Source organism: Caulobacter sp. GW821-FHT05F04 (assembly GCF_059419665.1).
Window position 1 is genome coordinate 447,446 of sequence record NZ_JBWKSF010000004.1, and the last position, 57,671, is coordinate 505,116.

Consider the following 57,671-nt stretch of genomic DNA (forward strand, 5'->3'; position numbering starts at 1 on the left):
GCCGCCCAGGGCGCGCTGCTGCGACTGGCGCTGGACGCCCATGAACTTTGGCTTTCGGAAGAGGAGGCGTCGCAATGACGGTCATGATCAGCTTCGCGCTCGCCCTGGCGCTTTCACAGACCGGACCGCGGCCAGACGTGGTGATCGGTGAGATCGGCAGCCGAGCGTTCGTTCTGAAGTCGGTCCACCTCGATCCACGTCCCGACGATCGCCCGGTGCTGCGCGGATGGATGTGCCGCCGAGCCGCTGGCGCATCCATCCGCCGTCTCGCCGTCGCGGCTGAAGACGCGTCAGGCGCGACGATTTGGAAGAGCGCCGTGGCGACGCCCAGCTTCGCCCCTGGCCGGACGCATGAATGCCGCGTTCTGAAGATCGACTTGCCGCCGGAGATCGCGCCTCAAGCCGTACGGTGGCGCCTGGAGCGCCCTTGACTGCGGACCAGGATGCCGTCACCCCGCGCAGCAAGAGACCGAACACGGCGCTCCCGGGGCGGCGAAACGATAGAAACATTACTCAAAAACGGGTCATCGTACTCGGTAAACAGAATACGATGAGATATTCGCCAATTTAAAATTGACGAATACGTAGAACATTCAGGCTCGTCTCAGGTGCGAGTGCTAACAGCTCAGAGCAACATAACTCGCACCATCGGAAGGCAGCTGAAACGTCGGGAAAGCACAACTGCACTCAATCGAGCCAAGAAAAATACGTTTTCACCTTTGACGCGTCAGGTAAGGTCACGTCCGTCGCCGAGCTCGAAGGCAATGGTCGGTTTTCCTACGAACGGATCGACCGGAATGAGACCTACAATCGCTATGGCGATTTGGTCATCAAGCTCGAGACCGAACGTGGATCCACGGAGTGGACCGCCTATGCCGACAGCGACCGCGACGGCCTGTGGGCCGAGCTGGCCTCGGGCTATGGAGTGCCCGATATGCCGGGCCTCGCGACCCTGCTGAAGTCCGCAGCCCAGACCGTCCAGAAGCCGCCGTTGGCTCACCTCCGGAAATGCGACATTCGCCTGGGCGCGCACGGAAACGTCGGTTGCAGGCATCCCACTGTTGCACGCCGAGTTCATGCCACTTCCGCACAACCATCCCCCACCCCCGCCATCCCGCCGATCCGGCTCAAGAAGGTCGAGCAAGGCCTTCGCGCCGGTCAGTCCATCCGGGCGGTGGCCAAGGCGACCGGCGTCTCGACCGCCACCGTCCAGAGGGTCAAGCAGACCATGGCCAAGACGGTTCAGCCCCTTCAGCTGTCTCGTGTCGGGTGCGCCAAAAACCTCCGCGAAAACAAAAGCCTATTTACCCCCATTTCGCTGACCGGCGCGTTGGAAGACGTACGGCGCGCGATCTTCAACAAACCGTATCATCCAGTGGCGCACCGAGCCCGCCGACGGAATCGTATCGCCCGGCGAATGTGATCCATATCCTCGGTGCGCCACCGATCTAGCCGTCCAGGCTAGTTCCCCCGCGACAGGCGAGCGCTCGCCGGTTTCAGGAGCCCGTGCATTCCCATCCAGCGGGCGAAGGCGTCGAACCAGCCGGTGCTGGTGGTTGTCTTCTGATACATGCCAAAGCCGTGGCCGCCCTGTTCGTAGAGGTGGAACTCGACCGGCCGCTTGGCCGTCCGCCAGCTCTCGATCAGACCAAAGCCGCCATTCGCGAAGAAGGGGTCATCAGCCGCCAGCGCGACGAACAGCGGCGGCGCGTCAGCCGGAACGGTGACGGGCGCCAGCGAGCCATAGATCGTCCCGATGAACGCGGGCCTGGCGTCCTGCCCCGCGAGCGTGGTGGCCATGGTCAGCATGGCGCCCGCCGAGAACCCGACCATCCCGATCCGGTCGGGATCGACATGCCATTCGGCCGCGCGTTTGCGGACCAACGCGAAGGCGGCGCGGGAGTCGGCGATCTGCGGGGCCAGACCCGCGATGGCCTGTTCGGGATTTGGCCGCGGGCTTCGCGCCGTATTGGCGAACATCTCGGTCATGGACCGCTCGAAGCCGGGCATGTCGGCGGGCGTCTGGTTCAGGCGATACTTGAGCACGAAGGCGGCCACGCCCTTGTCGGCCAGGGCCTGGGCGACCTGCCAGCCTTCATTTTCCATGGACAGGGTGCGAAAACCCCCGCCCGGCGCGACGATGACCGCCGCGCCCGTGGCCTTGGCCGGATCGGGCAGGAACGGGGTCAAGGTCGCGACGGTGACGTTGCGCGCGAACACGCTGCCATACTGACTGTGCCAGGATTCAGCGGCGGTGGCGCCCGGCAGCGCGCCGGTTCCCAGCTCGATCGCCTTCGGCTGCGCCGGGGTCGCGATCGGCGTCATCTTGTCGGCCTGAGCCTGGACGGGCGCGGCGACGGCGCACGTCACGGCCATGGCGCCCGCGACAAGGCCCGCGCGCACCGCCCTCACCCACGCCGACCGGCGATCTTTGTTGATCCGCTCCATGGCGCAACCTCCCATTTTTGACTTTGTGACCGGTATCATTCCGGCTTTTTACTCCTACAAATAAGCTGGGCGTTTGTCACGTCCTGATGGGGAACCAAGTTTGGCTGGCGCCACGCGTTGAGAGATAAGGTTGAGAGATAAAAAAGCCGCCCGAGCCTGGCGATGTGACCGGGCTCGGGCGGGCCGCCCAGGAGGGGGAAAGCGGGCAGTCGAAAGCTCGCGGCCAAAGGACGAAAGCGGCGGAGCCTCGAAACCAAGTCCAAGGCCGCGCCACGCCCCCGATCTGTAAGACAGATTGCGGAATGGTTGCGTTAACGTAATCGTATTTACTTGAACCTGTCCAACCAATAACAGTGGCGATACCGATAGTCGTGACGCCACTGGCAGGTCCGCCCGCCCCATGGCGCTGATTTTGAGTCGAGCCGACAATCGAATAGGTAGGGTTTCAATGACGGTGGCGGGGTAGACGATTGGCCAGAAATACTGAGGGCGCCCGCGGCCCAACAATTGTCGATGTCGCGGCCGCGGCCGGTGTTTCCCCCATGACCGTGTCGCGCGTGATCAATGCCCGCCCGGGCGTGGGCCCCGACACACGCCTTGTCGTCACCGAAGCGATCCACCGCCTGGGCTACACGCCGAACGTCGCCGCGCGCAGCCTCGTGACGTCGGCGGAGCTGCGGATCGGCGTCGTCTATTCCAATCCCAGCGCCGCCTTCATGAGCGAGTTCCTGACCGGGGTCTACGAAGAGGCGTCCACGCGAGGAGCCCGCCTGATCCTGCTCAAGGGCGGCGAAGGCGGGCGTCCGCCCCAGGACGCCGAATTGAAGACCCTGATCGCCGCCGGCGTGCGCGGCGTGATCCTGGCCCCTCCCCTGGGGGAATCCCCCACGGTCCTGCAGGTGCTGCGTAAGGCGCGACTGCCCCTGGCGGCGGTCGGCGCCTATGGCGTGACGGGCGCCATCTGCGTACGGATCGACGATCGGCGGGCCGCCTATGAAATGACGCGAGACCTGATCGCCGAAGGGCATCGCCGCCTGGGCTTCATTCTCGGCAATCCCGACCAGGCGGCGAGCGCCGAGCGGTTGGCGGGGTTCTACGCCGCGGTTCGGGAGGCCGACGACGTGCAGACGATGATCGCCCAAGGCGATTTCAGCTTCACCTCGGGCCTCGCGGCGGCCGAGCTCCTGCTCGATGCGTCACCCGCGCCGACGGCGATCTTCGCCAGCAACGACGACATGGCCGCGGCCGTGGTGTCGGTCGCGCACCGCCGCCACCTCGACGTGCCCGGCGAACTCACGGTCGCGGGGTTCGATGACACCGCCGCGGCGGTCACCCTGTGGCCGCCGCTCACCACGGTGCGTCAGCCGGTTCGCGAGCTGGCCGCCGAGGCGCTCGGCCTGCTGGCGGCGCAGATCTCCGGGGCCGAGGCCCATCTGAGCGATCACCGCGACCGGGTGCTCGATCACCAGCTCGTTCGCCGGCTGTCGACCTCGCCGCCCCTGAGCTAATCGTCACCCCGACCTTCGTAGCGGAAGAAGGCGAAGTCGGCGGGCGTCGCCCTCCCTGACATGTCCTGGCACGCCATCCCCACGAAGGTCCCCGTGAAATTGGGCAGGCCGGGCAAGGACGCCTCGTCGGACAGGATGCTAGCGTCCAGCGCGTCGGGCAGGTCGCGCCAATCGTTTTCACGGTCGCCGCGCCAGGCGAACCGAAGCTGGTCCAGGTCGACCTCGACCCGCAGTTCGATCGGTCCTTCGGGCAGGCTGGCGACCAGGATCTGGAGGGTGCAGCCGCCCGCGTCCGGCGAGGCGGTCATCAGTTGCAGCTGACGCTCGCCCGCGTCGCGAGTGACGTGGAGGTAGTGGAACTTGGTGCTGTTGTAGTAGCAGACCAGCCCGGCGGCCTGCTGGAAGTCGACCGGGTCGAACGCGAGCCGCGTCGTGGCCGTGAACCGCAGATCCTCCTGGCGCCGGGCCACGAGCGCCTGACGGAAGGGACTGCCGATGGTCTCCCGTCCGTAGAGACGCAGATATCCGGGCCGGGCCGCCAGGCTGAAGAGCTCGTCCGGACAGGGCGTGCGCAGCCACTGAAATTCGGACGGCAGCGCGTCGAGGGCAAAGCCGCCATCCCACGTCTGCGCCGGCCAAGGCGCCGGCGGGAGACCAGGGGCAGCGGGCGTCGGATCGGGCGCGCCATCGACCGTCAGACTTCTGAGCCAGCCGTCCTCGCACCACCGCATCGGCTGCAGAGCCGTCTCGCGGCCCAGGACGCATCGGTGCCGGCCTGGCAGGGGTCTGCCGCACAGATAGGCCATCCACGGCGTCCCGTCGGCCAGCTCGATCAGGTCACCATGCCCGGCGCGGGCCAGCGGACCATCGCGTCGGCCGCCGGAGGACAGGACCACCGCGTCGGGGTGCAGCTCATACGGTCCAAGCAGGTGGCGTGAGCGCGCCATGACCACCGCGTGCCCCCACCCCGTGCCGCCCTCGGCCACCAGCAGGTGATACCAGCCGTCTCGCTTGTAGAGATGCGGTCCCTCGGTGAAGCCCCGGTCCGTGCCTTGGAAGATCAACTCGCGTTCGCCGATCAGGGCGCCGGTGGCGCGATCGAGTTCCTGGATGACGATGCCCGCGAACCGCGGCCTGTCCGGGCGATGGTCCCACAGCATGTTGAGCAGCCAGCTGCGCCCGTCGTCGTCATGGAACAGCGCCGGATCGAAGCCGCTGCTGTTGAGATAGACCGGGTCGGACCAGACGCCGTCGATCTGGTCGCAGGTGACCAGGTAGTTGTGGAAATCCCTCAGGGTCACGCCCGTCGCGCCGTCCAGGGTCGATTGCCCAAACCGCTTGACGTCCGTGTAGACCAGCCAGAAGCGCCCATCGGCATGGCTGAGATCCGGCGCCCAGACCCCGCAGGAATCGGGATCGCCGCGCATGTCCAGCTGGGACGCCCGCGCCAGGGGCCGGGCCGCCAGTCGCCAGTGCGCGAGGTCACGGCTGTGATGGATCTGGACGCCCGGAAACCACTCGAACGTCGAGGTCGCGATGAACACGTCGTCGCCGACTCGAACGATCGACGGGTCCGGGTTGAACCCTCTGAGGATGGGATTACGAAGCTGGGACATGTCGTTTGCGCACAAGGGTCCAGAGCAGGCCGGCGCCGACGAGGTCGAGCAGGCCGAGCATGACGAAGAAGGGTCCGTAGCCGACCTGGTCGACCAGTTTGCCCAGGGCCAGGGTGAAGATCAGGACGCCGAGATTTCCCGCCAGCCCGGCGAAGCCGGCCACCGTCGCGACCTCGTCACGCCGGAACAGGTCGGACGCCATGGTGATCACGGTCACCGACAGGGTCTGATGCGCGAAGCCGCCGACACAGAGCAGCGCCAGGGCGACATACGGATTGGCCGCCAGGCCGACCAGCGTCATGGCCGTCATCAACACCGCGCCGAGGCTGAACGCCCAGCGCCGCGCATCGATCAGGTCGACGCCGCGCTTCTGCAGATAGGCCACGACCGCGGGACCGAACAGGCAGCCCAGGTCGGCGGCCAGCCGCCGGTGCTTGGCCGGCGCCTGGTACCAGATGATCCAGGCCGCCACCCACGCCAGACCGAGCGCGCCGGCGGCGACGAAGGCTAGACGCCAGCTGCCCATCATCACGGCCCAGGCGACCAGCATCGGGGCGAACACCGCGCCGAAAGACGCGCCGATATTATAGACGCCGCCTGCGAAGCCCCGCTCGCGCGCGGGGAACCACTCGGCGATCAGCTTCTGGCCCGCAGGCTGGGCCGAGCCTTCGGTCAGGCCCAGGGCGAGACGCAGCCCGGCGAACGGCGCCCATCCCTGGGCGAAGATGTGAGCCATGGTGATCAGGGACCACAGAATGGCGCAGAGGGCGAAGCCGAAGCGCAGCCCGACACCGTCCAGGAAATAGCCCACGAGCGGCTGGAACATCACGCCCAATTGGAAGGCGCTGGTGATCCACGAATATTGCTCGCTGGAGATCGATTGCTCGCTGAGCACCATCGGCGCGGCGACGCCCAGCACCGATCGCGACAGGTAGTTGAGCACCATCGCCAGGACAAACAGGCCCAGAATGGTCCATCGGATGTAGGCGAAGCGCGGCCGTCGAAGCGCTCGACCGTCGTTCTGACCTGCTGACACGCCCCCTCCTCCGGTAACGTTATCATCCCCGATCGGCGAGAACGCCGACCCGCCTTCGTCGAGGCCTGGCGCGGTTTCACTCGCCAACCCACAACCGACTAGCGAACCAGAACGATCGTTTCAACGATAATATGTCGGAGTATTGACACCGGGGCGGCGGCCATACCAAGATCACTGATAACGTTACCATCGCGGTTGGCCATGGCGACGATCAAGCACGCAGAGCCGGTGAGCCTGCGGATAGGGAGGGAAGAGAATGAACGCCAATGGCATGACGTCCTCAGAGGGCGGCGGCGCGCATAGCCGCGCCCAGATCGAGGCTCGGAACAACACCACACGGATTCGGGACCGGATTCTGCGGTCGGCCAGCGCCGGCGCGATGACCGCGGCCCTGTTCGCGGCCGCGCCCGCCCTGGCTCAAACGGCCCCCGCTTCGGCGCCGGCCAACGACTCGGCCACGGTCACCGAGGTGGTCGTCACCGGCACGCGCATCCAGACCACGGGCTTCACGGCGCCCACCCCGACCTCGGTGATCGGCGAGGCCCAGATCCAGAACAATGCCCAGCCGAACGTCTTCGCCACCATCGTCCAACTGCCGTCGCTGCAGGGCTCGAGCGGCTCGGCGACCAACACCTTCAGCACGTCCAGCGGCCAGCAGGGCCTGAGCTCGTTCTCGCTGCGCGGCCTGGGCACGATCCGCACCCTGACCCTGCTGGACGGCCAGCGCGTGGTTGGGGCCTACTATACGGGCGTCACCGACGTCAGCCTGTTCCCGCAACTGCTGATCCAGCGCGTCGACGTCGTGAACGGCGGCGCCTCGGCCTCCTACGGTTCGGACGCGGTGGGCGGCGTCGTCAACTTCATCACCGACACGCGCTTCGAGGGTCTGAAAGGCAACGTCCAGGCGGGCGTCTCGAAGTACAATGACAACGAGCAAGGCCTGGTGCAGCTGGCTGGCGGCCGCAGCTTCGCGGGCGACCGCGTGCATGTGGTCGGCAGCGTCGAATGGGCCAAGGAGAACGGCGTCGGTCCGGGCGACTTCGGCCTGGACCTGGCGGGTGACCGTCACTGGTTCACCCAGACGACCATGATCGATCGCAACGTCCTCAATGACGGCTCGCCGCGTTACGTGATGCGCGACAACGCCCAGCCGTACGCCTACACCAAGTACGGCTTGATCACGGCCGGTCCGCTGCAAGGCATCGCCTTCGACCAGGCTGGCAACCCGTTCCAGTTCCAATACGGCTCGAACGGCGTTCCGTCCAAGACCGCTGGCGGCGCCGTCACCGGCTGCTTCCCGGGCTTCTGCGTCGGCGGCGACCTGTCCGGTAACGTCGACTCGGGCCGCACGCTGCAGTCGAAGATCGAGCGCAAGGTCGCCTACGGCCGCGTTGGCTACGACTTCGCCGAGGGCAATGAGGCCTACGTCTCGTTCAATCTGGGCCAGGTCAAGACCAGCAACCAGCCCGTCAACGGCATGAATCGGACGGGCCTGACGCTGCAGTGCTCCAACCCTTACCTGCCGACCTCGGTGCGGGACGCCTGCGCGACCGCCGGCATCACCAGCTTCCAGTACGGCGTCAGCAACGCGGTGCTGCCCAATACCAAGGTCCATACAGACCGTCGTCAGTATCGCGTCGTCGCCGGCCTGAAGGGCAAGTTCGCAGCGGTGGGCTCGGATTGGACCTACGACGCCTACTACCAGCACGGTGAAAACAAGACCGCTATCGACGTCGACCACATCATCCTGACGCCGCGCTTCAACCAGGCGATCCAGGCCACCACGTTGAACGGGGCGATCGTCTGCGCCGATCCCGTGGCGCGCGCCAACGGCTGCCAGCCGCTCAACATCTTCGGCGGCAAGCCCCCCTCCGCCGCGGCCCTGGAATATGTCCAACCCGCCGCCGGCCCGTTCCAGCGCCTGCTCATGAAACAGGACGTGGCCAGCCTGAACTTCTCGGGCGCCCCGATCGACCTGTGGGCCGGTCCGCTTTCGGTGGCCTTCGGCGCTGAATATCGCCGGGAATATTACACCGTCCGCGCGGACCCATATGGCGCCGGCGTCGCCGATCGCAGCCCCTACGGCGGCAGCTATCCGGCGGATCCGCTGCTCAACACTCTCGGCAACAACTGGCACGCGGGCAACTACAAGAACGGCAACGGCGTCTACAACGTCAAGGAAGCCTTCCTCGAAATCGACCTGCCGCTGTTCAACAACGACTCCGCCGGCCGCGCCAACTTCAACGCCGCGGCGCGGGTCACCGACTACAGCACCTCGGGCACCATCTGGACCTGGAAGGCGGGCGGAACCTGGGACACGCCGATCGACGGCCTGCGCTTCCGTGGCGTGACCTCGCGCGACGTCCGCGCGCCCAACCTGTCGGAGCTATTCGCCGCACCGGTCACCACGACCCTGCCGAACTTCTTCGATCGGGCGAACAACCGGAACGTGGTGGCGATCCAGAACGCCGTCGGCAACCCGAACCTGACGCCGGAAATCGCGCGCAATTCGCAGATCGGCGTCGTGCTGGCCAATCCGTCCTGGCTGCCAGGCTTCAGCGCGTCGTTCGACTACTACAAGATCAAGGTCGACGACGTCGTCTCCAGCCTGGGCGCGGCCCAGATCGTCGACTACTGCATCGACAAGGTCCTGCCCCAGACCTGTAGCGCCTATAACCTCAACAACCCCAACGGCCCGAACTACATCAACGTCCAGTCCTTCAACCTGGCGTCGATCAAGACCAGCGGCTTCGACATCGAGGCCAGCTATCGCTGGCAGCAACCGCTGGGCCTGTCGGGCGCCTTCACCCTGCGCGCCCTGGCCACCCACATCCGCGACTTCTGGACCGACACCGGCCTGCCCGGCACGGCGCCCGTCGACTCGGCTGGCGTGAACCAAGGCAGCACGCCGAACTGGAAGTGGCTGGCGATCCAAAGCTACGAGACCGACCGCTTCTCCCTGACGCTGCAGGAGCGTTGGTTCACCGACGGCAACTACGGCAACCAGTATGTGGTCTGCGCCCCGGGAACCTGCCCCGCCTCGACGCCCAACGCGCCGACCATCGACAAGAACTTCATGCCCGGCGCGTTCTACATGGACGTCGGCGGGACCTACAACATCCGCAAGGACGTGAGCGCCTACTTCAAGGTCGACAACCTGTTCGACCGCGATCCGGCCAAGTCGCCCAACTACGCCAACCCGGCCCTCTACGACATCGTCGGCCGGATGTACCGCGCGGGCGTTCGCTTCCGCTTCTAGATCCCCCCGACTACGGAGGTCAGGCATCCGCGCCTGACCTCCTTATTTTTGCTTCAGGTCTCTCGCCGCGGCGCTTCGATCAGCTCGAGCCCGTAGAGGACACTCGTCCCCTTGCGACCGATCAGCCTGACCTTCGAGCGCTTCTGGTCGCTGGACGGCAGGGGATAGTCGACGATGACCCAGTCGTTGCGCTTGGGTCCGGACCGACGCTCCACGGCGACTTGCTGTCCGTCGAACTCGATCGCCATCTCGCGGTTGGAGTCGTTGCCCCAATAGGTCGCGCGCAGGAAAGCGGCGCCGGGTCGACGGGCCATCGTGAACGACACCTCCGCGCCCTCGGGGATCGACCGGCTGTGACGGCCATAGAAGGTCCCCGGCTGTCCGGCCGTGGCCGTCAGCCCGTGATCGCGCTCGGGCTGCATCTCGCCGATGTGGAAGACGTCGATCCTCCGTCGCGCCAGGTCGGCCCGCTGCGCCTCGGACGCCAGATAGTCCTGACGCTGCGCTTTCCAGTCCGTCGGCGTGAAGGTCTGGAAGTAGACCGCGGTCCGCCGGTCATAGAGCGCGTTGAACGGCCGCAGGGTTTGACCCTGCCCCAGGACATCGACCGTGGCGTAGCGATGAACCCCGCCGCCCGGGACAAGGGTGTCGGTGGGCGAGGCCTTGGCCAGGAGCGCCGGCGCGGGGCCGTCGAACGGCTTGTCCGAAGTTCCGAGATCGGCCGCCAGGACCAAGGGTCCGCTGAGAAAGGCGTAGGTGGCCGGGGCGCCCTTGAGCGGCTCGGCGCGCAAGGTCATCGGCAAGGTCACGGTGATCGTATCGCCTGCCCGCCACACGCGCGTCACGCGCCAGTAGCCATCCGAAACCGGCGCGTCGAGCACCTGACCGTTCAGCGCGATCCGCGCGCCCTGCGCCCAGCCGGGGCGGCGAATGGCGAGGGTGGCAGCGGTCGCCGAAGGACGGACCACCCGAAGCACGACCTCGCCCTGCTCGGGATAGCGGGTCCGCAGTTCGAGCCTGGCGTCGCCCGGGAGATCCAGCGTCGAGGGCACAAAGAGATTGACGTAGATCGCGTCCGACCCGCGCCAGAAGATGCTGTCGGCGTGCTTGGCGTGGCTTTCCATGCCTGAGCCCACGCAACACCAGAAGCTGTCTTCCGGCGTGGAATAGTCGCGCTTGGCGCCCGCCTGAAGCGGCATGAAATAGACGAACTGGCCGGTGTCGGGCCGTTGGTGCGCCAGGATGTGATTGAGCTGGGCGCGCTCATAGTAGTCGAACAGGGCGCCGTCTGGCTTCCACGCATAGAGATGCCGCGTCAGCTTCAGCATGTTGTAGGTGTTGCAGGCCTCGCAGGTGCCCGTCGTCAGCGTGCCGCCCAGTTGGTCGGCCGGACCGAAGTGCTCGCGTTCGGAATTGCCGCCCAGCACATAGCTGTGGTGATCGACGACCGTCTGGTGAAAGAACGCCGCCGCCTCGCCATGATCGGCCTGGCCACTGGTTTCGTAGAAGCGCGCCAGGCCGACGGCCTTCGGGATCTGGGTGTTGGCGTGCAGCCCCGCCAGGGCGTCGCGACGGGCCAGCAGCGGATCGACGAAAGCCCGGTGGCGCAGCCGCTCGGCGGTGCGCAGCCAACGGGCGTCGCCGGTGATCGCATGCAGTTCGGCGTAGGATTCCAGGATACCGCCGTGTTCGACCGAGAGGACCTTCTGGACCTGCTCCTCCGAGAGAGGATCGAGGACGCCGGACAGATAGTCGGCGAGGCCGAGCGCGATGGGCAAGGCCCGGTCATTGTGGGCCAACAGGTATGCGTCGATCACCCCCGCCAGCACCTTGTGATAGGCGTAGATCGGCACCCAGCCGCCGTTCAGCGTCCAGGTGACCTCGATCTGGCCGCGGCGGACTTCCTCGAAGATGACCTTTCCGGGAACCTCCTTGCCGCCCCGGTCGGCGGTCGTGCCGCCGACATAGCCGTCGCCCTCGGCGGCCTGGATCTTCGCCATCTCCGCGAGCGTGCGGTCGAGGACGGCCGCGACGGCGGGATCGCCGGTATTGGCCACCGTCAGGCTGCAGGCCGACAGCCAATGGCCCAGGGAATGACCGGCGATGCTCTCGCTCTCCCATCCGCCGTAGCGTGGCTTGTTCGCCGGCAGGCCGGCCGACCAATAGAAGTTGTGCAGCAGCCGCTCGGGGTCCAGCGACAGCAGGTAGCGGCGGTTGGCCGCCATGGCGTCGGCGAACGGCGACGGCTCCAGCGTTACGTATCGGGCCGGGATCGGCTCGACCTTGCGCAATGACGTGGGCGTCTGGGCGGAAGCCTTGGCGCTGAACGTGACGCTCAGAGCAGCGCCGGCCAGCAGCACCGAGCGCCGGCTGGGGGTGAGGGCTTGGCCGCTCATGCGCGCACCAGGACGCCGTCGCGGGCCGCGAGGCGGACGCTTTGACCTTGCTTCATCTCGATCTCCAGGGTCGATGACCCATGAACTACGGTGTGGCGACCATCAGCCGCGGCGGTCAGCACCGCCTCGGAAAGCTTGCCGCCCGCCCAACGCACATCGACACCGACCGCGCCCCTCGCTCTCAGGCCGGTGATGTGGCCGGTCGGCCAAGCGGAAGGCAGGGCCGGCAGCAGGTAGATCCGGTCGTTGCGGCTTTGCAGGATCATCTCGGTCATGCCCGAGGTCCCGCCGAAATTGCCGTCGATCTGGAACGGCGGGTGGGCGTCGAACATGTTCGGATAGGTCCGCTCGGGGCCGAGCAACAGCCTGAGCACGTTGTGGGCGTGGTCGCCGTCGCCCAGCCGCGCCCAGAGGTTCAGCCGCCAGGCGATGGCCCAGCCGGTGGTGAGGTCGCCGCGCTTCAGCAGCGAAGTCCTGGCCGCCGCCGCCAGCTTCGGCGTGGTGTCGATCCCGATCTGGTCCGATGGGAACAGGCCATAGAGGTGCGAGACGTGCCGGTGCTGAGGCTCCTTGGCGTCGGCGTCCCAGTCCTCCTGCCATTCCTGCAACTGGCCGTCCTTGCCGATCCTGTACGGTGCCAGCTTGTCGCGCGCCGCCGTCAGCTCGGCGACGAAGGCCGCATCGGCGCCGAGGATGTCCTCGGCCTTCAGGCAGTTGTCGAACAGGTCCCGGATGATCGCCTGATCCATGGTCGGACCGGCGACCAGCGAGGAGCCATGACCATGATCGTTCTCCGGCGAGAGCGACGGGCTGGTGACCAGCACGCCGAACTTGGGATCGACGACCAGGGTGTCGAGGAAGAACCGCGCCGAGCCCTTCATCAGCGGATAGACGCGGGCCAGATAGGCCTTGTCGCGACTGTAGTCGTAGTGGTCGAAGACGTGCTTGCAGAGCCAGGCGCCGCCCGTGGGCCAGACGCCGTAGATCGCGCCGTCGATCGGCGCTGTGGCGCGCCAAAGGTCGGTGTTGTGATGGGCGACCCAGCCGCGCGCGCCGTACATGACCTTGGCGGTGCGGGCACCGGTCACGGCCAGGTCCTGGATCAGCGCGATCAACGGCTCAATGCAGGGCGCGAGATGGGTCGGCTCGGCCGGCCAATAGTTCATCTCGGTGTTGATGTTGATCGTGTACTTGCTCTCCCAGGGGGGCGAGGTCTTGTCGTTCCAGACCCCCTGCAGGTTGGCCGGCTGGCCGCCGGGACGCGAGCAGGCGATCAGCAGGTAGCGGCCGTACTGATAATACAGCGCCGCCAGCGAGGGATCGTCCGTGCTCGGCGACCGCCGGATGCGCTCGTCCGTGGGCAGCAGGTCGGCGCGGGTGCGGCCGAAGTCGACGCTGACACGACGGAACAACGCCCGGTGATCGGCCTGATGGTCGGCCAGGATCTTCGCCCAGGGCTTGCCGACGAGCCTGGTCAGCGTCGCGTTGTTCAGCGTCTTGGGGTCTCCGGAGACGTCGTCGTACCTGCGGTAGCTGGTGGCCGCCGCGATCAGCAGCACGACTTCGTCGGCATTCCGAACCGACAACACGCCGCCCTGTCCCGTCACCGCGCCACCCTTGGCGCGGACTTCCACGCGGCACTCGAACGTCAGCGCGGCGGAGATCCCCTCCCGGCTCTCATTGGCGCCAGTCAGGACCAGGACGCCGCTCTCGACCGTCGCGACGGGTTTGGACTTCAGCGGACTGGCGAAGGACAGATCGACGCTGATCACCCCCTTGCGGCTGGCGCTCAGGCGCACGGCGATGACCCCGTCCGGATAACTGCCGATCACCTCTCGGCGATAGCGTACGCCGCCGGTCCTGAAGGTCGTGGCGGCGACCGCCCCGTCGATGTCGAGGTCGCGCACATAGTCGCTACTCGCCTCGCCCAGCCCCGGGAAGTCGAGCTTCAGGTCGCCGATCGTCTGGTAGGCCATCTGCCGCCTGGGCGTACCCAGGAACCTGGCGTCGGCCAGCTTGGTGGCCCGGGCGTATTCGCCGGCGTCGATCAGGCGGCGGATCTCCGGCAGCGCCGCCAGCGCCTCCGGATTGGCCGGATCGTACGGACCGCCGGCCCACAGGGTGTCTTCGTTCAGTTGCAGCCGCTCGGACGCCACGCCGCCGAACACCATGGCGCCCAGCTTGCCCGAGCCGATCGGCAGGGCCTCGACCCACGCCTTGGCCGGCTGGCGATACCAGAGGCGCGTCGGCGAGGCCTTGGTCTGAGCGGCGCGCGCGGGCGCCGCGGTCAGGGCCGAGGCGGCGCCGAGGACGGCGAGCGTGGAGCGGCGAGTCAGCGTCATATGGCTCTCGAACAGCGGTCGAACGGGCATCGAGCACATCAGCCCTTGCAGATGCGGGCCAACGTCACAATACTCCGACAAAAGCACGACCGACCGCCAGCCTACAAGCTGGATAAGAACAACCGGATCATCCTAAAGGTTAGCGCTACCATTGCCTCATTTCGCGCGATAGGGTGGGCCAGGCCGTGACGCACGGCAACTGGGACGGGCGACTTGCCCGACATAATAAAGACCGCGCGCCGACGCGGCAGGAGACAGGAAACGCCATGTTCGCCCAAGCTTCGCCAGGCCGTCGATCGCGGCGACCGTTCCATGGACGGATGTTGAGCCTGGCCTCCGCCCTGGCCTTGCTCGCCGGATCGGGCCATGCGCAAACGCCAAAGACGGTCTCGAACGCCGCGCCGACGGCGGCGTTCGATTGGTTCGAATACGAAGGCGCGGATCCGTCGGACGCGGCCTTCAAACCCACGCCGAGCCAGTACGCCAATCCGATCCTCAAGGGCACCTATCCCGACCCGGCGGTCATGCGCGTCGGCAAGGACTTCTATTTCGTCAGCTCGACCTTCGCCTGGTTCCCGGGGCTGCCGATCTTCCATTCGACGGATCTCGTGCACTGGAAGCAGATCGGCAACGCCATCGACCGCCCAGGCATGCTCGACTTCGGGCGTCTGGGCCTCTCGCGCGCGGTGTTCGCCCCGACGCTGAGCCACCACGACGGCACGTTCTACCTCCTCAACACCTGTGTCGACTGCAAGGGCAACTTCCTGATCACGGCGAAGGACCCCAAGGGCCCCTGGTCCGACCCGGTGTGGCTGCCGACGGTCGAGGGCATTGATCCGTATCTCTTCTTCGACGACGACGGCGGCGCCCTGATCGTCTTCAATGGCGAGCCGCCCGGCCCGGCCGAGTACAGGGGCCACCGCGCCATCTGGGCGATCGCCTACGACATCAAGACCGGAAAAACCGTCGGCGAACGCAAGCTCCTGCTGGACAAGGGCGTCAATCCCGCCGCCAAGCCCATCTGGCCAGAAGGTCCGCACATCCTGAAGAAGGACGGCTGGTACTACCTCATCGCGGCCGAAGGCGGAACGGCGGAAGGCCACAGCCAGGTCGCGCTGCGCTCCAGGAGCGCCTGGGGACCATATGTTCCGTACCCGAACAATCCAATCCTGACCCAGCGCGGCCTGCCGAAAGACCGTCCCCTGCCGATCACCTCGGCTGGCCATGCCAACCTGGTCGACACGCCGGACGGAAAGTGGTGGGCGACCTTCCTGGCGGTGCGCCCTTACGGCGATGACCTCTACAACACCGGCCGGGAGACCTTCCTTCTGCCTGTGGAATGGAAGGACGGCTGGCCGATCATCCTCGAGAACGGCAAGACCATTCCTTACGTCCACGCCAAGCCGGATCTGCCGGAGATGACGCCCAGGCCGCCGCCGACGGCCGGCGCCTTCAAGGTTCGCGACGAGTTCGACGGCAAGGCCTTGCCGCTCAACTGGGTGACCATGCGGATACCTCGGGAGCGCTGGTGGCGACTGGACAGTGGCAAGCTGATCCTGACCGCGCGGCCCGAGACCATCGGCGGCATGACCCAGCCCTCCTTCTGGGGACGGCGGCAGCAGCACCTCAACGCCAGCGCCGCCACGGAAATGCGCTTCCGCCCGACCAAGGTCGGCGACAAGGCCGGCATGGTCGCCGTGCAGAACGACGACCACTTCTTTTTTCTGGGCCTGGAGCGAAACGCCCAGGGACAGGACGAGATCGTGCTCGAACGCCGCACCGGCCCCAACGACCCGGAAAGCGGCGTGAAGATCGCCAGCGCGCCGGTGGCCCTGAAGGCGGGTGCGCCCGTGTGGCTGAAGATCACCGCCCGGGGCGGCGCCTACGACTTCTCGTACGCCCTGGCCGCCGGACAGTGGAAGACCCTGAAGGCCGAAGAGGATGGATCGATCCTCTCGACCAAGAAGGCCGGCGGCTTCGTGGGCGCTCTGCTGGGCGTCTACGCTCACGACGGCGGCGCCCAGGGCCAGTGAACACCGACGCGGACTTTTGACCAACGGAAGACGGCGCCGAGGCGACCGTCAGCGATGCGCCCAGAGGCGCCGAGGGGAGACAAGATGACCAGAATGACGTGGCCGATGGCCGCCTGCGCCCTGACGCTCGCCGCGACCGCGCCGGCGCTGGCCCAGACCAAGACGGATGCGCCGATCGCGGTCCGCATCGAGGCCGGGGCGCCCGGGGCCAAGATCGATCGCAACATCTTCGGCCAGTTCGCCGAACACCTGGGCAGCGGCATCTATGGCGGCGTCTGGGTCGGCAAGGACTCGAGCATCCCCAATGTCCGCGGCATCCGCACGGACGTCGTCAAGGCGCTGCGCGACATCAAGGTGCCGAACGTTCGCTGGCCCGGCGGCTGCTTCGCCGACGAATATCACTGGCGTCACGGCATCGGCCCGATCGAGGGTCGCCGCAAGACGATCAACTCCAACTGGGGCGGCGCGGTCGAGCCCAACACCTTCGGCACCGACGAGTTCATGGACTTCGTCGGCCAGATCGGCAGCGACGCCTACATCTCGGTCAATGTCGGCTCGGGAACGGTCCAGGAGGCGGCCGAGTGGGTCGAGTACATGACCGCCGATCCGGAGACCACGGCGGGCAAGGAACGCGCCGCCAACGGCCACCGCGAGCCCTACAAGATCAAGTATCTGGGCCTGGGCAACGAAAGCTGGAGCTGCGGCGGCGCCATGCGGCCGGAGTACTATGCCGACCAGATGAAGCGCTACGCCCGCTTCGTGCGGAACTACAATCCCAAGCAGACCGGCGCCGACGCCATGCAGCGCATCGCCGTCGGCCCCGACCAGGGCAAGCCGGCCTATACCGAGGCGGTGATGGCCGCGCAGAAGGGGCACGACTGGGCCTGGAACATCGAAGGCCTGTCGCTGCACTCCTACACGACGGGCGGCTGGCCGCCGTCATTTTCCAGCACCAAGTTCGACGAGACCGCCTACGCCAAGCTGCTGAAGGAAACGCTCGGCATGGACGGGCTGATCACCAAGCACGCCGCGATCATGGACAAGTATGATCCGGAGAAGAAGGTGCCGCTGGCCGTCGACGAATGGGGCGTGTGGCTGGCGCCGCTGGAGGGCACCAATCCGGGCTTCCTGGTCCAGCAGAACTCGATGCGCGACGCGCTGGTGGCGGCGCTCAACCTGAACATCTTCGCGCGTCACGCCGACCGTGTGCGGATCACCAACATCGCCCAGATGATCAACGTGCTGCAGGCGATGATCCTGACCGACAAGGACAAGATGGTCCTGACGCCGACCTACCACGTCTACAAGATGTACCTGCCCTTCCAGGACGCGACGTTCGTGCCGGTGATGTTCGACGCCGGGACCTATACGCAGGGCGACATCACCCTGCCGCGCATCGACGCCATCGCCGCGCGCGACACCCAGGGCAAGCTGTGGCTGGCGGTCTCCAACCTCGATCCCGTCAAGTCCGCCAGTATCCGGGCCGACATCGCCGACGTCAAAGCCGCGTCCGCCACCGGCCAGGTCATGACGGCGCCGCGCGTCGACAGCGTCAACACCTTCGACGCCCCCAACGCGGTCGTCCCCAAGCCCTATTCGGCGAAGGCCGGCGCGGGCGGTCTGACGCTGGAAGCCCCGCCCAAGTCGATCATGGTCGTCCGCCTGGACTGACGACATCTGACCACTTCCCGCATGATGGCGAGGGCTCCCATCGCATCATGCGGGAAGAAGCGCCTTCGCCGTCATGGCCGGCGGCGGCGATCATGCCGCGGCGGCAAACTTGCCTGACAACTTGCCAACGCCCGCCTGCTTGCGCTTATAGAAATGAGCGCACCCACGCAGGAGCCCGAGCCCATGTCCACCGACGAACCAGACGACAAGTCGATCCCCCGATCGGCGAGAGGGTCTGGTCGACGGCTGCGGGGCGCGGTGGCGCACTATCTGGGCAGCGCCATCGTCTCGGGCCAGATCGCGCCCGGCGAGAAGCTGACCGGCGAAATCGCCAACGCCGAAGCCCTGGACGTCTCGCGCAGCGCCTATCGCGAAGCCGTCCAGGTCCTGACCGCCAAGGGCCTGGTCGAGAGCCGCCCCAAGGCGGGCACCCGGGTCCTGCCGCGCAGCCGCTGGAATATCCTGGATCCGCAGGTGCTGGCCTGGGCCTTCTCGGCCGAACCCGACGTCAGCTTCGTGCGCGACCTGTTCGAGCTTCGGGCGATCGTCGAGCCCGCCGCGGCGCGCCTCGCCGCCGAGCGACGCGACAAGGACGACCTCAAGACCATGAAGGACGCCCTGGCCAAGATGCGCCGCCACACCCTGGCGACCGAGGCTGGCCGGGCGGCCGACCGCGCCTTCCACGACGCCCTTCTGGGCGCCACGCACAACAGCGCGATGATGGCGCTCAGCGCCAGCATCAGCGCCGCGGTCAGCTGGACCACCGAGTTCAAGCAGCGCTCGCGCGCCCTGCCCCGCGATCCGGTGCCCGACCACGCCAAGGTCTTCGACGCTATCGCCGCGGGCGATCCCGAGGCGGCCAGCGCGGCCATGCGCGCCCTTGTCGACCTGGCGCTGGATGACACCCGATCGGCGATGTAGAGCCCCTTCCTAGGGCTTGCTCAGCGTGAAGCTGTCGACATCCAGGCGGCCCAGGCCGCCCTTGGGATTGTAGCAGAACAGGCCATATTGCTGACCCTGGAAGGTCCCGGTCCGCCAGTCGAAGGCCAGCGGGAATTCACCGGGCATAGCGGTCCAGGCCTTGCCGTCCAGGCTGTAGCCCAGGGCCGCCTTGTCGGTGGTGAAATCCATCTCGACCGACAGCCACAGGTCCACGAGCGGGACCGTCAAGGCCTCGCCCTGCGGCGTCGTCTTGGGCCCCTCCTGGGTGCTCTCGACCAGACGCGCGGACAGCGCGCCCCGCCCGTCGGCCGTCCGGGTGACGACCAACTGGCTGGAGAACTTGCCGAACGTGCCGAAGCCGCAGGCGTCGCCGACCGTCAGTCCCCGCACGTCCAGCTTGACCACGCCCCGCCCGCGCGGCGCCTGGCCCTTTTGCAGGAGGGTGTTGCGCGCGGTCCAGAACTGGTCGCTGGTCGTGGCCTTCAGGCGCAGATAGCCCGGCCGCTCGCGCAGCGACCAGCGGCTGTCGTCGGGATTGTGGTTCCACTGCCACTGCCGGCCCAACGCCTTGCCGCCGAAATCGTCGGAGCTGGGCGGCTCGACGAAGGCCCCGCCGGCGATGGGCTTGGCGGCGACATCGGGGACGCGGCCGGGCGCGGCCGGCGTGCCCCAGACGGGCCAGTCGTCGCGCCAGAATACCGGACTGATATTGGTCACCCGCCCGATGGCGCCGGCGTCGCGCATGACGAAGCCGTACCAGCCGCCGTCGGGCAGATCGACTAGCGCGCCCTGGTGGCCGCCGGTGGTGTCGTCGATCTGGTCGCGCGTCTCCCACGGCCCGGTCAGGCTGCGAGCGCGCGAGACGGTCAGGGCCAAGCGTCGCGGGATGGCGTTGAACAGATAGTACCAGCCGCCCCGCTTGATCAGCTTCGAGCCCTCGGCGCCCTTGATGTAATGGATCTTCCGCGCGCTGGTGACCGCGGTCAGGTCGGCGTTGAGGCTGAGCAGGGTGATCGTACCGTCCGCGCTGCTGGCGGTGACGACATAGCCCTTGCCGTCGTCGTCGAAGAACAGGGCGGGGTCGAAGGCTTCGCGATCGAGCTCGCGCACGCTCCAGGGCCCGCGGATGTCGGCGGCGGAATAGATCCGGGTGTTCCGCCCCACCGGCGTGACGGCGATGTAGAAGCGCCCGCCATGACGGCGCAGGCTGGGGGCGTAGACGCCGTGGCGATAGTCGCCGCCGTCGGCCAGATCGTATTTGGGATTGCCCGTCAGTTTCGGCATCACGTGGCCGGCGATGTCCCAGTTCACTAGGTCCCTGGAGTGCAGGATCGTCAGGCCCGGCGCGTTCACGAAGGTGGTCGAGGCGAAATAGAAGTCCTCGCCGACCCGGATGATGTCGGGATCGGGGTAATCCGCGTAGAGGGGCGGATTGTGATAGGTCCCCTGCCCGCTATCGGAGCGCCAGACCTGGGCCTGGACGCTCGCGGCGGCGCAGGCCAAGCCCAGGGCCAGGGCCGACACGATCAGCGTGGATGGCTTTGGCATGAGACCCTCGGATCGTCGCCGGAGCGACTAGTGGTTGTCGCGCGGCAGGCCCTTGGTCTGGGCGATGCGCTGGTACTTGACGGCCGGTTCGAGGACCGCGCCGGTCTCCATCTGGCCGACCACCGCGCGCTGCATTTCCTGCCAGGGCGTCTGGCTTTCCGGATAGGCGAAGCCGCCCGCCGCATCGAGGGCCTTGCGGCGCTCGACGATCTCGGCGGCCGAGACCAGCACATCGACGCGCGACTTGCGCAGGTCGAAGCGCACGCGGTCACCGGTCTTCAGCAGCGCCAGGCCGCCGCCCACCGCCGCTTCCGGCGAGGCGTTGAGGATCGAGGGCGAGCCCGAGGTGCCCGACTGACGCCCGTCGCCGACGCACGGCAACTGGTGGACGCCCTGTTTGATCAGGTAGTCGGGCGCGCGCATGTTCACGACCTCGGCCGCGCCGGGATAGCCGACGGGCCCCGCGCCGCGCATGAACAGGATCGAGTTGGAGGTAATCCCGACCGCAGGATCGTCGATCCGGCGGTGATAGTCCTCGGGCCCGTCGAAGACGACCGCGTCGCCCTCGAAGGCGTCCGGATCATCGGGATTGGACAGATAGCGCTCGCGGAACTCCTGGCTGACCACGCTGGTCTTCATGATCGCCGAGTTGAACAGATTGCCGCGCATGACCACGAAACCGGCCCGCTCGACCAGCGGCCGCGAGAACGGACGGATGACGTCCTCGTCCTCGATCACCGCGCCGCGATACTGCTCACCGATCGTCTGGCCCGAGACGGTCTTCACGTCCTCGCGGATCAGCCCCTGCTCGATCAGCTGGCCGAACACCGCCGGCACGCCGCCGGCGCGGTAGTAGTCCTCGCCCAGATATTCGCCGGCCGGCTGCAGGTTGACCAGCAGCGGCACCTCCTCGCCGAACTGTTGCCAGTCGTCGATCGACAGCTCGACGCCGATATGGCGCGCCAGGGCGTTCAGGTGGATCGGGGCGTTGGTCGAGCCGCCGATGGCCGAGTTGACGACCACGGCATTGAGGAAGGCGTCGCGGGTCAGGATGTCGGACGGCTTGAGGTCCTCGTGGACCATGTCGACGATGCGCAGGCCCGTCCGATAGGCGTTCTCCTGCCGGTCGCGATAAGGCGCCGGGATCGCCGCCGAGCCGGGCAGCGACATGCCCAGGGCCTCGGTCAGCGAGTTCATGGTCGTGGCCGTGCCCATGGTGTTGCAGTAGCCCGTCGAGGGCGCGGAGCTGGCCACCAGCTTGATGAAGCCGGCGTTGTCGATCTCGCCGGCCGCCAGCATCTCGCGGGCCTGCCAGACGATGGTGCCCGAGCCGGTTCGCTTGCCCTTGTGCCAGCCGTTCAGCATGGGCCCGACCGACAGGGCGATGGCCGGAATGTTCACGGTCGCCGCCGCCATCAGGCAGGCCGGCGTGGTCTTGTCGCAGCCGATGGTCAGCACCACGCCGTCGATCGGATAGCCGTAGAGCAGCTCGACGAGGCCCAGATAGGACAGGTTGCGGTCCAGCCCCGCCGTCGGACGCTTGCCGGTCTCCTGGATCGGGTGGACGGGGAACTCCAGAACAATCCCACCGGCGGAGCGAACGCCCTCGCGCACACGCTCGGCCAGGACCAGGTGATACCGGTTGCAGGGCGACAGGTCCGAGCCGGTCTGGGCGATGCCGATGATGGGTTTGCCCGACTGCAGCTCTTCCAGCGACAGGCCGAAGTTCATGTAGCGCTCGAGATAGAGCGCGGTCATGTCGGTGTTATCGGGGTTATCGAACCAGGCGCGCGAACGGAGCTTGGGTGCGTCGCTTTTGGGGGAAACCATGAAGAGCCTTGTCGCTGCTTAGTCCGGCTCGGCGCCGGTAGCTTGCTGAACTCCTGGGAGTGGCAAATCACCATGCGCCGCGCTCGTATTTGTCTGACTATAATTTCGACGAAACACGGTCAATCGACTAGGCCGAGCCTTAACCATGCGCGCAACCGCGTTGGGCGCATGGCGGAGCCGATTCAGGCCGCTTCGCCGACCTTGTCCGCGTCCTGCGCGTCCCCGGTCGGCTTGCAGCCCCAGAGCGCGTAGAACAGCACGTAGAGCTCGCACACCGCCGTCAGCAGGAACGACACCTGCAGGCCATAGGCGTCGGCGATCTGGCCCTGGACCACCACCAGCGCACCGCCGGCGATGGCCATGACCAGGAGCCCCGAGCCCTCTTCGGTCAGCGGTCCCAGGTTCTTGATGCCGAGCGTGAAGATGGTGGGGAACATGATCGAGTGGAAAAGGCCCACCGCGATCAAGCTCCACATGGCCAGGGGCCCATGGGCCAGGACCGTGACGATCATCACGATGAACGCCAGCAGGCTGGCCACGGCCAGGATCTTCTCCGCGGCGACCTTGCGCATCAGCTGGCTGCCGACGAAGCGGCCGACCATCATCCCGCCCCACAGCAGGAACAGGTAGCGAGAGGCCTGGGCATGGGTGACGCCGCCGATCTCGGGCGCGGAGATGAAGTTGATGAAGAGGTTGCTGACGCCGATTTCGGCGATCAGGTAGATGAAGATGGCCGGCACGCCGAGCACCAGATTGCGGTGGCGCCACAGCGAGTGCTTCTTGCGCTCCTCGGCGCCGGCGCGTTGGGCGGCCAGGCCCAGCTCGGGCAACTTGTAGAAAGCGATCACCACCGCCAGCCCCACCAGCACCAGCGCCACGATCAAATAGGGCAATTGCACCGACTGGGCGTCGGCCAGGCGCTGGGCCGGGGTGAGCACCGCCCCGGCCTGGCTGTTGCCCGAGGCTGAACGCGACAGGATCAGCCAGCCGCCGAACAGCGGCGCCAGCGTCGTGCCCATCGAATTGAAGGCCTGCACGAGGTTCAGACGCGACGACGCCGTCTCGGGCGGTCCGATCACCGCCACATAGGGGTTGGCCGCGACCTGCAGCAGCGTGATCCCCGAGGCGATGATGAACAGCGCCGTCAGCACCACGCCGTAGGACGGGATCCGCGCGGCCGGGATCATCAGCAGCGCGCCCAGCGCCATGATCAGGAGGCCGGTCACCAGGGCGCGCTTGTAGCCGATCTTCTCGATCAGCTTGGCCGAAGGCAACGAGGCGACGAAATAGGCGATGAACCAGGTCGATTCGATCAGGGTGGTCTGGGTGTAGTTGAGGTCGAACACCGAGCGCAGATGCGGCAGCAGGGTGTTGTTGATCACCGTGATGAAGCCCCACATGAAAAAGAGGCTGGCCAGCAGGGTCAGGGCCGATTTCTGCGTGACCGCGGAACCGCCGTCCGACCGCGCGGCCGACGTCATGGGCGCTGGCGCCATTGGATAGTCTCCCGAATGTGATGCTCGGCGCGACGTCGGTTGCGCACGTTTGTTTTGTCGGAGTATATGGCGGTCACCATGACCGTCAATCGAGAGCGGTCAACAGGATCGGGGAGAAGGTTCGAATGCGCGTCGCAAACCTGTCGGCTGGAGCGGTGGCCCTGCTCACCCTCGCCGGCCCGATCGCCGGTCATGCCGCGACCCTGTCGCGCGCCGCGTTCGGCCAGACGCCCTCGGGCGAAGCGGTCGAGGCCTTCACCCTGACCAACGCTCACGGGGTCAGCGCCACCGTGATCACCTACGGCGCCACCCTTCAGTCGCTGGTCGCGCCGGGCCGCAATGGCGCCAAGGCCGACATCGTGCTCGGCTTCGCCGACGCCGGCGCCTATGCGCGCAACGCCAGCTATTTCGGCGCGACGGTCGGACGCGTCGCCAACCGCATTGGCAAGGGCCGCTTCACGCTGGACGGCAAGAGCTATCAGCTGGCGCTGAACAACAACGGCGTCGCGGCTCTGCACGGCGGCGTGAAGGGCTTCGACAAGGTCGTCTGGAAGGTGCTCGACGCGAAGTCCGGCCCGGCCGCCGCGTCCGTGACCCTGGGCTATGTCAGCGCCGATGGCGAAGAAGGCTATCCGGGGACCCTGACCGCCACGGCGACCTACGCCCTGGACGAGAAGAACCAGCTGACGGTGACCTACGGCGCGACGACCGACAAGCCGACCATCGTCAACATGAGCAATCACGCCCTGTTCAACCTCGCGGGCGAAGGCTCGGCCGACGGCGCCATGGGCAACGTCCTCACCCTCCTCGCCGACGGCTACACACCGGTCGACGGCGAACTGATCCCGACCGGCGAGATCAAACCGGTGGCCGGCACGGCGTTCGACTTCCGCAAGCCGACCGCCGTGGGGACGCGCATCCGCGACGCCCGCGATCCGCAGATGGTCATCGGCCGGGGCTATGACCACAACTACGTCCTGAACGGCAAGTCCGGCGCCCTGCGTCTGGCCGCGCGCCTGTCGGATCCCAAGAGCGGCCGCACGCTGGACGTCCTGTCGGACCAGCCCGGCATCCAGTTCTACGCCGGCAACTTCATCGACGGCACGATGGTGGGCAAGAGCGGCAAGATCTATCGCCAGGGCGACGGCATCGCGCTGGAGCCGCAGCACTTTCCCGACGCGCCGAACAAGCCGGCTTTCGCCTCGATCCGCCTGAACCCAGGCGAGCGCTACAGCAACCGCATGGTCTTCAAGCTCTCCATCGCAAAGTAGCCAGTAAGGACAGTCCAGAATGACATTTGTACAATTTGTCGACGGCGTGGGCCGGCGCGGCCTGGCGATGCTCGATGACCAGGGAACCGCCCGTCAGGTCGGCGTCGCCGACACCCTGCTGGACCTGGCCCACAAGGTGCTGGCCACGCGCTCGACCCTGGTCGAAACCGCGCGATCGGCGCTGGGCGAAACGGTCGACATCGCCGCCGCCCTGGCCGAAGGGCGCGTGCTGGCGCCGATCGACCATCCCGATCCCGCGCACCTGTTCCTGACCGGCACCGGCCTGACGCACCTCGGCTCGGCCGAGGGCCGGGACAAGATGCACAAGGCCGCCCAGTCTGGCGAGCAACTGACCGACTCCATGCGGATGTTCCTGATGGGCGTGGAAGGCGGCAAGCCCGCCCCCGGCCAGACCGGCGTGCAGCCTGAGTGGTTCTACAAGGGCGACGGCTCGCAACTGGTCGGCCCCGGCCAGCCGCTGACCTCGCCCGGCTTCGCCCAGGACGGCGGCGAGGAGCCCGAGATCGCCGGCGTCTATCTGATCGGTCCCGACGGGACGCCGCACCGGTTGGGCTTCTGCCTGGCCAACGAGTTCTCCGACCACGTGATCGAGCGCGGCAACTACCTGTGGCTGGCGCACTCCAAGCTGCGCAACGCGGCGCTCGGTCCTGAGCTGCTGCCTGGGGCCCTCCCCGCCGACGTGCGCGGGACCAGCCGCATCGTCCGTGACGGCGAGACCATCTGGGAGAAGCCCTTCCTGTCGGGCGAGGCGAACATGTCCCACGCCATCGCCAATCTCGAGCATCACCACTTCAAGTACGACCTGTTCCGCCGCCCCGGCGACGTGCACGTCCACTTCTTCGGCACCGCCACCCTTTCCTTCTCCGAGGGCCTCCAGACCCAGGAAGGCGATGTGTTCGAGATCGAGGCCGCGCCGTTCCGCTATCCGGTCAGCAACCCGCTGGCCCAGGCGGTCGACCAGCCCGTGACCGTGAAGGCGCTGTGACCCCGATCCGCCTCGCTCTCGTTGGCCTGGGCAAGATCGCCCACGACCAGCACGCGCCGGCCATCGCCGCCGATCGCCGCTTCGAACTGGCCGCTGTCGTCAGCCGTCACGCCGGTCTCGACGGCGTCGCCCACTTCGCCAAGCTGGAGGACCTTCTTGCCGACGGCCTGGCGATCGACGCCGTGGCCCTGTGCACGCCGCCCCAGCCGCGCCACGGCCTGGCGCATCTGGCGCTGGCGGCCGGCAAGCACGTCATGCTGGAGAAACCGCCGGGCGCGACGCTGAGCGAGGTCGAGGACCTGCGTCAGGTCGCGGCCGCCCGGGGCCTGACCCTGCAGGCGACCTGGCACTCGCGCCATGCCGCGGCCGTTGAGCCGGCGCGCGCCTGGCTGGCCGAACGGTCCGTCAACGCCGTGCGGATCAACTGGAAGGAAGACGTCCGCGTCTGGCATCCGGGCCAGGACTGGATCTGGGAAGCGGGGGGCCTGGGCGTCTTCGACCCCGCCATCAACGCCCTGTCGATCGCCACGCGCGTCCTGCCCCGCCCGTTCTTCCTCTCGCGCGGCCTGCTGCACGTGCCGGCCAATCGCCAGGCGCCGATCCAGGCCGAGCTGGACTTCCGCGACACGGCCGGCGCGCCGATCCGCGTCGAACTGGATTTCCTCCAGACCGGTCCGCAAAGCTGGGACATCGAGGTCGACACCGACGACGGCGCGCTGAAGCTGACGAACGGCGGCGCCAAGCTGTGGATCGACGGCAAGCTGCTGCACGAAGGACCCGACCGCGAATATCCGGGCCTCTACGACGCCTTCGCCCGGCTGATCGCCGACGGGGCCAGCGACGTGGACACCTCGCCGCTGCGCCACGTCGCCGACGCGTTTCTGCTCGGCGAGCGCCGCGTCGCGCCGGCCTTCGACTGGTAAGGCCGCGAGGCCTTACCAGCGCCAGGAACCGCTAACGCTTGTCGAAAGCGAGGTTGCGGCTGAAGAACGGCAGCACGTGATCCTGGAAGCGGGTCGGAACGTCGCTGGTGTGGTCGCCGGGATAGATCTCGAAGCTGTTGGCCAGGCCATAGCGGTCCATCACCGCGTGAAGCTTGGCCGCGTCGTCCTTCAGCCCGTCACGGTCGCCGACATCGATGGCGATCGCCTTGTAGCGCCGCAGAGCGCCGACATACTGGTCGATGAAGGCCAGGGGCGCGTTGGCGGCCCACTTGGCCACCACGTCCGGCCGGGTCACGCCGTTCTCGACCGGCAGGTCCAGATAGAGCGGCGGCTTCTCCGGATTGGGCGACCAGGCCGCGGCCGTGGCCAGTTGGGCGCGCAGGCCCCAGGGCAGCTTGGTCGCATCCTGCAACGTCTTGACCTCGGCGAGCGCGGCGGCCGCGCCGGGAGGGGCCTGGGCCGGGTCACGCGGCGACAGGCAGCAGGGGCTCATCATGTAGAGCGCGCCGAACACGTCGGCATGGCGCATGCCGATCCGGCTGGCGCCGTATCCGCCCATCGAGTGGCCCACTAGGCCGCGACTCTCGCGCCGGGCCAGGGTGCGATAGTGCTGGTCGACATAGGCGACCAGGTCCCGGGACACGAAGGTCTCGAAGTCGCCCGTGGTCTGGGAGCTGGAATACATCGAGCCGTTGTGCACGGTCTTGCTGTCGGGCAGCACGACGATCACCTCGCCCGCGCCCTTGGCGAAGGCCCCCGCGATCGTCTGGGACGCGTGGATCTCGCCGCTCCATTGCTCGGCGCCGATCGAATAGCCGTGCAGCGCGTAGACGACCGGGTAGCGCCGCTTGGGATGGCTGGCATAGCCCGGCGGCAGGAACACCAGCACGTCACGATCGGCGGTCTCGCCCTCGAGATTGCCCTCGACCGCCGGCGAATGGACCTTGATGCGCTGGAGAGCGACCGGCTTGGCGCCGGCGACGGCCGGGGGCGCGTTGGTGGCCACCTGGGCCTGCGCCAGGGTCGCCCCGGACAGCGCGATCGCCATCGCGCAGGCCAGCTTGGCCCAGCCATGGCCGCGCCCGGCCTTGATCTCGGATCTCTTCATTCAAACCCTCCCAGTTCACTTTGCGATCTTGCGCCGCGCAACTTGTTAGCGTTACCATTTGTCCGTCTAAAAGATTTCGACGTCAACCGTTCCGGCTGGATTGCAGACGGCCTTCGGAAGACGCCTTTTGACCTGCATAACGAACACTAGGACGGGTAACTCGACGAAGACGGTCGCCACGAAAATGGCGCCGCGCGTCGCGCCCATAATTCAAAAAAGACTGAGTAATTAGGGAGAAGACAATGCGATACGGGTTGATGCTGGGCGCGTGCCTGGCGGGGTCGATGGCGGTCGCCACCATGACCTGCGCGGCGACGCCGGTCACGGTGACCATCGACGGCGCCCAGCGCGCCGCGCCGATCACCAAATACGAATACGGCATGTTCATCGAGCCGATCGGCGGACTGGTGGCCCGCACGCTGTGGGCCGAGATGCTGGACGACCGCAAGTTCTACTACCCCGTCGTCGCGCCAGCCCTCGATCAACCTCCGCCCCTGAACGCCGAGGGCCGCCCCGGGGTGACCTATCGCAAGTGGCGCCCCATCGGCGGGGACGACGCGGTGACCATGGACGCCAAAGCGCCCTATGTCGGGAAGCAGAGTCCCATGATCCGCGTGAACGCGACGACGTCCAAGGGCCTGTCGCAGGCCGGCATCGGCCTGGCGAAGGGCAAGCGCTACGACGGCTACCTCCAGCTGGCCGGCGATCCGGGCGCCAGAATCGAAGTGACCCTGATCTGGGGCGACGGTCCTGAAGCACGCCAGACCGTGACCCTGCCCGCGCCAGACGCAGCCTGGAAGCGCGTCGACTTCAGCTTCACCCCGACGGCCGACGCCACCGACGCCCGCCTGGAGATCACCGGCCTGGGCTCGAGATCGTTCCGCGTTGGCGCGGTGTCCCTGATGCCTTCCGACAATATCCGGGGCTGGCGCGCCGACACCACCGCCATCGCGCGATCGCTCAATTCGGGCATGTGGCGGCTGCCCGGAGGCAACTTCCTGTCGGACTGGGACTGGCACAGCGCCATTGGTCCGCGCGACAAACGCCCGCCGATGTTCGACCACGCCTGGAGCGCCATGCAGCCCGACGACATCGGCATGGACGAGTGGATGGATCTGACCAGGATCATCGGCGTCGAACCCTATGTCACCGTCAACGCCGGCCTGGGCGACGCCAATTCGGCCGCCGAGGAGGTCGAGTATCTCAATGGCCCGGCCACCAGCACCTGGGGCGCCCGGCGGGCCGCCAACGGCCATCCCGAACCCTATGGCGTCAAGTTCTGGAACATCGGCAACGAGCCCTACGGCTGGTGGCAGATCGGCAAGACCTCGCTCGACTATTTCATGATCAAGCACAACGCTTTCGCCGACGCGATGCGGGCGGTCGATCCGACCATCACCCTGATCGGCTCGGGCGCCATGCCCGACCAGATGCATCCGAAGGACACCAAGGAGAACGCCTCCCTGGAAAGCATCGCCCCCAAGTTCGGGACCGAGTGGGACTGGACCGGCGGCCTGCTGGCCAAGGCCTGGGGCAATTTCGACGGCATTTCCGAGCACTGGTACGATCGCCCCGAGGAACGCCCGACCGCGCCCAAGGACGCCGAACTGATCGAATATGTCCGCGCGCCCTCGAACCAGGTGCGGATGAAGGCCGAAGAGTGGAAGATCTACCAGAAGCGCTTCCCGGCGATGGAGGCCAAGAAGATCTTCCTGTCGATCGACGAGTACGCCTATTTCGGCGAGGTCAATCTCAAGTCGGCCCTCGCCTACGCCATGGTGCTGCAGGAGATGCTGCGCCACACCGACTTCCTGACCATGGGCGCCTTCACGACCGGCGCCTCGACCATGGACATCACGCCCACCGACGCCAAGCTCAACACGACGGGCCTGATCTTCAAACTCTATGGCGAGCGCTTCGGGACCGGCGTCACGCCGCTGGCCGTTCAAGGCCAGGTCCCGCAACCGGCGCCGCGCTATCCCGTCGGCTTCGCCCATCCCCAGGTACGCGCCGGCAGCCCGACCTACCCCCTCGACGTGATCGCCGGCCTGACGCCGGACGGCAAGGCCCTGCGGGTCGGCGTCGTCAACGCCACCTTCGAGGCTCAGACCGTGAAGCTCGACCTCAAGGCGCTGAACGTTCGCGGCGCGGGCCGAAAGTGGGTGCTGAGCGGCCCGGACCTCAAGGCCCAGAACAAGGTTGGGGCGCCGGACGGCGTCACGGTCAAAGAGAGCTCTGCCGCCGCCCCGTCAAAGGGTCTGTCGGTCTCGCCCACCTCGGTGAGCATCTTCGAGTTCCCGATCGCCCGGCGCTGACGTCAGCGGGCGCCGGCCTCCGGGGTCGGCGCCCTAGCCGCCGCGTAGCGCGCGCATGACCAGGGCCCGAACGCGGCCATGGGCGCTCTTGTCGAGCAGCCCATGGCGCTCGGCCGGAAGATGGGCCAGCGGATGCCCGTCGGGCCGGAAGACGTAGTGATCGAAGAACGCCCGCCACGCCGCGCGCTCGGCCGGCGGCCGCTCGGCGATCGCGGTCATGGCCAGCATCATCGTCAGGTAGGGCGCGTCGGGACCAACCGCGGCAGCGTCCCACCAGTAGTTGACCAGCATGTTGACGGGCTCCAGCGCCTCGACCTGGTGCCACCAGAGCTTCGGAAGAAACAACGCGTCGCCGGGCTGCAGCTCGACCACCCGGGCGCGGGACGCGGCGGTCGCGAAGCGCGGATACCGCGGATCACCGTCCGGGGCGTTGGCCGCCATGGAGATGGGCTGGCCCGCCAGGGTGTGATCGATCGGCCCGACATAGAGATCGCCGACCGCGTCGGGCGGATAGAGGATGAAGCGTCGTCGCCCCGCCACGACGCAGGCGATGTTGTCGTAGGTGTCGTAGTGGCAGGCCACGCGGCCGGCATTGCCGAGCCAAACCCGCGGCCGGATCGCCGGGGCCAGCAGGTCCAGCCTGTTGTCCTCGCCAAAGCCCGGAACATAGTCGTCGACCGGGAGCGAGCCCATGTAGTGGGTGGCGAGGCGGGCGTCGGCGGCGGCCCGCCCCATGCGATCCAACCCCTGGGCCAGGGTCATGGATACGCGATCGAAATTGAACCCTTCCGGCCCGTCGCCATAGTCGTAGCGACCGGCGATGGCTGGCGCCCCGACGAACGCCTCGCCCATGCGATCGGTCGCGAAGTCGAGGAGATAGGCCACCAAGGCCGGCCACCCGCCATTGGCCGCCCGCACGGCCGGCCAGGCGCGGCACAGGCCCGGAAGCACGACCGGCTCGCAACCGGCGGCCAGCTCGGCGAAGGCCTCCGCCCCGCCAAGGGCAAGAGCGCCCGGCTCGACCCGCCGGAGGTCCGAAGAGGGTGGCGGCCTCATGCGGCGAGCTTGTCGTTCCGCAGCTTGGCCAGGGCCGAAACCTGCCTGAGCGATCCGCTCATCGCGTAGATGAGTTGCAGATTCCCGCGCCGGAAAAGCCCCAGCGCGGTCGCGTCATCGAGCTCGCTCAAGGCGTCGAGGCTGACCGTATAGAGCCCGTTCAGGGAGAGGCGCCGGCCGTCATCGAAGGAGAGATCGATGTCGATCGGCTCGATGAGCTTCAGCGACAGCAGTCCCTGTATGAAGCCTTCACTCTCAACGACGCCCGCCCGCAGTTGAGCCAGAACATGCTGCAGCCGGCGGGTGGCGGCGGTGGGCTCGCCCTGCGCGTCGAAAAGCGGCGCGCCCTGGCCGGCGGCGAACCTGGGATGATCAAGGTCGACGGCGATCGCGCCGCCGTCCGTCAGGAAGACCCCCTGGCGCTCGAGATCCAGGGGCGTGAACGAGGCCCGGGTCGTTTCCCCGACGCCAACAAGACTCTCGCCGGGCTCGAAGCCAAACATGGCGCCCGCGTAGAATTGGCCCGTGTCCGCGTTCTTGGTCAGGAAGATGGGGCACACGGCGGCCGCCGCGACGAATTCCGACGGCACGATCTGGACGAAGTGCGGGCCAGCCGCTGGAAGCTGGCCAAGCCGCAAGCGGCCGTGATCCTGGGCGTTCAGCAACTGCAGATCCATCGTCCCTCCCCGCCGCTCATGTTTGATCCGAGCGGCCTTGGCGACCCTTAACGCGTCCAGCGTCAGACGTCTAACGCGACGATAATTACACCGACAAATAGATATTGATACCGGTACCTTTTCGGACTACCGTTCGCCCATAAGCATAAAAATGCATGTGGGAGGATATGATGCGCTACCGACGCCATGCTTTGGCGAAGCTCCCTCATACCCAGTGAATTCGCGAGCTTACAACGCTCTCGGATAAGGCCGGCCACACGTGCCGGTAACAAGTCATCCCATGACACCTGGAGGGGGAAATGAAGCTATCCAACTTTTCTTATCAGAGTAAATCCGCGCGCGGATTGAGCGGCAGGCTCGCGCTTGTCGGCGCGTCCAGCCTGCTGGTCTTGGCTCTCTGCGGCGCCGCCAACGCCACGGAAACCGCCGACGAGGTGATCTCGACCGCCTCGACCCTGGCCGCTCCGGCCGCGGAACAGGCCGGCGCGTCGCAAGCCTCCGATCAAAGCGTGGTCGAGGAAGTCATCGTCACGGGCCTGCGCGGCTCGCTGCAACGCAACCTCGACATCAAGCGCAGTTCGGCCGGCGTCGTCGACGCCATCTCGGCCGAGGACATCGGCAAGTTCCCCGACTCGAACGTCGCCGCCTCGCTGCAGCGGCTGCCGGGCGTGTCGATCCAGCGTTCCGGGGCCCGCGGCGAGCCGCAGGGCATCACGGTCCGCGGCTTTGGCGGCGACTTCAACGAGACCCTGTACGACGGTCGTCGAATCTCGACGGCGACCGGCGGTCGCTCGGTCGATTTCAGCACCGTCGGCGCGGACTTCGTCGGCGGTCTAAGCGTCCTGAAGACTCCGGACGTGTCGCTGTCGAGCAGCTCGATCGGCGCCACGGTCAACGTCTCCTTCCCCAAGCCCTTCGACCATCCGGGTCGCCGCATGGCCCTGAGCGCGTCGGGTTCGGTGCAGGACGACGCCGGCAAGTTCGTGCCCACGGTCGGCGCGCTGTTCAGCGACACGTTCGCCGACAACAAGTTCGGGGTGCTGGTCGACGCGATGTACACGCGCCACGACACCCAGACCAACCGCGTCTATGTCAGCGGCTGGCCGGGCGGCTACTACGCGCCGTGCCAGTTGACGGCGGCGTGCACCCCCGCCCAGCTGTCCGCGGGCAAGACGGTCCTGGGCTGGTTCGAGCAACAGGCCGGCGCGACTCAGATCTACACCAAGGATGAGCGCCTCGACGGCCGCATCGCCCTGCAATGGGCGCCGGTCGAGGGCGTGACGGTCACCCTGGACGACAACTATTCGCGCCAGAACATCCGCGCGGACAATTTCGGCTACGGCATCTGGTTCAACCAGGACGGCCTTCGGAACGTCAAGCTTGACCAGAACGGGACGACCGTCGACTTCACCCAGGCCGGCTCGCAGACCGATTTCACGGCCGGCACCGACCGTTCGGTCCTGAGGACGAACCAGACGGGCCTGAACCTGCAGTGGGAAGTCTCCGAGAACCTGAAGTTCGAGGCCGACGGCAGCTACGCCAAGAGCTGGCTGAACCCGGGCGGCGAGATCACCAGCGACAACGCCGACGTCGGCTACGGCTTCGGCATCGGCCCGGCCCTGGGTATCAGCATCGGCGGCAGCAGCGACAACACGCTTCCGGTCCTCCACGGCTACGGCCCCAACGGCGACGGGTCGCGGTGGGCTGACACCTCGGTGATCGGCTCCCACGTGGTGGTGCGCCAGGCCCAGCAGAACACCGACGTCGTCAAGCAGCTGCGCTTCGCCGGGTCGTGGGAGCAGGACGGCTTCAAGATCAAGGCCGGCGGCACCTACCTGGAAGACCACTACAAGTTCCAGCAAAGCAATACGTTCGTGAACAACTTCTGGCAGGCCTATCCCGGCTACGGTCCCGCCTCGGGTCCTAACGGCGGGGTCATGGTCCCGGCCAGCCTGTTCACCGAAAAGGTCAGCACCAAGAACTTCATCCCCGGCTTCGACGGCGCCCTGCCGCCCTACCTGCTGAAGTTCGACGCTCAAGAATACCAGAAGTTCCTGACCGGCCTGGGCAACCCGCAAGCCAAGAACATCCCCGGCTTCAACTACAGCGGCAGCGGCGTTGGAACCCAGTTCACCGGCGCGTTCGACATGGCGCTCGACAACGGCAGCATCCGCGACATCACCGAGAAGACGTGGTCGCTGTTCGTGAAGGCCAATTTCGACATCGAGGTGGCCGGCATGCCGTTCCACTTCAACGCCGGCGTGCGCGAGGAGAACACCCACGTCACCTCGGCGGGCTTCGGTCAGGTGCCGACCGCGATCACGCGCAGCGCCGGGGATCCTACCCTGCTGACCGTGTCGCTGAGCGCGCCTCAGAGCGTGTCGACCAAGAGCAACTACTCGTACCTGTTGCCCAGCCTCGACATGAAACTGGAGCTGACGGACAGCATCCACCTGCGTCTGGACGCCTCGCGCACCCTGACCCGCCCGGGCCTCAACCTGCTGACCCCCGTGGCCAGCGTGGGCACCGGCCAGCGCGTCGGCGCCCTGACGGCCAGTGGCGGCAGCCCCTCGCTGAAGCCTTACCTGGCCGACAACTTCGACGCCGCGGTCGAGTGGTACTACAAGCCCAACTCGTACGCGGCGGTGAACTTCTTCATCAAGGACGTCAGCAACTTCATCGTCGGCGGCACCCAGCGGCAGACAATCAACGGCGTGATCGATCCAACGACCGGTCAGCCGGCGATCTTCAGCGTCACCCAGCAGGTGAACGGACCGGAAGCCACCGTGCGCGGGGTCGAACTGGCCTGGCAGCACGTGTTCGGCGACAGCGGCTTCGGCTTCAACGCCAACGCCACCTTCGTCGACACCAACAAGCCCTACGATCCCAAGGACATCTCCCAGAGCGGCTTTGCGATCACGGGCCTGGCCAACTCGGCCAACCTCGTGGCCTTCTATGACAAGAACGGTCTGGAGGCCCGCGTGGCGGTCAACTACCGCAAGGAGTATCTGCGCGCTTTCGGCCAGAACCAGAACACCGGTGCGTTCGGCTCCGAGCCGACCTTCGAGAACCCGAACCTGCAGATCGACTTCAGCACCAGCTACGCGATCACCAAGCAGATCACCGGCTTCTTCGAGGCGCTCAACCTGACCAACGAAGTCCAGAGCACGCACGGGCGGTTCGACAACCAGCTGCTCGACGTGTTCGCCTACGGCCGCCGCTATACGGCCGGGGTCCGCTTCCGCTTCTAGTATTCCCCTCCCCTAGACTGGGAACGTCGAGCCGTCGTTCCCAGTCGCTTTTTCTTCGATAGGCCATGGTCCGTCCCGTCAAGAATATCGTCATCGTCGGCGGCGGGACCGCGGGCTGGCTCACCGCCGGCGTGATCGCCGCCAAGCATCGCGCGCGGCAGGCGACTGGCTTCACGGTGACCCTGGTGGAGTCGCCGACCACGCCGATCATCGGCGTCGGTGAAGGCACCTGGCCGACCCTGCGGACGACCCTGTCCAAGATCGGGGTTTCCGAAACCGACTTCTTCCGCGAGTGCGACGCCGCGTTCAAACAGGGCGCCAAGTTCGCGCGCTGGACCACGGGCGAGCCCGACGACGCCTACTATCACCCGCTGGTGCTGCCCCAGAGCTTCGGGCAGATCAACCTGGCGCCCCACTGGCTGGCCGGCGACGCGTCCGGCAGCTTCTGCGACGCGGTCTGTCCGCAGGGCCGCCTCTGCGACGAGGGCCTTGGGCCCAAGACCATCACCGCCCCGCCCTATCAGGGCGCGGCCAACTACGCCTACCACCTGGACGCGGGCAAGTTCGCGCCGTTCCTGCAACGCCACTGTTGCGACAAGCTGGGCGTCCGCCATGTCCTGGCCGACGTACGCGGCGTGGCCTTGGCCGAGGACGGCGACATCCGCGCGGTCGTCACCGAACAGGCCGGCGAGATCGAGGGCGACCTCTTCGTGGACTGCACCGGCTTCAGGTCTCTGCTGCTGGGCGAAACGCTTGGCGTGAAGTTCCGCGACTGCGGCGACATCCTGTTCTGCGACACGGCGTTGGCCGTGCAGATCCCGTACGAACGTCCCGACAGCCCCATCGCCACCCACACCATCTCGACCGCCCAGTCGGCGGGCTGGATCTGGGACATCGGCCTGCCGAGCCGGCGCGGGACCGGGCACGTCTATTCCAGTCGCCATATCTCCGACCACGAGGCCGAGCGCGAGCTGCGGGCCTATCTCGGTCCGGCCGGCAAGGACCTGCCGGTCCGCAAGATCACCATCCGCTCGGGCCACCGCGAAACCTTCTGGAAGCGCAACTGCGTGGCCGTGGGCCTGGCGGCGGGCTTCCTGGAGCCGCTGGAAGCGTCGGCCATCGTGCTGATCGAACTGTCGGCCAAGCTTATCGCCGAGCAGATGCCCGCCTGCCGCGAGGTGATGGACATCGTGGCCTCACGCTTCAACGCCACGACCCACTACCGCTGGGGCCGGATCATCGACTTCCTCAAGCTGCATTACGTGCTGAGCCAGAGGACCGACACCGCCTTCTGGCGCGACAACCGCGATCCGGCGACCATCCCCGAGCGCCTGTCGGACCTGCTGCTGCTGTGGCGTCACCAGCCGCCGTGGCTGCACGAGGAATTCGACCGGGCCGACGAGGTGTTTCCCTCGGCCAGCTACCAGTATGTGCTCTACGGCATGGGCTTCCGCACCGAGGTCGAGGCCGCCGCGCTCGCCGACGAGGCGGCCCTGGCCCAACGCGCCCTGCGCGAGAACGCCCTGCAAAGCGAACGTCTGCTGTCCAGCTTGCCTAAGCACCGCGACCTCATCCGCAAGATCGTCGAGCACGGCCTGCAGCCGGTATGACGCGCGATACATCGCTCTTCCATCGCGGTCGCGCGGCCGTCCTGTTGTCCGCTGTCCTGGCGAGCGGAGCAGCCCATGGCGCGCAGCTACCGCCGGCGCCCAACATCCCCGTCATGACGGCCGCCGACCGTCCCAACTCGGAAAAGGCGTTCTCCTCGGTCGAGATCCACGAACGCCCCGCGCCCATACCCGTCATCTTCGAGGTCGCCCCCGGCGGCTCGGACGCCGCCGACGGCGCGCCCGGCCGCCCGTTCGCGACCCTCGCCCGCGCCCAGGCCGCGGTGCGGTCGGTCAACAAGACCCACTCGGTCACGGTGCGGCTCGCGGACGGGGTCTATCGCCTGGCCAAGCCGCTGCGCTTCTCGGTCGAGGACGGCGGCCAGGATGGCTTTGTGGTCCGCTGGGAAGCGGCCAAGGGCGCGCGGCCCGTCCTCTCGGGCGGCCAGCCGGTCGAAGGCTGGCGCCAGGCGGACGCCGCGCGCGACATCTGGGTGGCCGACATCCCGCGCGGCGCCGATCCGCGCCAGATCTGGGTCAATGACCGGCTGGCGCATCGCGCGGCGGTCGAGGCCCCTCGCAAGGCCTTCGCCTTCCACGACTGGGGCGTCCAGATCGTCGATCCGGCCTGGCGCTTTCTCGCCGACCTGCCCGACCAGGCGCGGCTGGAGGTGGAGAACACCGGCTTCTTCACCGACCGTCGCGCGAGGGTCGAGAGCATCCAGGGCGACCGCATCGTCCTGGCCCAGCCGGGCTGGCGCAACAATCTGATCGGCTACGACACCTTCGCCCGCCCGGTCTCGGGGGACAGGGCGCGCTTCTTCATCGGCAACGCCCTGGCCTTTGTCCGGGCTGGCGGCGACTGGTGGGCCGATCCCGCCCAAGGCAAGCTCTACTACAAGCCGCGCGACGGCGAGGTCATGGCCTCGAGCCAGGTGGTCATGCCGCGCCTGGAAGCCCTGGTCTCGATCGCCGGCCGTCCTGGCCAGCCCGTGCGCGACCTGCAGTTCGCCGGCGTCGGCTTCGCCCACACCAGCTGGCTTGGCCCTTCCAGCGCCGAGGGCTACGCCAGCCAGCAAAGCGGCGCCTTCCTGTCGGGCCAGGTCCCGAACTATCCCAGCGATCCGATCCGCGACTGCAGCTGGGGATGCTGGGCCTTCGAGGGGATGCGGAACCAATGGCGACAGCAGCCGGCGGCGGTTCAGGTCGCCGCGGCCGCGCGCATCGTCTTCGAGGACGCCGAATTCGCTCACCTTGGCCAGATCGCCCTCGGCATCGGCAACGACGCCAGCGCCAATCTGAGCGGGGCGGGCCTGGAGACACGCTCGGTCGAGGTTGTCCGCGGCCGCTTCCACGACCTGGCCGGCGGCGCGATCATGGTCGGCGGCGTCTCGCCCGACGCGCACCACCCGGGGCGCCCGGAACAGGCCGTGCGCGACATCATCATTCGCGACAACACCGTCCAGGGCGTCTCCCAGGTCTATCGGGAACAGGCCGCGATCCTGGTCACCTATGCGACGGCCGCCGTGATCCTGCACAACGAGGTCTCGGACGCGCCCTATGACGGCATCGACGTGGGCTGGGGCTGGGGCGTCAACGACCCTGGCGGCAACACCGCCTATATGAGCCTGGGTCGCGGCTACTACGACCAGCCCGGCAATCGCGTCTACGACACGCCGACCACCCTGCGCGACACCGTGATCGTCGGCAATCGCGTCCATGGCGTGAAGCGGTGGTTTCCCGACGGCGGCGCCATCTATCACCTGTCGGCCGACCCTGGCGCCCTGATCGCGGAGAACCACGTCTACGACGTCCCCGGCGGCATCGGCGTCTATCTGGACGAAGGGTCGCGATACATCACGGTGCGCGACAACGTCTTCGATGGCCTTGGCCTGTGGGTCAATCTGAACGCTCTGGACGGCGCCTATCCGCGCCGCACGGCGGCGGACAACGTCGCGCGCGGCAACTGGCGCAACGGCGGCAAGGCCAACGGATCCTGGTCCGACTACGCCAACAACCGCCTGATCGACAATGTCGCCGTCGAGGGTCAGGCCTGGCCCGCGCCCGCTCGCGAGGTGATCGCGCGCGCCGGTCCCCGCCCCGCCAAGCCCTGAACACAGCCTGGACGCCCATCATGAGGTCTTCTTCCATGTCCAAGTCATCCTGGCTTCAATGCGCCGCCAGCGCGGCGCTCTGCGCGAGCCTGGCCTTGAGCGCGCCCGCCCCCGCCCTCTCCGCGCCCCTCGCGCCGGCCCAGCCCGAAACCTCGGTCGCGCGCGCCAAGGCCGACCGGCTGGCCGTCGAAATGGTCGGCAAGATGACCACCGAAGAGAAGCTGGACCAGCTGCTCAACACCGCCCCGGCGATCCCCCGGCTTGGGATCCCGGCCTACAACTGGTGGACGGAGTCGCTGCACGGCGCGCTGGGAACCCTGCCGACCACCAACTTCCCCGAGCCGATCGGCCTGGCCGCCAGCTTCGACACGGGCCTCGTCCAGGACGTCGCCGCCGCGATCGGCGCCGAGGTCCGCGATCTGCACATCCTGTCGCGGCAGACCGGCCGGATGGGACGCATCGGAACGGGCCTCGACACCTGGTCGCCGAACATCAACATCTTCCGCGATCCGCGCTGGGGCCGCGGCCAGGAAACCTATGGCGAGGACCCGTTCCTGACCGCCCGCATCGGCGTGGCCTTCGTGCGGGGCATCCAGGGCCCCGACCCCGACCTGCCGCGCGTCATCGCCACGCCCAAGCACTTCGCGGTCCATAGCGGACCGGAGTCGACCCGGCACGGCGCCAACGTCTTCGTCTCGCGCCACGACCTGGAAGACACCTATCTGCCCGCCTTCCGCGCCGCGATCATCGAAGGCCAGGCCGGATCGGTGATGTGCGCCTACAACCGCGTCGACGGCCAGCCGGCCTGCGCCAGCGACCTGCTGCTGAAGGACCATCTACGCGGCGCGTGGAAGTTCGATGGCTACGTCGTTTCCGACTGCGACGCCGTCAAGGACATCGCCGACAATCACAAGTACTCGCCCGACGCGGCCACGGCCGTCGCCGCGGCGATGCGGGCGGGCGTCGACAACGAATGCAACGGCGCGACCCTGACCGACACCGCGGGCCTGGCCAAGCCCTACGCCGAGGCATTGCGACGCGGATTGATCACCGAGGCCGACGTCGACCAGGCGCTGGTGCGGCTCTATTCGGCGCGCCTGCGGGTCGGCGACCTCCCCGGGGTGCGGGCGGTCGAAACCCGCCCGGCGCCGGTGACCTCGGTCATGACGCCCCAGCACGAGGCCCTGGCGCTGGCCGCCAGCGAGAAGAGCCTGGTGCTGCTGAAGAATGACGGCCTGCTGCCCCTGAAGCCCGGCCTGCGCATCGCGGTGATCGGGCCGCTGGCCGACGCCACCCGCGTCCTGCGCGGCAACTATTCCTCGGCCCTGTCGGCGCCGCCGATCTCGGTGCTGGACGGTCTTCGCCGCGCCATGCCGTCGGCCAAGATCGTCCACGCGCCGTTCGGCGCTTCCTTCACCGACGGCGATCGCGTGCCGAGCACGGCCTTGGTCACGCCGGATGGCAAGCCCGGCCTGCTGGCTCGCTACTACAACACCGTCGAGCCGCCGCCGACGCGCTTCGAGCCGGGGACCTTCGGCGACGCGGTGGCCAAGATGCGCTATCTCGACAAGCCGGTGGTCACCCGCATCGAGCCGGACATCGCCTCGCGAAGCCTGGACCTGGCCTCGGTCTCCGACCACCACCGCGTGGTCTGGACGGGCTTCCTGGTTCCGCCCGAGAGCGGAACCTATCGCCTGGGTCTGGCGGGCTTCAACGGTGAGCTCAAGTTCGACGGCAAGCCCTTCGCCGACCTGCGCAAGGCCGGCTGGGCCAGCCTGCCGACCCTCAAGACCATCCGCTTGGAAAAGGGCCATCGCTATCCGATCGAGACCGTCTCGGAGTCCCACGCCCTGTCCGGCGTCAATCTCGTCTGGAAGCGCGTGTCCGACGATCCGACCGCCGAGCTGAAGAGGGCGGCCGCCCAGGCCGACGTGCTGGTCGCCGTGGTCGGCTTGACCTCCGACCTGGAGGCCGAGGAGTCCCCGGTCGAGGTCCCCGGCTTCAAGGGCGGCGACAAGACGACCCTGGACCTGCCGCCGGATCAGCAGACGCTGCTGGAACAGGCCAAGGCCTTGGGGAAGCCGCTCGTCGTGGTGACGATGAACGGCAGCCCGGTGAACCTGGCCTGGGCCAAGGCCAACGCCTCGGCCATCGTCGAAGCCTGGTATCCGGGCCAGTCCGGCGGCCTGGCCGTCGCCAACGTTCTTTCCGGCAAGACCAATCCGTCGGGCCGCCTGCCGCTGACCTTCTATCGCTCGATCGACGACCTGCCGCCCTTCGGCGACTACGCCATGGCCGGTCGCACCTATCGCTACTTCACGGGCGAGCCGGTCTATCCATTCGGCTTCGGGCTCAGCTACACCCGCTACGACTATGCGCCGGTCACGGTCGAGCGCACCGACCAGAGCGTCCGCGTGACCACCACCGTGCGCAATGTCGGCGCGCGTCCGGGCGAGGAGGTCGCCCAGCTCTATCTGAACTTCCCCGACACCCCCGGCGCGCCGCGCGTGTCCCTGCGCGGCTTCCAGCGCGTGGCGCTAAAGCCCGGCGAAGCCCGCAAGGTGACCTTCACCCTGTCGCCGCGCGATCTCAGCTCGGTGACCCCGGAGGGCGATCGCCGCGTGGCGGCCGGCGCCTATCGCGTCAGCGTCGGTTCGGGCCAACCGGGCATGGGCGTTTCAAGCCAGTCGGCCCCGTTCTCGATCGACGCCGCCGTGGCGTTGGCGAAATAGGCCGGGCTTCGGCGGATCAGGAGAAGAGCGTGAAGACCATCGCGACCATCACCGGGGCCCTCGCCCTCCTCCTCCCATCGCTGGCCGGCGCCGCGCCCAGGCTCGACGGCGCGATCGGCGACCACGCCGTGCTGCAGAGGGGCAAGCCCATCATCGTCACAGGCCGGTCCACGCCCGGCGAAAAGGTCATGGTCAATCTGGCGGGGCGCTCGGCCACGGGCCAGGCCGATCGCGATGGCCGCTTTCGCATCGCCCTGCCGGCGCTCGCGGCCGGCGGTCCCTACCAGATGCTGGTCGACGCGCCGAGCGGCCAGACCTTCGTCAACGACCTGCTGATCGGCGACGTCTTCCTCTGCTCGGGCCAGAGCAACATGGAGCTCTCGACCGAGCAGTCTCAGAACAGCTTTCAGATCGCCGGCGCCGCCGATCCGCAGCTGCGGCTGATGACCGTCGGCAAGCAACTTGCGGAAACGCCCAAGAACCGCTTCGACGTCTCGCCGGCCTGGACGACAGCCACGCCCGGGACGATCGCCAAGTTCTCGGCCGTCTGCTTCTACGCGGGCCAGGACCTGCGGCGGACCACCAAGGCGCCGATCGGCCTGATCCATTCCAGCTGGGGCGGCTCGCGGATTTCCGCCTGGATGGCGCCCGAGGGCCTGCGGGCCGGCGGCCTGGACCTGGAAGCCAAGGCGCTGGAGCTCCATGCCCGTGACGCGGCGGCGGCGGAGGCCATGGTCGCGCGTCAGTGGGAGACCTGGTGGCGCGACCACTCCGGTCTCGCGGGCGCCGAACAGCCCTGGCGCGGCGAGCATCCCGACTGGTCGCCCGTTCCCGCGATCAGTTATTTCGGCCGCTGGGGCGCGCCGGAGATGACCAAGTATCTGGGAATGGTCTGGTTCGAGAAGACCGTGGACCTCACGCCCGCCCAAGCCGAGCAAGGCGCCGTCCTGTCGCTGGGCCTGATCGACGACGCCGATCGCACCTGGGTCAATGGCAAGGCCGTCGGCGGGTCCAGCATCGGCGCCCCACGCCGCTACCGACTGGCCCCGGGCACGCTGGTCGCCGGGCGCAACCGGATCACGGTCAACGACGACAATGTCTATGCCGATGGCGGCCTGGCGGGCCCCGCCGAACTCATGCGTCTCCAGCTGGACGACGGGACATCGGTCCCGCTTGACGCCGGCTGGCGCTACGCCCTGGCGGGACGGCCCAAGACCAACGCTCCGCGCGCGCCGTGGGACGACATCAACGGCGCGGGCGTCCTTTACAACGCGATGATCTCGCCCCTCGGCCCCGTCGGCCTGGCCGGGGCGCTCTGGTACCAGGGCGAGTCCGACACGGGCCTGCCTGGCTACGAGCGCCGCCTCGCGGCGATGATGGCCGACTGGCGCCGCCAGTTCGAAGCCCCGACCCTGCCGTTCGCGATCATTCAGCTGTCGGCCTACGGCGCCGGCGCGAGCAAGCCCGTCGAGAGCGGTTGGGCCGGCGTGCGCGACGCCCAGAGACGCGCCGCGGAAGCCGACGGCCACGCGGCGGTCGTCGTCACCCTCGATCTCGGTGATCCCTACGACATCCATCCCGGCGAGAAGCAGGAGGTCGGCCGTCGCGCGGCCGATGCGCTGCGGGTCCTCGCCTACGGAGAAGCCGTCGCCGCCGGCCCAAGGGTCGCGACCGCCGAGCGCGCGCCCGACGGCGGCGTCGTCCTGACATTCGTCGGCGCGGCCGAAGGCCTGGTCGCCCGCGGCGCGGACACCGCCATCGGCTTCGAGCTTTGCGGCGCGGACGGCGCCTGCCGCTACGCCCCCGGCCATGTCGCTGGCGATAAGGTCACGCTGAAAGGCGACGGCGGGGCCATCGGACGCGTGCGCTACGCCTGGGCGGACAGTCCGACGGTGAACCTCTTCGATCAGGCCGGCCGGGCTGTCGGCTCGTTCGAGATCAAGGTTCCCTAACCCGGCAAGGCGGGTGACGACCGCAGACAAGTTGGCTAGATTTATGTGACCGGTAACATAGAACATAGACCAACGATCCGGGAGCATGGGGTAAGGACGTGACCGATAGCCGGGATCATCCGCTCAGGGTGGCGCTGAGTGAACTGATGCACTTGCGCGCCCTGCCGCTGGAGCAAGCGCCGGTCAGGCTGCGCCAGTGGGTCTTCCTGGTCGGCGCCGACGAACGGGCGTCCGAGGCGGCCTTCGTGGCGTTGTTCGCGCCAGGCCAGGATCCCGCCATCGGCAGGATTCTGGTGACCAGCCCGGCCGGCGGCTGGCTGTGGGAGCGGCATCAGGAATTCTCGACCTGGACCCGGTTCACCTACGGCCCGCTGGGCCCGGAGCTTGGCTTTGAGACGAACGTCGGCGAGGACTGCTTCTGGCTGGACGGAGCGCCGGGTCAGGTGTTCAGGGGCGTCGAGATCTCTGTCTCCGCGCCGGGCGCCGAGCCGCCGGCCGAGGCGATCCTGAACCGACATATCGACCTAGCCCATTGCGTTTCGTGCGAGGTCTTCGACGGGGCCGCGCGGATCTGGACGGACTTTCGCCTGCGCGAAGGCGGCACGGGGCGTATCCACGTCCACAACATCGCCCTGGCCAACGATGAGGTCTCGCGCCTGGTCCAGACGCTGTTGGAGATCGGCAACTATCGGAAGCTGGCGCTGATCGGCTTTCCACCCGCCCGGGAGCTTCTGGCCTGGTTGGATGGCGCCGAAGCCGGGCTTTCGGCGATCGCCAGCGGCCTGGCGAGCGGCGAGGACAGCCAGGCGGTGCTGGACAGCCTCCTGAAACTCTCCGCCGAGGTAGAGCTGCGCGCCGCCCACAGCCGTTTCCGGCGCGGCGCGACGGAATCCTATCACCGCCTGACCCTGGACAGGCTAGAGGCGCTGCGGGAGCGTCATGTTCCCGGCTATTCGACCATGAGCGAGTTCATCGCGCGGCGCCTGCAACCGGCCATGCGCACCCGCGAGGCGGCCGACCGGCGGCTGGACGACCTTTCGGTGCGCGTCGCGCGCTGTGGCGATCTTCTGCAGGCCCGTCTGGGCATCGTCCTGGACCGCCAGAACCAGGAGACCCTGCGCGGCATGGGCGCCAGCCTCCAGCTGCAAGCCAAGCTGCAGGGCCTGGTCGAGGGCCTGTCGATCTTCGCGGTCGGCTATTACGTGCTGGGCCTGCTCGGCTATTTCCTGAAGCCCTGGCTTCACGGCTGGCCGGGCGCGAGCGAACAGGTTCTCTCGGCGCTGGTTCCCCTGGTGCTGCTCGCCGTCGCCGCCAGCCTGCATCGGCGCAAGAAGCGCCTGATCGATCGGGGCGACGGATGACCCGCCCGATCGGAGCGCCGCCAGAGCTCTTCTGACGACGCTCGGTCTCCACGTCCTCGGAAAATGCTCTAGCGGGCCGGGACCGAAACCCCGGCCTCGGTCTGCACGACCGGCAGCATCGCGCCGTCGGGACTGTAGCGAAGGCGCTCGACGGTCACGGCGCGGCGACCGATCGCCCCGCTCTGGTCGCCGACCGCGAGGGTCGCGTTGTGCAGGAAGATATACCACTCGCCCTTGAACTGGACGATGCCCGGATGGATCGTGAAGCTGTACTTGCCTGAGCCGGTCAGGAGGCCCCGAGGGGTCCAGGGACCCGTGATGGCGGGCGCGGTGGCGTAGGACACATGCTCGTCGCGCTGGGTGCTTCGGTCGAGCGAGGCATAGGTCAGGTAGTAGGTCCCGTCGCGCTTGTGCAGCCAAGGGCCCTCCTCGAAATGCGGCGGCGTGATCTCGGTGATCGGACCGTCGATCTCGATCATGTTGGGCTTGAGCTTGGCGATGTAGCAGGAGCGATTGCCCCAGGCGATCCAGGTGGTTCCATCGTCGTCGGTGAACACCGTCGGATCGATGTCCTCCCAGCTGTGCGGCCCCTTCGGGGTCATCTCGTTGGTGATCAGCGCCGACCCGCGCGCGTCGACGAACGGGCCGGTGGGCGAGTCCGAGACCGCCACGCCGATCGCCTTGCCCGGGTGCGTGTTGTCATGCTCGACGGCGGCGTAGAAATAGAACTTGCCGTTCTTCTCGATCGCCTGCGAGGCCCAGGCGTCCTTCTTGGCCCACTTGAAGTCCGTGGCCTTCATGATCGGTGGGTAGGCCGTCCACGTCTTCATGTCCGTGGTCGAGTAGACCAGCCACTCGCGCATGTTGAACATCTCGTCACGCTGGGCTTCGTCGTGGCCCACGTAGAGAAAGAGGCGATCTCCGACAACCAGGGGCGCGGGATCGGCGGTGAACCGGTCCCGGAAGATGGGGTTCGAGCCTGGCGCGGGCGCCTTTTCATCGCCGGCCGCGCCTGGCGTCGCCATGCCCAGGGCCGCCATCAACGCGAGCGCCGCAATTTTCGAAACCATCCGACCGTCTCCCCAACGCCTAATATTTCTCTGATGAAAACGCCGCCCAGGCGCGGTGCGAACCACCATCGCCTGGGTTTCCCGCCGGGTTTATCAGCGCTCGAGAAGCGCTGCTTCACCCCAGGTCACGGGCAGGCGCTGGTTGTCGCCACGGGGGCTGCGCGCCACCAACTCGATCAGCTTCACGCCGGCGACCGGGACCGAGATCGGCTGGGCCGCCATGCCCCATTTGACCGGCTTGCTGGTCGCCAGCAGCTTGCCGTCGCCATAGACGGCGAAGGTCACGGCGGCGGCCTTGTCGCTGGCGCTGTCATCGACGCCGACCATCGCGGTGAAGCGCTGCGCCCCGTTATTCCGAACCTCCATCCGAGAGTTGGCGAGGATGCCGATGCCCGCCGCGAACGGCTTCCCCGCGACACGCGGCACTTGGCCGTACGGAGCGCTGTCGGCCCGCGCGCCGCCCCAGCCGGCGTAGGACGGCCGGTCGCCCGGGCCGCCGGTGCCGCCCCAGCCCGCCGCGGTGCGGAAGATGGAGGGGTCCGGGGTGGGATCCACGACGCCATCGACCGCCGGATTCACGCTCCCCGGCTGTTCCGACAGATAGTAGCCCCCCTGCAGCGCGCGCGCGCCATGGGCGCGGAAGATCAGGGTCTCGCGCGGCTTGACGTGCAGCTTGGTCCGCTTGGTGAACGTCGTCCGCTGCTTGCTCCACAGGTCGGTCAGCGCGATCGGCGCGTCGTCGCTGAACTTCAGATGGGTCGCGTTAAGGTCGACGTCATAGTCGACCGAGCCCCGGTTGAAGATCGCCACGGCCTTGTCGCCCGACGCCAGGGTCTTCACCAGGATCTGCAGGTCGCTGGAGTCGTGCGCCAGCGTCGCCTGGTTGCCGGCTGGATCCTGGTCCAGCGCGATGATGTCGGCGTTGCCGAAGATATCGAGCAGCGCCTTGGGCGTCTTGCGCAGGTCGGTCCCGATCAGCAGCGGCGCGTTGAGCATCGCCCACAATGCGAAGTGCGAGCGGGCTTCGGTCAGGTGGTCCGCGTCGAAATCTCCGGCCCCGATGTGCAGCATGTCCGGGTCGTTCCAGGACCCGGGGTGCGCGTAGAGCGACCGTGTCACGGTCGTATCGTAGTTGACCAGCAACCGCCCCCAGGCCGGCGAGATGTCGTCGCTGGTGCGCGAGATGCCGCCATAGTCCTTGCCCCAGGCGCGGACGTTGGCCGCCCCCCAGACGCAGAGCGACAGCAGATAGTCGCCATCCGGGTTTTCCCGAGCCAGCGCGACATTGATCTGTCGGAACATCGCCTGGATCGCCGGAATGTCGGTTCGCGTCACCGCCCCGGAGTCCAGGAATGGTCCCAGCGCCCGGAACTTGCCCGAACGCACGCGTTCGCTTTGTGGGCCGTAGTCGCGCAGGCCGCAGCCGTCGACCTTGATGAAGTCGAAGCCCCAGTCCTTGAAATAAAGCGCGATATCCTGGTCGATGCGGCCGTAAATGCCGACCTCGCGCTCCAGGACGGTCCCCTTGGGCAGGTCGTCATCGGTCGGGGAATAGGCTTCGGAGCAGGTGTTGCGGCCCAGGTCGGAATAGATGCCGGCCTTCAGCCCCATGGCGTGGAGCTTCTCGGTAAATGGCCTGAAGCTGGGGGCGTCGCCGCCGGTGCGCGCCGACGGGAACTTGTCGTCGCGGATGATCATCCGGCCATCGGGCATCCGGCGCTTCAGCGCCCAGCCGTCGTCGATGTTGATATAGCGATAGCCCTTGGCCGCCAGGCCGCTGTCGACGATCTGCTTCGCCGAGCCGAGGATCTTGTCCTCGTCGATGTCGGTGGCGAAGGCGTTCCAGGTGCTCCACCCCATGGGCGGCGTGGCCGCGCGGCCGGCGGTATAGGCCGTCCAGCGTCCGGTCGGCGCCAAGGGATCGCTCTGCGCCGCGGCGACGGACGGTCCAAGAAGCGCGGCGATCACCCCCGCGGTCAGCAGCTTCCTCATCGTTTCCCGCGCCGTCTTTTTATCGGTTGCTGAACGGCTCGGCTGTCGCAGCCCAAACGCTCACTGTGAGCGCGATGTTTACTCCGACAAAACCTGCCGTCAACATACGCTCCATCGCGCGTCTGGCCGGCCAAGCGTTCCCCATGCCTGGCGCTTCACCTCGCACCCAAGACGCCAGGGCTTTCTGGCGACGTGAACGCCGACCCGCGATAGACGCCAATAACGCCGACAAATATGGATTGTCGCAGAGGCGCGCCTGGGCCTAAATCCCTCCCACGGGCGGGCTTTCCGCTCGGTATGGCCCGCGCGACACGCAACGGCCGGAAGACCCTACCCAGATCGGCGACGTCAAGATCACCGCTGGGCGATACATAAAAAATTGTTACCGGTAACAAGGGAGGAACTGGAATGCCAAGGATCGTCGCCGCCCCGCTGTCCCTAGCCGCGTGTTCGATATTCGCGATCGCGACCGCCCAGGCCCAAACGCCGCGGCTGAGTCCGGACCAGACGCTCGAGGCCCCGGGCCTCAGCGTGATCGTCGAGCAAAATCACTTCAGCCCGATCTTCTTCGACGAGAAGAACGCAGGCATCCAGATCGTCCTGCATGGCGAGCGGATCGCCACCGACGGCGAGGTCCGGCTCAATCCGACGCCCGAACAATGGGACCCGGTGCCGATCTTTGGCGAACGCACGCTCGGCGAGACGCCGGGTCAGCTGGTCGTGAGATCGAGCTATCCGAAGGAAAAGCTGAGCTACCGCGTGAAGGTGACTCCCGAGGACGGCGGTTTTCGCATCGCGGTGGATCTCGACGCCCCACTGCCGCCGGAGCTTGTCGGCAAGGCCGGCTTCAATCTTGATTTCCTGCCGACCGCCTATTTCGGCAAGACCTATCTGATGGGCGAGCGGCCGGGCCTGTTCCCGCGCAATCCCAACGGCCCCATGGCGACCGACGGCTCGGGCGATCCCCAGCCGATGGCCTCCGGCGCCCGCAGCGTGACCCTCTCGCCGGAAGACCCCAAGACCCGGGTCACGATCACCGCCAACGCGCCGCTCGCCCTCTATGACGCGCGCAATCGGGCGCAGAACGGCTGGTTCGTCGTGCGGTCCATGATCGCCGCCGGAGCCAAGGAAGACGCCGTCGTCTGGCATGTGCGACCCAATGTCATCCCGGGCTGGACACGGGCCCCCGTCGTCTCCTTCAACCAGGCCGGCTACACGCCGCAGCGCGGCAAGGTCGCGCTGATCGAGCTGGATCCGAACTTCAAGGCGCCGACCGAGGCCACGCTGGTCAAGCTGACCGACAGCGGCGAGAAGCCCGTGTTCAGCGCGCCGGTCCAGCCGCGCGGCAAGTTCCTGCGCTACAACTACGCCGCGTTCGACTTCTCCAGCGTGCGCGAGCCCGGCGTCTACGCGATCTCCTACGCCGGGCAGACGACCAATCCCTTCCCGATCGCCGCCGACGCCTATTCGCGGATCTGGCAGCCTTCGCTCGACACCTATCTTCCCGTCCAGATGGACCACATGACCGTGCGGGAGCAGTACCGGGTGTGGCAGCGCGCCTCGCACCTCGACGACGCGGTCCAGGCTCCACCCAATCACGTCCATTTCGACGGCTATCGCATGGGGCCGAACCTCGACTCCCCCTTCAAGCCGGGCGAGCACATCCCGGGCCTGGCGATCGGCGGCTTCCAGGACGCCGGCGACTACGACATCCAGACCCCGCAGAACGCGCAGGTGGTGCGTGATCTCGTCTGGACGCGCGAGCTCTTCGGACTCGACTGGGACGAAACCAGCGTCGACGAGAAGGCGCGCGAGGTGGAAATCCGCAAGCCGGACGGCGCGCCCGACGCGCTCCAGCAGGTCCGCCACGGCGTCGCGCAACTGCTCGCGCAGTACAAGGTCTTCGGCCATTCGATCGTCGGCATCATCGACCCGAAGCTGCGCCAGTACGCGCACCTCGGCGACGCCGCCTCCCAGACCGACGGCAAGCTGTACGACGCCGCGCTGGGGCCGAACGAGGTCCGGGGCGACCACTCGGGCGTCCCGGACGATCGCTGGGCGTTCACCACCGCCTATCCGGCCAACGACCTGATGGTGGCCGGAAGCCTGGCCGCGGCCAGCCGCGCGCTGAAGGACTTCGATCCGGCGATGTCGGCCGAAGCCCTGTCCGCCGCCAAGGCGCTGTGGACCAAGCGCGAGGGCGAGGCCGCCAACGGCAGCGACGGCCGTGACGACAGCGGGAACATGTCCCGCTTCCTCGACCTGGCCAAGGTCGCCGCGACGGTGGAGCTGATCATCACCACCAACGGCGACGCGGTCTATACGGCGCGGCTGCGCGCCCTGATGCCGGCGATCGAGGCGAACTTCGATCGCGTCAGCGGCGTCGCCGTGCGCGCCCTTCCCTATATGGATGCGAGCTACAAGGCGCGGATCAGGACCCTGGTGAGCGCCGCCAAGTCGCGGGCCGACACCGGACTGGCGGGCAACCCCTTCGGCGTCCCGGTCGGCATGGGCTCATGGGCGGGGTCCGGCGAAGTCGCCGGCTTCGGGATCAACATGTACCTTATGCACAAGGCGTTCCCGGACCTGATCGGACCGGAATACACCCTGCACGCCCTGGATTACATGCTCGGCCGCCATCCGGCGAACAACCTGTCCCTGGTCTCGACCGTCGGCACCCGCTCGAAGCTGAACGGCTACGGGCACAACCGCGCGGACTACGGCTTCATCCCTGGCGGGATGGCGCCGGGCGTGCTGGTCGTCAAGCCGGACTTCCCCGAAATGATGACCGAATGGCCGTTCCTGTGGTTCGAGAGCGAATACACGGTGAGCTCAACCACCGCCTATATCCTCGCGGCCAAGGCGGCGATCGCGGCCACCGAGGACTCTCGCTAGAAGTCAGACCCAGGTCGCCACGGAGACGGCTCCGTGGCGACCTTCGATGTCGGGCTGCTTCGATTTTGGAACCGCGAGCTTCCTCCGGAAACCGCATGACGCCCGCCGAGCTCAGACGCCGGAAAAGTCCCCCGCCTCGTTCAAGGCGGCCTCCAGCGCCTGCAGCAGCCTCGAACGGGCCTCTTCGCTGGGGGCTTCCTGGATCTTGGCGTTGAGCCGGGCGAACAGGTCGGCGCGCTGGTTGTGCCAGTCGAGGGCCGCGGCTTTTCCCGGCTGAAGTCGAGGCCGGCCGCCGGGGACCTGATGCGCCTCGGACCTAGTCAGTTCAAAGGTCTCATCGAGAACGGGGATGGCGATGCGCGCGGCAGGAAAGCCCGCCTGCTCCAGGCGTTCGGCCAGACCGGTCAGAGCGCCCGGCTCTCCGTGCGCCAGGAACACCTGCCCCTTGATCGGCTGACGCTCCAAAGCCCAGCGCACCAGGCCCTTGGCGTCGGCATGGGCCGAATAGACGTCCAGTACCCTGATCCGCGCCTTGACCTGAAAGTCATCGCCCTGGATCCGCACCAATTTCTTGCCGTCGACCAGCAGGCGGCCAAGCGTGCCCGCCGCCTGGAAGCCGGTGATCAGCACGGTCACCTCGGATCGCCACAGCAGGCGCTTGAGATGCCGGCGTATGCGACCGGCGTCGCACATGCCGCTGCCCGCCAGGATGATATGCCAGTCGCGCACCTTCTCCAGCTGATCGCTTTCCTCGGGCTTCATCAGGTAGTGCAGGTTCGGGGCGTGGCGGAGCGGGGTGAACGGGTTGACCTCCGTATCCCGGTTCCATCCCCGATCGAGGAAGACGTCGGTGGCCTCGATGGCCAGGGGCGAATCCAGGAAGATCTCGCCATGCGGCGCCTCGCCCGATTCCATCACCGCCAGGAGATCCAGCAGCAGTTCCTGAGCACGGCCGACCGCGAAGGTCGGCATCAGCAACGGCCCGCCGGCGGCGTGGGCCTGGCGCAGTTCCTCGGCCAGCAGCCGGCGCCGTTCGGCGGTGTCGGCCAGATCACGCTCGCGGTCGCCGTAGGTCGATTCCAGCACCAGGTGATCGACGCCCGTCGGTCCGGTCGGCTCGGGGAGGTAGGCCTGACCTCCGGCGCCCAGGTCGCCGGAGAACAGGATCCGTTCGGCGTCTTTGTCGGGTCCGACGATCACCTCGATCGATGTGGCGCCCAGCATATGGCCCGCGTTCCAGAAGCGGGCCCTCACGCCGGGGACGATCTCGATGATCTCGTCGAGCTTGACCTTCTCGAACAGCTCGATCGTCCGGGCCGCGTCCTTGGCCGTATAGACCGGCTCGACCAGCGGGCGACCGCGCCGCTGGTTGCGGCGATTGAGGTGGAAGACCTCGCTTTCCTGGATCTCCCCGGCGTCGGCCAGCATCACCTCGCACAGGGCCCGGGTCGGGGCCGTGGCGTAGATGGGCCCCTTGTAGCCCGCGCGCATCAGCTTCGGCAGCATGCCCGAATGGTCGATATGGGCGTGGGTCAGCAGCACCGCGTCGATGGCGTCCACGTCGAAGGGAAAGGGGTCGTAGTTGAGAGCCTTCAGGGTCTTGGAGCCCTGGAACATGCCGCAGTCGATCAGAAGGGTGAAGCCTTCGCCGCTGAGGCGGGCGCAAAAGCCCGTCACGCACTCGGCGGCGCCGTGAAAGGTCAGGCTCAAACTCATGGGGTCACTTTCTTCTGGTCTGCTCGAAGGAACGAAGCCGCGAAAGCCCGGCCGTCCAGCCGCCGCTCAGCATTGCGGTGACCAGCACGACGATCGCGAGGGTCAGGTCGGGCGCCGCCACCTTGAAGACCGCGGCCACCGGCGCGACGCTCAGGATCACCGCCAGCAGGGCGACGATCGCCGACGCGATGATCCAATAGGCGCGCCGATGGGGCGACAGCAGCTTGCCCGACGCCGCCGCGTCGGCCAGGGCCAAGATCAGGTTGCCCAGCACCAGGGTCGTGAAGGCCGCGCCCCGCGCCTGATCCTCGGGATAGTTCCGCAGGGCCCAGATATAGACGCCCAGAACCCCGCCCAGGACGGCCAGTCCCTGAAGTAGGGCCAGGCCGATTTGCTTCCAGCCGAACAGCGGCTCGTCACGACGGCGGGGCGGGCGCTTCATCGCCCGCGCCTCGCTGGGCTCGGCCTCGAAGACCAGGGCGCAGATCGGGTCGATGGCCAGCTCCATCAGCACGACATGCATGGGAAACAGCAGAGACGGCAGACCCAGCAGGATGGGGGCCAGCGCCAGGCCGGCGATCGGCACGTGGATGGCGGTGACGTAGGTCAGGGCGCGGCGCAGGTTGGTGAAGATCCGCCGCCCCAGGCGCACACCGCCGACGATGGAGGCGAAGCTGTCGTCCAGCAGGACGAGATCGGCCGCCTCGCGCGCGACATCCGTTCCCTTCTTGCCCATGGCGATGCCGATGTGCGCGGCCTCCAGCGCCGGAGCGTCGTTGACGCCGTCGCCGGTCATGGCCACGACCTCTCCGTTCGCCTTCAGGGCCTCGACCAGTCGCAGTTTCTGGGCGGGCGCGATGCGTGCGAAGACCCGCACGCCGCGCAGACGCTCGCAGAGGGCGGCGAAGGACAGTTCCTCGATCTCGGATCCGAGCAGGACGCCGGCCGAGGTGTCCAGACCCGCCGCCTTGGCGATGGCCAGGGCCGTGGCGGGATGGTCGCCGGTGATCATCACGACGGCGACGCCCGCCGCGCGCGCCTCGGCCAAGGCTTGCGGCACGTCCCGGCGCAGCGGATCGATGAAGCCGATCAGTCCGCCGAACGTGAAGGCGACGGTCCGAGGATCATCATCCGCGAAATCGCCCTCCACCCGGGCCGAAGCCACGCCCAGGACGCGCAGCCCCTGCCGCGCATAGTCCTCGACCACGGCTTGCAGGCGCGCGATCTCGGTGGCGGACAGCCGGCACAGACTGAAGATCGCCTCGGGCGCCCCCTTGGCCGCGGCGATCCGCGCCTCGCCGGCGCGACGCCAGACCTGGACGACCGCCAGCAGTTCGGGCCGCAGGGGCCAGGCGCGCTCGGGCTCGCCCTGGATCACCTCCCCGTCGACCAGCGCGTCCATCGAGAGGTGACGCACCGCCTTGTCCATCGGGTCGATCGGTCGCACCGCCGAGGCCAGGGCGGCCAGCTCCAGCAGGTCTCCGGCCGCGCCCGCGATGGGGCGCGCCGCCTCGACGGCCATGTCGCCGGCCTCCGTCCACAGGCGGGCGACCCGCATCTGGTTTTCGGTGAGGGTCCCGGTCTTGTCGACGCAAAGCACCGTGGCGCCGCCCAGGGTCTCGATGACCGCGCTTCGCCGCGTCAGCACCTGGTGGGTCGCCAGCCGCCACGCGCCCAGCGCCAGGAACACGGCCAACACCATGGGAAACTCTTCGGGGATCAGCGAGATCGCCACCGTCACCCCGGCCAGGACGCCGCCGATCCAATCGTGACGCAACCATCCGTAGGCGACCGCGACGAGCACGCAGAATCCCAGGGCCAGCGCGCCCAATATGGCGACAAGGCGTCCGGCGGTCTTCTGCAGCGGCGTCGGCTCGTGATCGATCGCCGCCAGCGATGCGCCGATCTGGCCCAGCGCCGAGCGCGGCCCGGTGCGGGTCACTCGCGCGACGCCCTGTCCGCGGACCACGAGCGTGCCGGCGAAGAGATCGGGCGAGCCATCCGCCCCCGGGGCAGGATTGGGCGCGCCGACATCGTCGGGCCCGGCGGGCGGCTTGGTCACCGGCGCCGACTCGCCGGTCAGGGCGGACTCGTCGACGGTGAGCACCTCGCCTCCGACCAGTCGGGCGTCCGCCGGCAGACGTTCGCCCTCGCCGATCAGCAACAGGTCGTCGGGAACGAGGTCGCGCGCGGCGACCTGGCGTTCGACGCCGTCGCGAATGACCCGGGCCAGGGGCTGGGCCAGATCGCGCAAGGCGCTCAACGCCCGTTCGCTGCGCGCCTCCTGCAGAACCACCAGGCCCACCGAAGCCAGGGCCCCGGCGGTCAGAAAGAGCCCTTCGCCCAGGTCGCCGAGCACCAGGTAGAGGACCGCCGCCCCGACCAGCAGCAGGAACATCGGCTCGCGCAAGGTCTCGCCGAGGATTCCGGCCAGACCGCGCCGGCTCGCGTGCGGCAGTTCATTGGGACCGACGGCGACCAGACGCGCGGCCGCCTCCGCCTCGTCCAGGCCGCGCAACAGTTCGACGGTCATGCAACCATCCTCCTCGGGAGGCTCGGTGAGCGACTCAGTGCGAGAGGAAGAGCGGGACCTTTGGCGCGTGCAACATGTACTCGGTGGCGCCGCCGAGAATGAACTCCTGGAGGCGCGATCGACCATAGGCGCCCATCACCAGGAGGTCGGGAGGGGTCTTCGCCAAATAGGCTTCAAGGCTCTCACCAATCGACACGCCCTTCCCATCGACCTCTTCGGCGACGGCGGCGACACCGTGGGCCTTCAGGTGACGGACGGCCTCGGCGGCGAGGCCGGCGACGGCGGCCGGCTTCTCATTGATCACCGTGAGCACGCGAACCTCGCCGGCGCGCGCGAGGATGGGCAAGGCGTCGGCCAGGGCGCGGGCGGCGCACCGGCTCCCGTCCCAGGCCACCACGACCGAGCCGAGCTTGGCGGCCGGCAAGCCTCCGCGATAAACCAGAACCGGCCGCCCCGAGCCGAAGACGGCGCTGGTCGCCACCTCGGCCTGGCCGTCCAGCGGTCCGCCCAGCGGCACCAGACACAGGTCGCGAGTCCGGGCGCGAGCCGCCACATGGTCGGCCACGGCGTAGTATTCCACGGTCTCGATCAGGGCTTGGCCGAGCACCCCGGCGTCCCGAGCCTGAGCGGTGAAGGCCGCCAGGCTGGCGTGACCGTTGGCCAGACTCTTGGCCTGCTCGTCGACCGCCATGCTGCTCAACCCGATCAGGTAGTCGGCGATCCGATTGCTGTGGACAGGAAACCTCACCCCCACCGCCAGGGCCGAAACCCGGCCGCCGATCAGCCGGACGAAGCCGACCGCGCCCTCGATCGCCTCGGGCGGCGTTGCCTCAGGATAGGTGTCGACGTGAAGCAGGATGTCGTTGAGGCTCATCCGTGAAATCCATTTTCTTGGCCGAGCCGATCGTATCGACAAGCCCCATGACCAATACAACGTCGGGCGGGCGGGCCGTCGTCACCTTGACGCAAGTCAATTCGCGCCGTCGCGACTTCGGCCCCAGGGACGGACGGGTCCGCCACTTCCCGTCATGACGCGGACGTCAGCAGGGCGCCAAGCCAGGCCGCGCCGGCGACCAGGAACAGACCTGGCGCGACCCGCCAGGCGAAACCACGCTGCCCGCCCGAAAAGGCGAAGACCAGCTTGGTCAGGGTGTTGGTCGAAAGCCCGGCGAGAATAGGTAGCACGGCTTGCTCCGGGGTCATCCGACCCGACCCGACCAGGGACGCGATCGAGATCGCCGCGGCATGAGTGTCGACCAGGCCCGCCAGGGCCGCCCCGGCGACGGCTCCGGCCGCTCCGAACCGTTCGCGAAGCGCCGCGGAAACGACAAGGATCGCCGCCAGGGTCACGGCGAAGGTCAGGGCCGTCGTCAGGCTGAAGGCCTGGCCTGGATCGGGGTCGTCACGGGCGGGTTGACGCAGCGCCAGGCGCGTGAACGCCGCGCCATAGGCCACCGCCGCCAGGCCCGCGCACAGCAGCGGCCCGGCCATGACCCGCAGGGTCGGCAGGCTGGTGACGGCGATCACGAGCGTCATCTGGACGATGGTGGCGACCGTCGACAGCACCGCGCCCGCCACCGCCGCCGAGAGCGCCGCCGGCGTCGCCGCCGCTCGTCCGGCCATGGCGCCGATCGTCGCCGTGCTCGAGATGAAGCCGGAAGCCAGCCCGGCCAGGGGCAGACCCCACCGGGCGCCGAGCGCGCGCACCGCGACGTGGCCAGCGGCGCCGATGGCCAAGACCAGGACGACGACGACCCAGACCGAGCGGGGGTTGAGGGCCTGGAACGGCCCCATCGCGCGATCGGGCAGCAAGGGCAGGACGACCAGGGTCGCGCCCGCCAGGATCAGGGCGTCGCGAACCTCGTCCGGGGTCAGGACCTGGCTGACGAAATGATGCAGCGGGGTCCGGGCGGCCAACAGGATCGCGACGACGACCCCGACACAGG

Annotated in this window: 36 protein-coding genes (2 of these 36 running past the window's edge); 19 read left to right on the plus strand and 17 right to left on the minus strand. The window is 67.8% G+C overall.

The window, feature by feature from the left end:
• The 3 genes from AC07R7_RS13635 to AC07R7_RS13645 all read left to right on the plus strand — a co-directional run.
• Positions 1-78, plus strand: partial view of a TolC family protein gene (locus tag AC07R7_RS13635; RefSeq protein WP_494635512.1) — the 3' end only. The gene continues 1,182 nt to the left of window position 1, outside the view; 78 of the gene's 1,260 nt are visible here — the last part of the coding sequence; the start codon falls outside the window, past its left edge; the stop codon is at positions 76-78.
• A gap of 5 nt (positions 79-83) precedes the next feature.
• Positions 84-431 carry a hypothetical protein gene (locus AC07R7_RS13640; RefSeq protein ID WP_494635513.1) on the plus strand — a complete coding sequence of 116 codons (348 nt, stop codon included), beginning with the start codon at positions 84-86 and terminating at the stop codon, positions 429-431.
• A 392-nt stretch (positions 432-823) separates the two neighbouring features.
• Positions 824-1,423: a hypothetical protein gene (locus tag AC07R7_RS13645; RefSeq protein WP_494635514.1), complete on the plus strand. Its 600-nt coding sequence runs from the start codon at positions 824-826 to the stop codon at positions 1,421-1,423.
• A 38-nt stretch (positions 1,424-1,461) separates the two neighbouring features.
• On the opposite strand, the gene AC07R7_RS13650 is transcribed toward AC07R7_RS13645, so the two are convergent.
• Complete coding sequence (locus AC07R7_RS13650) at positions 1,462-2,448, minus strand: alpha/beta hydrolase (protein WP_494635515.1); 987 nt, start codon at positions 2,446-2,448, stop codon at positions 1,462-1,464.
• A gap of 506 nt (positions 2,449-2,954) precedes the next feature.
• On the opposite strand from AC07R7_RS13650, the gene AC07R7_RS13655 reads away from it, so the two are divergent.
• On the plus strand, positions 2,955-3,956 hold the full coding sequence (locus AC07R7_RS13655) for a LacI family DNA-binding transcriptional regulator (protein ID WP_494635602.1): 1,002 nt from the start codon (positions 2,955-2,957) through the stop codon (positions 3,954-3,956).
• Here AC07R7_RS13655 and AC07R7_RS13660 read toward each other — a convergent pair.
• Together AC07R7_RS13660 and AC07R7_RS13665 are read right to left on the minus strand one after the other, a co-directional pair.
• A complete protein-coding gene (locus tag AC07R7_RS13660; RefSeq protein ID WP_494635516.1) occupies positions 3,953-5,572 on the minus strand; it encodes a glycoside hydrolase family 43 protein in 1,620 nt (539 codons plus the stop codon). The two genes, AC07R7_RS13655 and AC07R7_RS13660, sit on opposite strands and share 4 nt — an antisense overlap.
• Complete coding sequence (locus tag AC07R7_RS13665) at positions 5,556-6,518, minus strand: MFS transporter (protein WP_494635603.1); 963 nt, start codon at positions 6,516-6,518, stop codon at positions 5,556-5,558. Before AC07R7_RS13665 ends, AC07R7_RS13660 begins: the two co-directional genes overlap by 17 nt.
• Positions 6,519-6,987: 469 nt before the next feature.
• Between AC07R7_RS13665 and AC07R7_RS13670 the strand changes: the two genes are divergently transcribed.
• A complete protein-coding gene (locus tag AC07R7_RS13670) occupies positions 6,988-9,867 on the plus strand; it encodes a TonB-dependent receptor domain-containing protein (protein ID WP_494635604.1) in 2,880 nt (959 codons plus the stop codon).
• A gap of 53 nt (positions 9,868-9,920) precedes the next feature.
• Here AC07R7_RS13670 and AC07R7_RS13675 read toward each other — a convergent pair whose 3' ends face one another.
• Entirely contained in the window at positions 9,921-12,263 is a 2,343-nt protein-coding gene (locus tag AC07R7_RS13675; RefSeq protein ID WP_494635517.1) for a beta-L-arabinofuranosidase domain-containing protein, read from the minus strand.
• Positions 12,260-14,605 (minus strand): glycoside hydrolase family 95 protein, encoded by a 2,346-nt coding sequence (locus tag AC07R7_RS13680; RefSeq protein WP_494635518.1) that lies wholly within the window; start codon positions 14,603-14,605, stop codon positions 12,260-12,262. Before AC07R7_RS13680 ends, AC07R7_RS13675 begins: the two co-directional genes overlap by 4 nt.
• Positions 14,606-14,925: 320 nt before the next feature.
• Between AC07R7_RS13680 and AC07R7_RS13685 the strand changes: the two genes are divergently transcribed.
• The 3 genes from AC07R7_RS13685 to AC07R7_RS13695 all read left to right on the plus strand — a co-directional run bounded on the left by AC07R7_RS13685 (position 14,926) and on the right by AC07R7_RS13695 (position 19,230).
• Positions 14,926-16,638, plus strand: coding sequence for a glycoside hydrolase family 43 protein (locus AC07R7_RS13685; protein WP_494635605.1), 1,713 nt, complete (start codon positions 14,926-14,928; stop codon positions 16,636-16,638).
• 93 nt (positions 16,639-16,731) lie between these two features.
• Positions 16,732-18,309, plus strand: coding sequence for an alpha-N-arabinofuranosidase (locus AC07R7_RS13690; RefSeq protein WP_494635606.1), 1,578 nt, complete (start codon positions 16,732-16,734; stop codon positions 18,307-18,309).
• 183 nt (positions 18,310-18,492) lie between these two features.
• The gene (locus tag AC07R7_RS13695) at positions 18,493-19,230 is read left to right on the plus strand and encodes a FadR/GntR family transcriptional regulator (protein ID WP_494635519.1); all 738 of its coding nucleotides are present in this window, start codon (positions 18,493-18,495) and stop codon (positions 19,228-19,230) included.
• A 9-nt stretch (positions 19,231-19,239) separates the two neighbouring features.
• Here the strand turns inward: AC07R7_RS13695 and AC07R7_RS13700 are convergent, their stop codons facing one another.
• From AC07R7_RS13700 to AC07R7_RS13710, 3 genes are all read right to left on the minus strand, one after another.
• Positions 19,240-20,799 (minus strand): glycoside hydrolase family 43 protein, encoded by a 1,560-nt coding sequence (locus tag AC07R7_RS13700; RefSeq protein ID WP_494635520.1) that lies wholly within the window; start codon positions 20,797-20,799, stop codon positions 19,240-19,242.
• 27 nt (positions 20,800-20,826) lie between these two features.
• Positions 20,827-22,629 (minus strand): IlvD/Edd family dehydratase, encoded by a 1,803-nt coding sequence (locus AC07R7_RS13705; RefSeq protein WP_494635521.1) that lies wholly within the window; start codon positions 22,627-22,629, stop codon positions 20,827-20,829.
• A 182-nt stretch (positions 22,630-22,811) separates the two neighbouring features.
• Entirely contained in the window at positions 22,812-24,125 is a 1,314-nt protein-coding gene (locus AC07R7_RS13710; protein ID WP_494635522.1) for a sugar MFS transporter, read from the minus strand.
• Between the two features lie 125 nt (positions 24,126-24,250).
• Here AC07R7_RS13710 and AC07R7_RS13715 point away from each other — a divergent pair, with 125 nt between their 5' ends.
• The 3 genes from AC07R7_RS13715 to AC07R7_RS13725 are packed head-to-tail and all read left to right on the plus strand — an operon-like array spanning position 24,251 to position 27,325.
• Entirely contained in the window at positions 24,251-25,396 is a 1,146-nt protein-coding gene (locus AC07R7_RS13715) for an aldose epimerase family protein (RefSeq protein WP_494635523.1), read from the plus strand.
• Between the two features lie 19 nt (positions 25,397-25,415).
• Complete coding sequence (gene araD1, locus AC07R7_RS13720) at positions 25,416-26,402, plus strand: AraD1 family protein (RefSeq protein ID WP_494635524.1); 987 nt, start codon at positions 25,416-25,418, stop codon at positions 26,400-26,402.
• Entirely contained in the window at positions 26,399-27,325 is a 927-nt protein-coding gene (locus AC07R7_RS13725) for a Gfo/Idh/MocA family protein (protein WP_494635525.1), read from the plus strand. Before araD1 ends, AC07R7_RS13725 begins: the two co-directional genes overlap by 4 nt.
• Positions 27,326-27,356: 31 nt before the next feature.
• On the opposite strand, the gene AC07R7_RS13730 is transcribed toward AC07R7_RS13725, so the two are convergent.
• A complete protein-coding gene (locus AC07R7_RS13730) occupies positions 27,357-28,454 on the minus strand; it encodes an alpha/beta hydrolase (protein ID WP_494635526.1) in 1,098 nt (365 codons plus the stop codon).
• A 242-nt stretch (positions 28,455-28,696) separates the two neighbouring features.
• On the opposite strand from AC07R7_RS13730, the gene AC07R7_RS13735 reads away from it, so the two are divergent.
• Positions 28,697-30,769, plus strand: a complete 2,073-nt coding sequence (locus AC07R7_RS13735; protein WP_494635527.1) for an alpha-L-arabinofuranosidase family protein — start codon at positions 28,697-28,699, stop codon at positions 30,767-30,769.
• A gap of 33 nt (positions 30,770-30,802) precedes the next feature.
• Here the strand turns inward: AC07R7_RS13735 and AC07R7_RS13740 are convergent, their stop codons facing one another.
• Together AC07R7_RS13740 and AC07R7_RS13745 are read right to left on the minus strand one after the other, a co-directional pair.
• A complete protein-coding gene (locus AC07R7_RS13740; protein WP_494635528.1) occupies positions 30,803-31,825 on the minus strand; it encodes a cupin-like domain-containing protein in 1,023 nt (340 codons plus the stop codon).
• A complete protein-coding gene (locus AC07R7_RS13745; protein ID WP_494635529.1) occupies positions 31,822-32,490 on the minus strand; it encodes a SapC family protein in 669 nt (222 codons plus the stop codon). Before AC07R7_RS13745 ends, AC07R7_RS13740 begins: the two co-directional genes overlap by 4 nt.
• 356 nt (positions 32,491-32,846) lie before the next feature.
• Between AC07R7_RS13745 and AC07R7_RS13750 the strand changes: the two genes are divergently transcribed.
• The 6 genes from AC07R7_RS13750 to AC07R7_RS13775 all read left to right on the plus strand — a co-directional run bounded on the left by AC07R7_RS13750 (position 32,847) and on the right by AC07R7_RS13775 (position 45,519).
• Positions 32,847-35,753 (plus strand): TonB-dependent receptor, encoded by a 2,907-nt coding sequence (locus AC07R7_RS13750; RefSeq protein ID WP_494635530.1) that lies wholly within the window; start codon positions 32,847-32,849, stop codon positions 35,751-35,753.
• A gap of 65 nt (positions 35,754-35,818) precedes the next feature.
• Positions 35,819-37,363 carry a tryptophan halogenase family protein gene (locus tag AC07R7_RS13755; RefSeq protein ID WP_494635531.1) on the plus strand — a complete coding sequence of 515 codons (1,545 nt, stop codon included), beginning with the start codon at positions 35,819-35,821 and terminating at the stop codon, positions 37,361-37,363.
• 113 nt (positions 37,364-37,476) lie between these two features.
• Positions 37,477-39,474 carry a right-handed parallel beta-helix repeat-containing protein gene (locus AC07R7_RS13760; RefSeq protein ID WP_494635532.1) on the plus strand — a complete coding sequence of 666 codons (1,998 nt, stop codon included), beginning with the start codon at positions 37,477-37,479 and terminating at the stop codon, positions 39,472-39,474.
• A gap of 35 nt (positions 39,475-39,509) precedes the next feature.
• Positions 39,510-42,206: a glycoside hydrolase family 3 C-terminal domain-containing protein gene (locus AC07R7_RS13765; RefSeq protein WP_494635533.1), complete on the plus strand. Its 2,697-nt coding sequence runs from the start codon at positions 39,510-39,512 to the stop codon at positions 42,204-42,206.
• Positions 42,207-42,235: 29 nt separating this feature from the next.
• Positions 42,236-44,158 carry a sialate O-acetylesterase gene (locus tag AC07R7_RS13770; protein ID WP_494635534.1) on the plus strand — a complete coding sequence of 641 codons (1,923 nt, stop codon included), beginning with the start codon at positions 42,236-42,238 and terminating at the stop codon, positions 44,156-44,158.
• A gap of 98 nt (positions 44,159-44,256) precedes the next feature.
• Complete coding sequence (locus AC07R7_RS13775; RefSeq protein WP_494635535.1) at positions 44,257-45,519, plus strand: DUF3422 domain-containing protein; 1,263 nt, start codon at positions 44,257-44,259, stop codon at positions 45,517-45,519.
• A 68-nt stretch (positions 45,520-45,587) separates the two neighbouring features.
• Here AC07R7_RS13775 and AC07R7_RS13780 read toward each other — a convergent pair whose 3' ends face one another.
• Positions 45,588-46,589, minus strand: coding sequence for a glycoside hydrolase family 43 protein (locus AC07R7_RS13780; protein WP_494635536.1), 1,002 nt, complete (start codon positions 46,587-46,589; stop codon positions 45,588-45,590).
• Positions 46,590-46,682: 93 nt separating this feature from the next.
• On the minus strand, positions 46,683-48,581 hold the full coding sequence (locus tag AC07R7_RS13785; protein ID WP_494635537.1) for an NPCBM/NEW2 domain-containing protein: 1,899 nt from the start codon (positions 48,579-48,581) through the stop codon (positions 46,683-46,685).
• 408 nt (positions 48,582-48,989) lie between these two features.
• Between AC07R7_RS13785 and AC07R7_RS13790 the strand changes: the two genes are divergently transcribed.
• A complete protein-coding gene (locus AC07R7_RS13790) occupies positions 48,990-51,476 on the plus strand; it encodes a glycoside hydrolase family 9 protein (RefSeq protein ID WP_494635538.1) in 2,487 nt (828 codons plus the stop codon).
• A gap of 111 nt (positions 51,477-51,587) precedes the next feature.
• On the opposite strand, the gene AC07R7_RS13795 is transcribed toward AC07R7_RS13790, so the two are convergent.
• From AC07R7_RS13795 to AC07R7_RS13810, 4 genes are all read right to left on the minus strand, one after another.
• Positions 51,588-53,192, minus strand: a complete 1,605-nt coding sequence (locus AC07R7_RS13795; RefSeq protein WP_494635539.1) for an MBL fold metallo-hydrolase — start codon at positions 53,190-53,192, stop codon at positions 51,588-51,590.
• 4 nt (positions 53,193-53,196) lie between these two features.
• Complete coding sequence (locus tag AC07R7_RS13800) at positions 53,197-55,725, minus strand: cation-translocating P-type ATPase (protein WP_494635540.1); 2,529 nt, start codon at positions 55,723-55,725, stop codon at positions 53,197-53,199.
• A gap of 34 nt (positions 55,726-55,759) precedes the next feature.
• Positions 55,760-56,599, minus strand: a complete 840-nt coding sequence (locus AC07R7_RS13805; protein WP_492887521.1) for a universal stress protein — start codon at positions 56,597-56,599, stop codon at positions 55,760-55,762.
• Positions 56,600-56,751: 152 nt separating this feature from the next.
• Positions 56,752-57,671, minus strand: partial view of an MgtC/SapB family protein gene (locus AC07R7_RS13810; RefSeq protein ID WP_494635607.1) — the 3' portion only. Its footprint extends 343 nt past the window's final position; the window shows 920 of its 1,263 coding nt (coding positions 344-1,263); its start codon lies off the right edge, out of view; the stop codon is at positions 56,752-56,754.

Excerpts from the sequence above, each read along its gene's own strand:
- AC07R7_RS13755 (WP_494635531.1), top strand. The coding sequence starts at position 35,819 with ATGGTCCGTCCCGTCAAGAATATCGTCATCGTCGGCGGCGGGACCGCG.
- AC07R7_RS13715 (WP_494635523.1), top strand. The coding sequence starts at position 24,251 with ATGCGCGTCGCAAACCTGTCGGCTGGAGCGGTGGCCCTGCTCACCCTC.
- AC07R7_RS13690 (WP_494635606.1), top strand. The coding sequence starts at position 16,732 with ATGACGTGGCCGATGGCCGCCTGCGCCCTGACGCTCGCCGCGACCGCG.
- AC07R7_RS13710 (WP_494635522.1), bottom strand. The coding sequence starts at position 24,125 with ATGGCGCCAGCGCCCATGACGTCGGCCGCGCGGTCGGACGGCGGTTCC.
- AC07R7_RS13730 (WP_494635526.1), bottom strand. The coding sequence starts at position 28,454 with ATGAAGAGATCCGAGATCAAGGCCGGGCGCGGCCATGGCTGGGCCAAG.
- AC07R7_RS13685 (WP_494635605.1), top strand. The coding sequence starts at position 14,926 with ATGTTGAGCCTGGCCTCCGCCCTGGCCTTGCTCGCCGGATCGGGCCAT.
- AC07R7_RS13800 (WP_494635540.1), bottom strand. The coding sequence starts at position 55,725 with ATGACCGTCGAACTGTTGCGCGGCCTGGACGAGGCGGAGGCGGCCGCG.
- AC07R7_RS13640 (WP_494635513.1), top strand. The coding sequence starts at position 84 with ATGATCAGCTTCGCGCTCGCCCTGGCGCTTTCACAGACCGGACCGCGG.
- AC07R7_RS13740 (WP_494635528.1), bottom strand. The coding sequence starts at position 31,825 with ATGAGGCCGCCACCCTCTTCGGACCTCCGGCGGGTCGAGCCGGGCGCT.
- araD1 (WP_494635524.1), top strand. The coding sequence starts at position 25,416 with ATGACATTTGTACAATTTGTCGACGGCGTGGGCCGGCGCGGCCTGGCG.
- AC07R7_RS13650 (WP_494635515.1), bottom strand. The coding sequence starts at position 2,448 with ATGGAGCGGATCAACAAAGATCGCCGGTCGGCGTGGGTGAGGGCGGTG.
- AC07R7_RS13680 (WP_494635518.1), bottom strand. The coding sequence starts at position 14,605 with ATGACGCTGACTCGCCGCTCCACGCTCGCCGTCCTCGGCGCCGCCTCG.
- AC07R7_RS13760 (WP_494635532.1), top strand. The coding sequence starts at position 37,477 with ATGACGGCCGCCGACCGTCCCAACTCGGAAAAGGCGTTCTCCTCGGTC.
- AC07R7_RS13735 (WP_494635527.1), top strand. The coding sequence starts at position 28,697 with ATGCGATACGGGTTGATGCTGGGCGCGTGCCTGGCGGGGTCGATGGCG.
- AC07R7_RS13705 (WP_494635521.1), bottom strand. The coding sequence starts at position 22,629 with ATGGTTTCCCCCAAAAGCGACGCACCCAAGCTCCGTTCGCGCGCCTGG.
- AC07R7_RS13780 (WP_494635536.1), bottom strand. The coding sequence starts at position 46,589 with ATGGTTTCGAAAATTGCGGCGCTCGCGTTGATGGCGGCCCTGGGCATG.
- AC07R7_RS13665 (WP_494635603.1), bottom strand. The coding sequence starts at position 6,518 with ATGGTGCTCAACTACCTGTCGCGATCGGTGCTGGGCGTCGCCGCGCCG.
- AC07R7_RS13790 (WP_494635538.1), top strand. The coding sequence starts at position 48,990 with ATGCCAAGGATCGTCGCCGCCCCGCTGTCCCTAGCCGCGTGTTCGATA.
- AC07R7_RS13785 (WP_494635537.1), bottom strand. The coding sequence starts at position 48,581 with ATGAGGAAGCTGCTGACCGCGGGGGTGATCGCCGCGCTTCTTGGACCG.
- AC07R7_RS13675 (WP_494635517.1), bottom strand. The coding sequence starts at position 12,263 with ATGAGCGGCCAAGCCCTCACCCCCAGCCGGCGCTCGGTGCTGCTGGCC.
- AC07R7_RS13765 (WP_494635533.1), top strand. The coding sequence starts at position 39,510 with ATGTCCAAGTCATCCTGGCTTCAATGCGCCGCCAGCGCGGCGCTCTGC.
- AC07R7_RS13670 (WP_494635604.1), top strand. The coding sequence starts at position 6,988 with ATGACCGCGGCCCTGTTCGCGGCCGCGCCCGCCCTGGCTCAAACGGCC.
- AC07R7_RS13660 (WP_494635516.1), bottom strand. The coding sequence starts at position 5,572 with ATGTCCCAGCTTCGTAATCCCATCCTCAGAGGGTTCAACCCGGACCCG.
- AC07R7_RS13700 (WP_494635520.1), bottom strand. The coding sequence starts at position 20,799 with ATGCCAAAGCCATCCACGCTGATCGTGTCGGCCCTGGCCCTGGGCTTG.
- AC07R7_RS13805 (WP_492887521.1), bottom strand. The coding sequence starts at position 56,599 with ATGAGCCTCAACGACATCCTGCTTCACGTCGACACCTATCCTGAGGCA.
- AC07R7_RS13695 (WP_494635519.1), top strand. The coding sequence starts at position 18,493 with ATGTCCACCGACGAACCAGACGACAAGTCGATCCCCCGATCGGCGAGA.
- AC07R7_RS13795 (WP_494635539.1), bottom strand. The coding sequence starts at position 53,192 with ATGAGTTTGAGCCTGACCTTTCACGGCGCCGCCGAGTGCGTGACGGGC.